Here is a 51507-nt window from a genome sequence, read left to right as displayed (position 1 = left end):
CCTTTGCTCGACCGTCAGTCGAAGCCGCTCAAACCAACGGCATCGGGCCGCGAGGCCTATGAGCATGGCCGCCGCGTGCTGCGCTCGCTGGAGGATCTGAAGGCTGGAGTGTCGCCGGCCGGCGAGGTGAGGGGCGAGTTCCGCCTCGGCATCATGCCTTATCTGTCGACCAGCGCGCTGTCCGAGCCGCTCGACAGCTTGCGTGCAGCCTTCCCGCAACTGACGCTGAAGATCACCTCCAGCCTGTCGCCGCGCCTGGTGGAGCAGGTGCTGCGCAGCGAGATCGACGCGGTCGCGGTCTGCCTTGCCGAGGGTGTCGCGCCGCCGCCAGAACTCGTCGGCGACGATCTCGGCGTGCAGGCGGTGCTTCTTGTCGCTTCGCCCGGCCTTGGCGTGCCGAAGCCGGCTGAGCTCAACGATCTTGCTCGCTACCCCTGGGTGCTCAACGAAACCGGCTGCGGCTTCCGCGCCTTCATCCGCCATCGCTTCGAGGTGGCCCGGCTGCCGTTCCATATCGGTGTCGAGGCACAGGGCGCCGATCTGAGAATGTCGCTGGTGGCGCGCGGCCACGGCATCGGAGTCGTCACGCCCGGCGCGCTGTCGGGCAGCCAATGGCGCGACGCGGTCGAGGTGGTCGATTGCCCCGGCTTCAAGCCGCGGGTGCGCTGCTGGCTGCTGCACCGCCCGCCGGCCGGAAGGTTGGCGCGCCCGATCGCGGTCTTCCGCGATGCGCTGGCCGAGGCGCTGAAGGGGCCGATGCCGCTGATGTCGTAGGGCTTCTCCTTCTCCTGCAAGAGGAGAAGGGGCGGTCGTGCTGCCTTGACCCAACCCCCGCCCACACTATCTTCGCGCCATGCCAGATAAAGCCCCTTCCGCCACTGCGCCGCTCATCGTCATCGACCTTCAAACCGGCATGTTCGACGGCCGCTTCGATCCGCCGATCCATGACGCCGACACAATAGCCGAACGCACTCGCAGGCTGATCGACTGGGCGCGGCATTCGGGCCGCAAGGTGGCGTTCGTGCGCCATGACGGGCCGGAGGGCGACCCGCTGGCGCCGGGCGCCTCCGGCTGGCCGGTCTGGCCGCTGCTCGGCCAGGCGGCCGACGAGCCGACCTTCGGCAAGAGCGTCGGCAACGCCTTCTCCAATCCCGAGCTCGCCCGATGGGTAACAGGGCAGGGCGCGAAGGACGTCGTGCTTCTTGGCGCCCAGACCGATTTCTGCGTCGCCGCCACGGTCAAGGGCGCCTTGGCCGAGGGCTTGGGGGTCACTGTGGTCTCCGACGCGCATTCGACTCTGGACAGCGACAAGGAGAAGGCACCCGACATCATCGCCCGCCACAATGAGGTCTTCGAGGGGCAGGGCGCGCGGATGACGACGACGGCGGAGCTGACAAGCAAGGGTTGAAGGGCCGCATTCCTTCGCGCGCTGTCCCGCAGACATGTCAGTGAAGTCTCGATCCGGAGAACGCCAACCCAAGGAGCCCATCTTGCCAACGCTTTCCCTGCCCGCCGAAGGAGGCTGCCGCTGCGGCCGCGTGCGTCTGAAGATTTCGGCGAAACCCTTGCTCACCATGGCCTGCCATTGCACCGGCTGCCAGTCGATGTCGTCCAGCGCCTATTCGCTGAGCGCGGCAATCCCGTCGGAAGGTTTCGAGGTGACTAGGGGCGAGCCGGTGATCGGCGGCCTGCATGGCGCGTCGAAACACTATTTCTGCGGCCACTGCATGACCTGGATGTTCACCCGGCCCGAAGGGATCGACTGGTTCGTCAACCTGCGCCCGACCATGCTCGACGATCATGCCTGGTTCACGCCCTTCATCGAGACCTGGACGGCCGAGAAATTTCCCTGGGCGGCGACGGCGGCCGTGCACAGCTACGCGGCGCTGCCTTCCTTCGAGGAATATGAGCCGCTGGTCGCCGAATATGCCGGGGCGCAGGGGTAAAAAAACGGCGACCTGGGCAAGGTCGCCGTTGGCATTTCCGTTCATGGTCGACGCGGCCGTTGGGGGCGCATTGTTGGGGATGTGCTTGGGCGTCCGCGCCGACCAAGGCGGCCTCATACCGCAGACTTCACCATGGCACATTTGCCGCCTGCTGAAACTTCCGCGAAAACGGTATATGGCGGTGGTTGCACTTTGCCTTCCTGCACACGGAGGAGAAAGCAAGGGCGAAACACTTTCTATCCCTTGCCGCATTGACCTCGTCCGCCCGACCGGCGACGACTGACGCTTTCCTTTTCAATGGATTGCATCGTGAACGAGACTCATTTTCTCAACGCCAGGCTTGCCGACGGCACGGTCGCTGACCTCGCCGTCGCCGGGGGCCGGTCGGCGCGATCGACCTCGCCGGTCAGCTCGTGCTGCCGGCTTTCGTCGAGGGCCATATCCATCTCGACACCTCGTTCTATGGCGATGCCTGGCGCCCGCACATTCCCTGCACCAATGGTTTTGACGTGCGCGAGCGGGTCGCCTTCCAGATGCGCAACCTCAAGCGGGCCGCGCCGATGGAAGAGCGGGCGAAAAACCAGCTCGAGCTCTGCGTCGGCAATGGCAGCCTCGCCATGCGCAGCCATGTCATGGTCGATGCCGCGGTTGGGCTGAAGCATGTCGAGACGATCCTCGGCGTGCGGGAGAAATACCGCGACCTGATCGACATCCAGCTCGTCGCCTTCCCGCAGAGCGGCATCCTGTCCTCGCCAGGCACCGCGGAGCTGCTTGACGAAGCGTTCAAGCTCGGCTGCGATCTGATCGGCGGGCTCGACCCGGCAAGCTTCGACCGCGATGTAAAGGGCCATCTCGATGTCGTCTTCGGCCTGGCCGAAAAGCATGGCGCCGGCGTCGACATCCACCTGCATGACCGCGGCACGCTCGGCCTGTTCGAGATCGAGGAGATCGTCGCCCGGACCACGGCATCGGGCATGCAGGGAAAAGTCGTCGTCAGCCACGCCTACGGGCTGGGCGACGTCTCGGCCGATGCGTTGGCCGGCGCCGGCGAGCGGATCGCCGCCGCCGGCGTCGCCATCATGACCAATGCGCCCGGCGATCATCCTTTCCCGCCGGTGGCGGCGCTGCGCAAGGCGGGCGTCACGGTCTTTGCCGGTTCCGACAACATCCGCGATTCCTGGTGGCCTTATGGCGATGGCGACATGCTCAACCGCGCCAACATGATCGGCTACCGCTCCGGCTTCTACGAGGATTGGGAACTGGAAGCCGCTTATGACGTGGTGAGCCATGGCGGCGCGAAGGCACTGGGGCTCGAAGGCTACGGGATCGCCGTTGGCACCAAGGCGGATTTCGTCGCGCTGAAGGCCGAGCATGTCCCGGAAGCAGTGGTGGCGGTGCCGAAGGATCGCGCTGTGTATCGGGCGGGCAGGGAAGTGGCGCGGGACGGTCGAATGATCAGGTAAGCGACGGTCGGCGCGGAGAAAGCAGCCGCCGACAGGCCTTCGCATGGATCGTTTCGCGGGCGCCGGCGTTCCTTCAGCTGAAACAGAGATCGGGAGGTTTCCATGGCTGAGCAGAGCAGGGAAGACCGTATCCGCCAACGCGCCTATGAGCTTTGGGAAAAAGAGGGAAAGCCCGAGGGTGCAGATCTGCGTTTTTGGGAACAGGCGATGGCCGAGATTGACGAAGAGGATCAGGGAAAGGATATGTCGGGCAAACGTGCCCGCCGGGCCGGTGCATAGTCGCCAGAGCGCCATGAATGCGCTGCCCTGAAAAGGGTCGGCAAAAGCCGGTTCGCTAGCCCGCCCATGATGGTCGTGAGGCAATGGACGTTCGCGATGCCATCCGTCGAGCGCTGGTCTGGTCCAGCGGATGGTTCAACTACGCCACCTCGCTGTGGCTGCTCTACCAACTCGTCATCATCTTCACGCTGTTCCTCGCGGCCAGGTTCGCCGGTCGGCGCGTCGAGTTGCTGCTTGAGGACCGGGCACGCCAGATCAAGGGTCACCCCGGACTGCTGAGGCTCGTGATCGCGCTGCTACGACGCACAGACTGGATCCTCTTCACACTTTTCCTGCTTGCCGCGCTCAACCTCATGCGCGTTTTCGTGTGGCCAAGCCACCTCTACCTCCTCCATGTCGTGCTTTCGCTGTCGCTTGCCTGGCTTCTCGCGTCGGTGCTGTCGCGCATCGTTCGCAACCGCCTCGTCGCCCGCCTTCTCGGCTGGCTGATCTGGCTCTACGCCGCGCTTGTCATCCTCGGCGTCAGCGACGAGACCGCGACCTTGCTCGATAGCCTCGCAATCCCCATGGGCGCGATCCATCTTTCCGCCCTGCTGCTGCTCAAGGCGGTGCTGCTCTTGGTCGCCACGGTCTGGCTTGCGGTGGTCATCGGCAATTACGTCGATGAGCGCGTCCGCATCTCCGAGGAACTGACACCCTCAATCCGCGTCCTCGTCGGCAAGGTGGCAAAGATCGGCCTGGTCCTGGTTGCCGGCGCCGTCGCCCTTTCAGCCGTCGGCGTCGACCTGACGGCGCTGACGGTTTTCTCCGGCGCGATCGGCGTCGGCCTTGCCTTTGGGCTGCAGAAGGTCGTTTCGAATTTCGTCTCCGGCATCATCATCCTGCTCGACAAGTCGATCAAGCCGGGAGACACAATCTCGCTCGAAGGCACGTTCGGCTGGATACGGGAATTGCGCGCGCGCTTCGTGTCGGTGGTCACGCGCGACGGCCGCGAATATCTCATCCCGAACGAAGACTTCATCACCCAACGGGTCATCAACTGGTCGTTCAGCGACAACCTCGTGCGGCTCGACGTGAACTTTGGCGTCTCCTACGACGCCGACCCGCACAAGGTCAGCGAACTGGCGATCGAGGCCGCGATCAGCGTCGGCCGGGTCGAAGCGGATCGACGGCCGGTTTGCTGGCTGACGGGCTTCGGCGACTCCTCGCTCAACTTCGTTCTGCGCTTCTGGATCCACGATCCGCAGCAGGGCCTGACCAATGTGCGCGGCAAGGTGCTGCTGGCGCTGTGGGACACGTTCAAGAAGAACGGCATCGGCATCCCCTATCCGCACCGCGAGGTCATCGTAAGGGAAGCCGGGCCGACCGGGCTGAAAGGCAGTTGGGCGGCGCGTTGAAAGCGCGGCTCCCTTCAGGGGACGTGACTCAACGCATCAGGCGATAGGCCCAAGCGTCTGACATTGCAGGCCATGCAGGCTCGCGTCCTGCGCGCGGGCTGCATGTCCGATCCCATAAATTAGTTTGCATGCATATGTTTCAAGCCGCTCCGGCTTCGTGAAGCATTTCACCGTTCGCGCGCAATCGACTGGTTACAGACGCATCGCAAAAGCGGCACCGGGAAGAGGCGGCACCGGTTTTCCGCCGCTGATCTATGGGGGTTTCCATGTTCAAAAGTCTCAACCGAATCCGCGCGGCCTTCGCGCAGGCCAGCAAGCGCCGCCGCACGACGCGCGAGCTCAACGAGCTGCCGCCGGAAGTCCAAAAGGACATTGGCTGGCCGGGCGGGGCCGAGCCCGACGAAATCCGCCTGCCTTTTTAAGAGCAATTGCAGGAAAAGTGTCAGCGGTCGGGCTCGGCGGCTTCGCCGTAGCCTTCCGGAATTGCGTAAAAGGAGTGCGGCTCGCCGTTTCCGTGAAACGAACCAGGTGGTGATGTCCTATTGGGCGCAGTTCGGCGTCGCAGGCGCGCCGTTGAACCTGTCCTCGGTCCACGCTATCAACCCGGCCTCGAGCGGCGAGCCGTCGGCCACCAGCGAAAGATGGCCGCGGCCATCGAATTGCCGATAGTCGATCTTCTGTCCCGCTGAGCATCGCTGGGCGACATAGGCCTGCTGGACGCGGGCGGGGACGAGATCGTCTTCGACGCCCTGCGCGATCAGGACCGGGACATCGATCGGGGCGCTGGGCATGTTCTCATCCAGTCTTGCGCCTAACGGGCCGGAGGCCGGATCCCGTTTGAAGATGCCGCCCGGCAGCAGCATCGTCTCGACGATCGAAAAAAGGGTCGCCCGGCCGCCGACGCATCGCCCCGCGATGTCACGGGCGAGGATCATCGACGTGGGACCGAGATAATCGCTGAGCCGGACGTCGGGGTAGGCCTTGGCGTAGGCCTCGGCGAGATACGCAGACACGATCTTGCCGAACATTGTGCCCTGCACGGCTTCGAACAGGGCGCGCAGGTCGGTTGCCGGCGCAAACGCCGCGACCCCGGCAACGCTGATGTCGGGCGCATAACCCCCCGCGCGCATGCCGGCCCACAGCGCGCTGTTGCCGCCCTGCGAGTGCCCCCAAACTGTGACCTTGCCGTCGGCGTGCAAACCAGGCAGCTGGCGCGCGGCGCGCGCTGAGTCGAGCACGGCCCGCGCAGCGTCCTCGCCGATCAGATAGGCATGGTCGCCGGAGGTGCCGAGGCCGACATAGTCTGTCGCGACATAGACCCAGCCCTGCCTGAGCAGGGCCTTGAGCGCCGGCACGTTGTCGAATGGATGTTTCAACACCGATGGCGCGCAGCCCGGGTCCATGCCGGTCGTGCCATGCGCCCACGCGACCAAGGGCCTGCTTGCCGCACTCGAACCCGTCGAGGCCACAACAACTCCGCTTGCAACGGCCGGCGTATCGTCGTCGCGCGTGGTCGCATAAAGCACGCGCCAGGCCTGCGCTCCCGCCGGCACGTCACGCGTGAAGGGCTCGCTCGCCATCAGGGTTCCTGGTGGCGGAATGGGGTCGCGGCGGTTGGCGTAGAAAGCATCGGGCGCCGCCGGCCTGGCCAGGTACCAGAGTCCTGCGACGAGGACGCAGGCCGCCGCAACAAACACCGCGGCCAACCGCGCAAGCAGCCCACGTTTTTTCTTCGGTCGCAAGCTCTGTGCCATTGCTGGGGACTTCGCCTCGCTGGACTGACTGTGACATGGCGCAGCCTCTGCTTTCTACCAGCGAAGGAAGGTGACAGCCACACGGGCACGGCCGGTCCGTCGACATGTCCGATGGCGAAGGCCGGGCGCTGCAGCCGGCCCGGCCTTCGCCGATGGGTTGCGTCAGCCTATTTCCGCGACGACCGTCCCCGACACTGGATCCGTCACGCCGAGATCGCCGCCGAGGTCCTCGAGCATGTCGCGGAAGGTGTCGAGAACGCCGATCATCATCGGGCGCGCCGCGGCGAGACTGTCCATGTCTTTCCATTCGCCGACCATGCAGAATGTGCGCTCGCCGGTCTTGATAAGGGCACCTTTGCGAAAGCCCTTGGCGTTCAGCGAGACCTTTTCGTGCGCATCGACGAAGGCTTTTTCCTTGCCTGGCTTGGTGCGAAAGCGGACTACGTTATAGGCGGTCATGGGGTCCTCCGATCGGTTTGAGGTCAGCCGGCCGGCTTGTAGGCGCCGGCGGCCTTGTTGGCGGCCGCGATCACGGCCTTCATGTCGAGTTCTTCCAGGACGACGAGGTCGCTCACCGAACCGCTTGCCCGCACCGCAAGCGTCATGCCCATCCCGGCAATCTGGTCCGGTACCTCGCCATTGACGATGACGTCGTAGATGCCGCGCGTGAACATCAGGCTGCTCATCTTGCCGCCCACGCTTTCAAAGAGCGCCTTGATTGCGGCCTCCCGGTTCGATCCTTGCATCAGCCCTTTGGCGGCATGGGGTTCGTATGTCGCCAGTATGGTAACCTTCATGGGATCCTCCTCCAGATATCACGACCGCCCGGCCGCTTGCGCAGCGCGGACTTGCCGGTTTTTCTGTGACATTTGACCTGGTCCGTGGACCGCCGGGAGAACATGGCCACGGCGGTCCAGCCGGAGCATGGCTTCGGCCTCCAATAATATGCGCTTTTTCTAATGTAACGACAATCCCGCCATGCGTCGTGCCGGGGCCTGTCGGCCGTCGAGAGCAGCTGGCGCTACCCCAGCCACCACCACAGCGCGCCGACCACCAGCGCGGCGGCCACGACGCAGCCCGCCAGCATGAGGTAGGAGCCGATGATCATCTCGCGGATGATCTTCTTGATGCTGGCGCGGTCGTTGAGGTTGGGGAAGGGCTCGTTGGGCAGCGCAACGCCGAGGGTTGCATCCGCTCGCGCTTTCGCGCAACGGGTTTCTATTCGCAATCGCTAAAATGTTTGAATCGACTGGCTGGCAGGGGTGGCGGTCCGCTCCCGGTCCGCCACCCACGGTTGGAAACCATTTCAGGCGTGGCCGGCCAGCGCGTTCAGCTTGGCGCAGAATTCGGCATGCGGCTTGCTCATCGCCGCGTCCTGGCATTCCTTCATCATCGACGCCTGGTGCTTCTTCGACATCTTGGCCCAGACCTTCTTCATGTCGGCATCCGACTTCATGGTCTTCATCGTCTTGTCAGTGAAGAAGGGAGCCATCATCTTTGGCTCGTCAAGGATGCCGGCGAATGCCGTGCCGGCGATGACCGACGCCGCCAGCAGGCTCAGAAATGCCGCCTTCGTTTTCATGGCCTTGTTCTCCCATCGTTGTAGCCCCACAGCAGGGCGCCTTCATCAGTAGCACCGACGGCAAATAAATTAGAGGATCCTAGTACTTATCCAAGGTCACGTTTCGGTGAGCGGGATGACCGATGGTGTCGGTCCGGCCGGGACCAGGTTGGCCTGTGCGCGTTTTCGCGGCTGGGCTATTCAACTCGGCCAAAAAACCTGATAATAGGTCAGTAAAGTTGACCTAAATGCTGATTTGCCGCTCGGGAGGCGCGCCTTGACCCTGTTGAACCTTCTGGCCTCGCGCTCCTCGCGCATGAAGGCCTCCGAAATCCGCGAGCTGTTGAAGCTGCTCGACCAGCCGGACATCATCTCCTTCGCTGGCGGCATTCCCGACCCGTCGCTGTTTCCGGCCGAAGCCATTGGCGATGCCTACCAGGCGGTGCTCGGCGGCAAGGAGGCGGGGGCCGCGCTGCAGTACCAGGTCAGTGAAGGTTTCCTGCCGCTGCGCAAATGGCTGGCCGCCCATATGGGCAAGCTCGGCGTTCAATGCGACGAGGGCAACATCTTCATCACCTCCGGCTCGCAGCAGGCGCTCGACTATCTCGGCAAGCTGTTCTTGTCTCCTGGCGACACGGCCTTGGTCACCTGGCCGACCTATCTCGGCGCGTTGCAGGCCTTCAACGCCTATGAGCCGCGCTATGACCGGCTGAACACCGCTGGCGGCAACATGACACCGGAGGCTTATCGCGCAGCCGCCGCCGCCAATGGCGGCAAGGTGAAGTTCGCCTATCTGGTGCCGGATTTCGCCAATCCGACCGGCAACACGCTTGACGCCAAGCAGCGCGAGGCGGTGCTCGATCTCGCCGGCGAGCTCGACATCGCAGTCATCGAGGACGCCGCCTACCGCGCGCTGCGCTATGACGGCGAAGGCGTGCCGCCGATCCTGGCACTCGACTGCGCCCGCTCCGGCGGCATCGACAAGGCGCGCACGCTCTATTGCGGCTCGTTCTCGAAGATCCTGTCGCCCGGCATGCGCGTTGGCTGGGTCTGCGCGCCTCATCATGTGGTGGAAAAGCTGGTGCTGATGAAGCAGGCGTCCGACCTGCACAGCCCGTCGATCAACCAGATGGTCATGCATCGCGTCGCCGAGACCATCTTCGATGCCCAGGTGGACAAGCTGATCGGCGCCTACCGCAAGCGCCGCGACGCGCTGCTTTCTGCGCTGGAGGCCAACATGCCCGACGGCATTTCCTGGAGTCGGCCCGACGGCGGCATGTTCGTCTGGCTGACGCTGCCGGAAGGCGCTGACGCCACCGAGCTCTTGGCGCGTTCGGTCAAGGAGGCGCGCGTTGCCTTCGTGCCGGGCAACGCCTTCTTCGCCGACGGCACCGGCCGCGACACGCTGCGCATGTCGTTCACGCTTGCCGACGACCGCGCTGTGAACGAAGGCGTGCCGAGACTGGCGAAGCTGCTGCGGGGCTGATCTCCTCGAGGAAGATCAGCAGCCTGCTGTCACCTCTAGCTCGCGCAGGCGTGATTGGTAGTGTGCAGCCGTGATTGTCCGCGCGGCCGATTCCTCGGCTAGTGTCGCGACCGATCCAACACCCCCTGGATCGACCCGACCCTGGGGTCGCACCTCCATGGTCCGAACGAAAGAGCCCCGACGGCCTCCACCGGCGGGGCTTTTTCGTTGTTCCTGGGAGCCGCTGCGCCGACTTGCCCTTTTTCGGGCCGCTTTTCCGCTACGCTAATGTTGTCCAGGGAGGATCACAGATGACGACCTTGCGTCTCGGCTTCACCATGCTTGCCCTTGTCGCCTTCGCGGGCCATGCGGCGGCCTTCGAGATCTCCAGCCCGTCCGTTTCGGACGGCAAATGGGATGCGAAATATCTCGGCGACAAGGCTGGCTGCGGCGGACAAAGCGTCTCGATCGCGCTTGCCTGGAAGGACCCGCCCGCCGGCACCAGGAGTTACGCGCTCACCATGTTCGACACCGACGCCAATGGCGGCAAGGGTTTCTGGCACTGGCTTGCCTGGAACATCCCTGCTAGCGCCAAGGGTTTGCGCGAGGGCGCCGGCGCGCAGGGCGGCAAGCGCATGCCCAAGGGGGCGGTGTCGGGCAAGGGCGGCGTCGGCCGCGCCGGCTATTTCGGCCCATGCCCGCCACCCGGCAGCGGCCAGCATCACTATGTCTTCACGCTGTATGCGCTGGGCGAAAAGACGCTGCGCACGCCGGACAATCCGTCGCCGGAGATGGTGTCGGTCGCGGCCAAGAGCCAGGCGCTGGGCGAGGCGAGCGTGACATATACTTACGGGAGATAGCTACAGTTGATCTCCGGGCGACCTTCGCCTTCGTCATCCTAGGGCGAAGCAAGGAGCGCAGCGACGCGCGCAGACCCTAGGATCCATGCCGTGACGCTAAGGCGTTGAAACGGTTAAGAATTCTGCTCCGTTGCGCCCTTCGGCGCACGTCACGGCATGGATCCTCGGGTCAAGCCCGAGGATGACGAGCGTCGGCGGGGCTACTCCGCCGCCTCCAGCTTGTCCTGCGTCTTCGTCTCAAAGTCGCTGGCGTCGTGACGCTCGCGCAGCTGGAAGGCCGGATCGCCGGACATGCGGTTGACCATGCGGCCGCGGCTTACCGCCGGCCTTGCGTCGATCGCGTCGGCCCAGCGCTGCACGTTCTTGTATTCATGCACCGAGAGGAACTGATGGGCGTCGTTGTAGCTGCGGCCCTTGGCGAGCCCGCCATACCATGGCCACACCGCCATGTCGGCGATCGTGTAGTCGGGGCCGGCAAGATATTCGCTTTCGGCCAGCCGCCGGTCGAGCACGTCCATCTGCCGCTTGGTCTCCATGGCAAAGCGGTCGATGGCGTATTCGATCTTTTCCGGCGCATAGGCATAGAAATGCCCGAAGCCGCCGCCGAGATAGGGCGCCGAGCCCATCTGCCAGAACAGCCACGAGAAGGTTTCCGCGCGCGCCGCGCGCTCGGTAGGCAGGAATTCGCCGAACTTTTCCGCGAGATAGGTGAGGATCGAGCCGGACTCGAACACCCGCACCGGCTTCGGCTCGCTGCGGTCCATCAGCGCCGGGATCTTCGAGTTCGGGTTGACCTTGACGAAGCCGCTACCGAACTGGTCGCCGTCTCCGATCTTGATCAGCCAGGCGTCATATTCCGCGCCCTTGTGGCCGAGCGCCAGAAGCTCCTCCAGCATGATCGTAACCTTCTGGCCATTGGGCGTGGCCAGCGAGTAGAGCTGCAGGGGGTGCTTGCCGACCGGCAGTTCCTTCTCATGCGTCGGGCCCGCAATCGGCCGGTTGATCGAGGCGAACGTGCCGCCACTCGGCTTGTTCCAGGTCCAGACTTTCGGCGGGATGTATTGGTCCATATTGGCGGCCTTGTGTTGCGCAAGTGGCGGGAAGTCTGCCACGGATGCCGATAGACTTAGGGGCGGTTCCGCGCGGGTCAAAGAAAAAAGTTCAACCTTCGTTGAACTAGCGCTTGTGCCAGTTCCCGAAAGGGGGAAATCCGCCCTTGCGTCGCGCTCCTTCGGCCATACTTATAGATAGAGACCCGCAATCCAGGATGGATCGATGACGATCGAGAAAATTTCGCGCTCCGTCGTTGCCGTGCGCGCCATGGTTCCGGACGACGCTTTCACCGCCAATGCGCTCGGCACGCGCCGCGAAGGCAGCGGCGTGGTGATCCGCGACAATGGCCTGGTGCTCACCATCGGCTATCTCATCACCGAGGCCGAGGAAGTGTGGCTGACCGACCAGGACGGCCGCGTGGTGGCGGCGCACGCGCTTGCCTACGACCAGGAAACCGGCTTCGGCCTTGTGCAGGCGCTGTCGCCGCTCAACCTCCCGGCTGTGCAGTTCGGTAACGCCAGAAAGGCCAATGTCGGCGATGCGGTGACGCTCGCCGACGGCATCGGCCAGCAGGTCGACGCCCACATCGTCACCAAGCAGGAATTCGCCGGCTATTGGGAATATCTGATCGACGAGGCGATCTTCATCACGCCCGCGCATCCGTCCTGGGGCGGGGCCGCGCTGTTCGATCGCGACGGCAAGCTGCTCGGCATCGGCTCGCTGCGTCTGCAGATGAGCCGCGCCGGCGAGGTGGCCGACATCAACATGGTCGTTCCCATCGATCTTCTGACGCCGATCCTCGACGATCTCATCAAACGCGGCCAGGCGGCCAAGGCGCCGCGTCCGTGGCTCGGCGCCTTCTCGGCCGAGTCGAACGGCATGGTGGTGGTGATGAGCGTGGCCGAAGGCGGTCCAGCGGCGAAGGCGGGGCTCCGCCAGGGCGACATCATCTCCGACGTGCGCGATGGCGAGGTCGACGGTCTGGCCGATTTCTACAGAAAACTCTGGCAGAACCCGGCCGGCGCGGAAATTCCGCTGCGCGTCGTGCGCGACGGCCGCGAGACCTGGCTGCGCGTCAAATCGGCCGACCGCAATTCCTTCCTGAAGAAGCCGCAGCTGCAGTAGCCCTGAAGCGCCGATGCATCCCAGGCTGCTGAAGACTTTTCTGGCGGTCGCGCGAACGCGCAACGTCACGCGCGCGGCGCAGGAGGTCAATCTCGCCCAGTCGAGCGTCAGCGACCAGATCCAGGCGCTGGAGACAGAGCTTGGCGCCAGCCTGTTCACCCGCTCGCGGCAGGGGCTCGCTCTGACGCCGGTGGGCGAGGCGCTGAAACCCTATGCCGAGGACTTGCTGGCGCTCGCCGACGACGCTCGCGCCGCCATCGATGCCACGAGGGCCGAGGCGGCCGGCAGCCTGGCGATCGGCGCGCTGGAAACGATCGCCTCGGCAAGACTTGCCGGCTGGCTCGCCGGTTTCCGCGCCGCGCATGCCGGCATCGACATCAAGCTTAAGGTGGCCGGCAGCGGCGAGTTGCTGCGCCGGCTGGGCGACGGCGAGGTCGACGTCGCCTTCTGCTTCGAGCGACCGCCCGAGCTTGAAGATGCCAGCGCGCCGGACCGGCGCCTGGCCAGGCGCGTGGTGGCGGTCGAGCCGCTTGCGCTGATCGCGCCGCCCGGCGACAACCGGGCGGACGTCGATCTGGCGGCGCTGGCCGAAAAGCATTTCGTCGCCACCGAGGCTGGCTGCGTCTACCGCGCCATGGTCGACAAGGCGTTCGCCGAGGCAGGTCTCGGCAAGCCCAGCCTCGCCGCCGAAGCCGGCAGCATCGACGCCATAGCCGGGCTTGTGGCGGCCGGCGCAGGCTTTGGCCTGGTGCCGCGTCTCGCGGTCGCCGCCGCGATCGATCGCGGCGAGGTCGCCGAGCTTGCCTGGCCCGGCCCGGTCCGCTCGGCTGACATCGTGATGATTTGGCGCCGCCGCCGCGTCCAGCCGCCGGCGCTGAAGGCGCTGCTCACCGCCATAGGAGAGGGCTTCGCCCCGGTCACACCAGCCGGTGCCCGCCCTCGACATGCAGCGTCTCCCCCGTCGTAAAGCCATTGCCGATCAGGAAACGGATCGCGTCGGCAATGTCGTCGGGCCTTCCGACCCGCCCCGCGGGCAACCGCTCCGCCATGGAGGACAGGGTCTCAGCCTTTCTGTCGCCGGCGACGAACTTCCAGATCGGCGTGTCGACCCAGCCTGGCGAGACGGCGTTGACGCGGATCGGCGCGAGCTCCACGGCCAGCGCCCTCACCAGCCCTTCCAGCGCCGCGTTGACGGCCGCGACCACCGAACCGCGCGCCGCCGGCCGATAGGCCGCGATACCAGAGACGAAGGTGAGCGAGCCGGTCGGCGGCAGCTTCGGCGCGCCGTGCTTGGCAAGCAGCAGCGGCCCATAGAACTTGCTTTCCAATACCCGCTGCGCGGCTGAAAGCTCGATCTCGGGCAACAGGCGGTACGCGCCTTCGATTGCGGCGGCTGTGCTGACGATATGATCGAGCGGCCCGATACGCTGAAACAACGCCGCAACCTCATCCTCGCGGCTGATATCGACCACCGCCGTTTCGAGCGTGGCAGGTCGGCTGAGCTCTTCCCGCGCCGCGTTCAGCTTCGCCTCGCCACGCCCGCCGATGATGACGCCGGCGCCCTCATCGAGACAGCGCCTGGCAAGTGCCAGCCCCATGCCCGAGCTGCCGCCGACGATCAGGATCTTTTGCTTGTCCATGTCCATGCCTTTCCTTTGCATGGACGGTCATGTGGCAGCCGGAAGCTCCAAGCGGAAACGGAAGAAACCGATAGGCCTATCGGGGACTCCGATGACACCCTCAGTTCCGCTTGGCGCTGGCGAAGACGACGAGGTTGTCGTCCGGATCGCGCATGCGCATGATGTAGAAATCCTTCGCGTCCTCGACTGGGCCGGGCTTGAGGCCTGCATCGGCCAGCCGCTTGCGTTCGGGCTCCAGCGGCAGGACGCCAATGGTCAGCGTGCTGGTGCCGGCTCTGTCCTTGTCTTCGAAGAGCTGCACTTCCGCGCTTTCGGTGAACTGCCATTCGACCAGCCCTGCCATTGGCCGGCGGGCAGGGGCCTTGCCGAACAGCTTCTCGTACCATCGCGTGCTGGCTTCGAGATTTGAACAACTGACATGGGCGAAGATTGTTTCGATACCCATCGAACTCATCCTCCGTTCGACTGCGATGAGGCAGGAACGCGGCGCCGAGCCGGCGCGTTCCGGCCGGACAGTACTTATCGGTCGCTTGTAGCCGTCTGCTGACAGGAGCTGGCAACAGTGGCGGCTACAAAACGCGAGGAATCGTCCAGACTGTCTGGAAGCAAAACGAGGTGACGATGGCCCCCATCAAAGTCGATCCAGCAAAAGTGCGCGAATTCCCCGATGCCGAAAGCTTCTATGCGTGGCTCTCCGACAACCACGCCGGCGAAAGCGAGGTCTGGATCAAGGTCCACAAGGTTGGTTCCGGTCTCGCCTCGATCACACCGAAGGAGGCGATCGACGTCGTGCTCTGCTTCGGCTGGATCGACGCGGTGCGCAAGTCGCTCGACGACAAGAGTTTCCTGCAGCGCTATACGCCGCGCGGCAGGAAAAGCATCTGGAGCAAGATCAACATCGACAATGTCGCGCGCCTGGTCGAGGCGGGCCGCATGACCGAGCACGGCCTGCGCGAGGTCGAGGCGGCCAAGGCCGACGGTCGCTGGGACCGCGCCTATGGCGGGTCGAGGCAGATGACGATCCCGCCCGACCTGCAGGCCGCGATCGATGCCGAACCGAAGGCAAAAGCGATGCTGGAAAAACTTTCGGCGCAGAACCGCTTCTCGCTCGCCTTCCGCACCCACAACATGAAGACCGAGGCTGGGCGCAAGAAGAAGATCGCCGATCTGGTGGCGATGCTGAAGCGCGGCGAGACGATCCACCCGCAGAAGAAGGCATGATCCCGAAAAGTGGTTGCCGGTTTTCGGAAAAGATCATGCCTCATTGACACCGCAAACAAAAACGCCGCCCGGAAGGGAGGGCGGCGTTTTCGGGAAGCGATGATCCTGAACCCTTTGCAAAGCGGTCCCGGATCATCCGGTCATGAAGTTCGAAAGCGTCAAGCCTTATGCGGCCTTCTTCGCAACATGCTTCTTCACATGGTGCTTGCGCACGTGGTGCTTCTTCACGTGATGCTTCTTGGCATGATGCTTCGCGTGCTTCTTCACGTGATGATGCTTGCGGGCATGATGACGGTGATGCTTGCGGTGATGCTTCTTGTGCGGGCTATTGCTGGCCGGCTTGGCGGCCTCGGTCGCTGCCGGCTTCGCGGCTTCGGTGGTCGCGGCCGGAGCAGTCGTTGTCGCTGCGGTCGTCGCGGCGGCGTTGGCTTCGGTGGTGCCGAGCGCCGGCACCGCGAAAGCGAGCGCGACGGCAAGGCCGAGTGCGGAAAGAATGGTCTTTTTCATAATCGGCATTCCTTGGTTGAGAACGATGTCTTCGTGTCGCGCGCCGCAAATCATCGGCTGCTCCGGTACCGCTTATGACAGCCCGACTTTTCGCGAGTTTTTCCCGACTGTTGAATCTTGTTTCTGGATCGTGTCTGGCGAGGCCCTCGCTCCTGGAATGGGCGCGGGTGGCCGCGTGGCGACCGGCGAAGGGCAGCGCGGTTACACCTCTGCCGCGGCGAGCGCGTTTCCAGCTCGTTCAGGATCGTCACTCATGAGCCATGCCGCATAATGATTGCAGACCCTTCACTCTAATCAAACAGCGCAATCGATGCGATCTTTCAGGCGGTACAAAGAACCGAAGGAGCAAGAGCAATGACCAGCCACACAAATCATTCCGGCAAGGTGGCGTTTGTCACCGGCGGCAACCGTGGCATCGGCCTGGAAACGGCGCGTCAGCTTGCGGAACTCGGATTCACCGTGCTGATCGGCGTGCGCGACCTTGCCAAGGGCGAGGTGGCGGCGAAGCGGCTTGGCGGCAAGGTCGAGGCCATCGCGCTGGATGTCGCCGCGCCCGAGGCTGCGGCCCGCGCCGCGGCCGAAGTCGAGCGCCGCTTCGGCTGGCTCGACATTTTGGTCAACAATGCCGCGATCCACTACGACCCTTCGGCGCAGGCGCTAAAACCCGACTGGACGATGATCCGCGAGGCCTTCGAGACCAATGTCTTCGGCGCCTGGCGCGTCGCGGCCGCCTTCGCGCCGCTGCTTGCCGCTTCTGGTCATGGCCGCCTGGTCAACGTCTCATCGGAGGGCGGCTCGCTCGCCTCGATGGGCGCCGGCGCGCCGGCCTATTCCACCAGCAAGGCGACACTGAACGCGCTGACCCGCATCCTGGCCGCGGAGCTGCGTGGCGCCGGCGTGCTGGTCAACTCGATCTGCCCCGGCTGGGTTGCCACCGACATGGGCGGCCCCGGCGGACGCCCGGTCGCGCAGGGAGCCGCCGGCATCGTCTGGGCCGCGACCTTGCCCGACGACGGCCCGACCGGCGGCTTTTTCCGCGATGGCAAGCGGCTGCCGTGGTGAGCGGCCGCTCAACGAATTCGAAGGAGGCGAACATGAAGATCGGAATCCTTGGCGCAGGCATGATCGGCGGCACCGTCGGTCGCCTTTGGGCGCAAGCCGGGCATGACGTGACCTTCGGCGTGCGTCATCCCGCGCGGCTGGCCTCGCTGATTGCCGGGCTTGGCGGCAAGGCCACCGCCGCCTCTGCGCTCGAAGCCGTGCATGGGGCGGATGCGGTTCTCGCCGCCATCCCGTTCCGCGCCTGGCCGGACATTGCCGGCGAAATCGGGGGCGAGCTCGGCGACAAGGTCCTGCTCGACGCCACGGTTCCCGATCCGCCGCGCGATGGCGCCTTCGGCGATGCCGCGCTCGCGCGGCCTGATGGCGTCGCCTTTGCCGTCGCGCCGCTGCTGCCACGCGCAAAACTGGTGCGCGCCTTCTCGACGGTGATGTGGACGACGCTGGGCAGCGAGGCGCATCGCGCCGGTGACCGCATCGGCATCCCGCTTGCCGGCGACGATGCCGAAGCGCTGGCGCTCGCGGAGCGTCTGGTGACAGACGCCGGCTTCGACCCGGTCGTCGTCGGTCCGCTGTCCGAAGCCAAGCGCTTCGATCCCGGCACCAAGGTCTTCGACAGCAACATGAGCGGCCGAGAGGTGGCGGCGCCGCTTGGCCTCGGTTGAGGCTGCCGGAAGATCACGCTGCCGTGACCTGCGCCATGCTACGAAAATAGCATTCCAGGCCCGTGAAATGTGATGCTAGGTTTCGCGCGGCCAGGGCTGCGGCGTGATCGGCAGAGGAGAGCGAGCGGGGCGCGAGCCCGGATTTTCCACGGATACCGGACGGAACTGTTGAACCATCACGAGGCAGCCGCGTTTCCGTGGTTGCCATATGGGAGGAACCACCAGTGAAAGCATCCTATCTCGTCTCGGCCGCGCTGCTTGCGGCATCTGCAATGCCGGCGGCGGCCGGCGAAGTTTCCGACGGCAAGGTCAAGATCGGCATCCTCAACGACCAGTCGGGCGTCTATGCCGATTTCGGCGGCAAATGGTCGGTCGAAGCCGCCAAGATGGCGGTCGAGGATTTCGGCGGCAAGGTGCAGGACGCGCCGATCGAGATCGTCAGCGCCGACCACCAGAACAAGGCCGATATCGCCTCCAACATCGCCCGCCAGTGGTATGACACCGAGCAGGTCGACGCGATCATGGAGCTCACGACGTCCTCCGTGGCCTTGGCCGTCCAGGGCATTTCCAAGGAAAAGAAGAAGATCGACATCGTCACCGGCGCGGCCTCCACCGACCTCACCGGCAAGCAGTGCTCGCCCTACGGCTTCCACTGGGCCTATGACACGCACTCGCAGGCCGTCGGCACCGGCGGCGAGCTGGTCAAGCAGGGAGGCGACAGCTGGTATTTCATCACCGTCGACTATGCTTTCGGCTATTCGCTGAAGGACCAGACCGCCAAGCTCGTCGAATCCAGCGGCGGCAAGGTGCTGGGCGAGGTGCGCTATCCGCTCGGCTCCACCGACTATTCCTCCTTCCTGCTCCAGGCGCAGTCCTCCGGCGCCAAGATCGTCGGGCTTGCCAATGCCGGCCTCGACACGTCCAATTCGATCAAGCAGGCGGCCGAATTCGGCATCGTCGCGGGCGGCCAGCGGCTGGCGGCACTTCTCTTCACGCTCGCCGAAGTGCATGGGCTGGGCCTCCAGGCGGCGCAGGGCGTGGTGCTGACCGAAGGCTTCTACTGGGACCGTGACGACAAGAGCCGCGAATTCGCCCAGCGCTTCTTCAAGCGCACCAACCGCATGCCGAACATGATCCAGGCCGGCACCTATTCGGCGGTGACGCAGTATCTCAAGGCCATCGACAAGGCCGGCACCGACGAGACCGAGGCGGTCGCCAAGGAGCTGCATGAAATGCCGGTCAACGACGTCTTCACCGCCAACGGCAAGGTGCAGGCCGACGGCTCGATGGTGCACGACATGTATCTCTATCAGGTCAAGAAGCCGGAAGAGTCGAAGAAGGACTGGGACTACTACACCTATCTGGCGACCATTCCGGGCGACAAGGCCTTCATGAAGGCCGAAGACAGCGGCTGCCCGCTCGTCACCAAGTGACGCTCGACACCGCCACCGCTGTCCGGCCGGACAGCGCCGATGAGACGCCGCGGGTGGTGCTTTCCGCCCGCGGTTTGAGGCGCGACTTCGCCGGCTTCGTCGCGGTGAAGGATGTCGACCTCGACATCCATCACGCCAAGATCCATGCGCTGATCGGCCCGAACGGCGCCGGCAAGACGACCATCTTCAACCTGTTGACCAAATTCCTGCAGCCGACCAGCGGCAGGATCGAACTGCTCGGCACCGACATCACCCGCACGCCGCCGGCGAAAGTGGCGCGCATGGGCCTCGTCCGTTCCTTCCAGATCTCGGCGATCTTTCCGCATCTTTCCGTGCTCGACAATGTGCGCGTGGCGCTGCAGCGCCCGGCCGGGCTCGGCTACCAGTTCTGGCGCCCGGTCGCCGCGCTTGACCAGTTGACGCCAAGGGCGCGCGAGCTGCTCGCCATCGTCGGGCTGGACGACGCGGCGCATCGGCTCGCCGGCGATCTCTCCTATGGCAGGAAGCGTGTGCTGGAGATCGCGACCACGCTGGCGCTCGACCCGAAGGTGCTTCTGCTCGACGAGCCGATGGCCGGCATGGGGCATGAGGATGTCGGTATGATCTCCGGCATCATCCGCTCGCTGGCCAAGGACCGCGCCGTGCTGATGGTCGAGCACAACCTCACCGTGGTTGCCGACCTCTGCGACTGGATCACCGTCATGCAGCGCGGCCAGGTGCTGGCCGCCGGCGACTACGCCACCGTCAGCCAGGACGAGCGCGTGAGGGTCGCCTACATGGGCACCGAGCATGGGGGGACCGAGCATGAGTGAGCCGCTGCTTACCGTGCGCGACCTCCATGCCTGGTACGGCGAAGGCCATGCACTGCACGGCGTCGATTTCGATGTCATGCGCGGCGAGACCGTCACGCTGCTTGGCCGCAACGGCGTCGGCAAGACGACGACGCTGCGCGCCATCATGGGGCTGATCCGCAAGCGTACCGGCTCCGTTACCTTCAACGGCAAGGACCTGATCCGCCTGCCGCTGCACCGCGTCGCGCATCAGGGCATCGGCTTCGTGCCGGAGGAGCGCGGCATCTTCGCGACCCTCACCGTCGACGAGAACCTGATCCTGCCGCCGGTGGTCGCCAAGGGCGGCATGAGCGTCGAGGAGATCTTCGAGCTCTTCCCCAATCTGAAGGAGCGCCGCAACAGCCAGGGGACAAAACTGTCCGGCGGCGAGCAGCAGATGCTGGCCATCGCCCGCATCTTGAGGACCGGCGTCGAGATGCTTTTGCTCGACGAGCCGACCGAGGGCCTGGCGCCGGTCATCGTGCAGCGCATCGGGGAATTATTGGCGACGCTGAAGAAGCGCGGCATGACCATCCTGCTGGTCGAGCAGAATTTCCGCTTCGCCGCCCGCATCGCCGACCGCTTCTACCTGATGGACCACGGCAGGGTGGTGGAAGGTTTCCCGGTGGGCGAGCTTGCGGCACACACCGAGAAATTGCACGAGGTGCTGGGGGTATGATCGCGCCATGACCATGATCTTCGGCATCCCCATCCAGGCGCTTCTCGGCCAGCTCCTCGTCGGCCTCATCAACGGCTCCTTCTACGCCATGCTAAGCCTTGGGCTGGCCGTCATCTTCGGCCTCCTGCGCATCATCAATTTCGCCCATGGCGCGCTCTACATGCTGGGCGCCTTCATCGGCTATCTGCTGCTGGTGCATCTCGGTATCGGCTACTGGCCGGCGCTGATCCTGGTGCCGCTTATCGTCGGCCTGTTCGGCATGGCGGTGGAGCGCGTGGCGCTGTCGCGGCTCTACCGCCTCGACCCGCTTTACGGCCTGCTCTTCACCTTCGGCCTCGCCTTGGTGATCGAAGGCGTGTTCCGCTATTATTACGGCGTCTCCGGCAATCCCTATGCCGTGCCTTCGCTGCTTGCCGGCGGCACCAATCTCGGCTTCATGTTCCTGCCCAATTATCGCGGCTGGGTGGTGGTCGCTTCGCTGATCGTGTGCATCGGCACCTGGCTTTTGATCGAGAAGACCAGGCTCGGCTCATACCTGCGCGCCGCCACCGAGAACCCTGAACTGGTTCAGGCCTTCGGCGTCAACGTGCCGCTGCTCTTGACGCTCACCTACGGGCTGGGCGCGGCCCTTGCGGGGCTCGCCGGCATTCTTGCCGCTCCGGTCTACCAGGTCAGTCCGCTGATGGGCTCGGACCTGATCATTGTCGTCTTCGCCGTCGTCGTGGTCGGCGGCATGGGATCGATCCTCGGCGCCATCGTCACAGGCTATATGCTCGGCCTCGCCGAGGGGCTGACCAAGGTTTTCTATCCCGAAGCGTCGAACCTCGTCGTCTTCGTCATCATGGTGATCGTATTGCTGCTCAGGCCCGCCGGCCTGTTCGGAAGGGACGCCTGAGATGAGCGAGGCGACCCTGCACCAGGACCGCGCCGCTGCCTCCCTCAGGCTGGAACGGGCGCTGATCGCGTTGGGCATCGTGGCGCTGATCGTCGCGCCCTTCTTCGTCTATCCGATCTTCATCATGAAGATGCTGTGCTTCGCACTGTTCGCCTGCGCCTTCAACCTCTTGCTCGGCTACACCGGCCTGCTGTCCTTCGGCCATGCCGCCTTCTTCGGCAGCGCGGCCTATTTCTGCGCCTACGCCGTGAAAGCCTGGGGCTGGCCGCCGGAGGCCGCCATCCTGCTCGGCACCGCGGGGGCCGCGGCCATGGGCCTTGTCATGGGTTTCCTCGCCATCCGACGGCAGGGCATCTATTTCTCGATGATCACGCTGGCGCTGGCTCAGATGTTTTATTTCTTCTGTGTCCAGGCGCCCTTCACCGAAGGCGAGGACGGCATCCAGGGCGTTGCGCGCGGAACGCTCTTCGGACTGGTCGACCTCGGCGTCACCATGAACATGTATTTCTTCGTGCTTGCCGTCTTCCTTATCGGCGTCTTCGCCATCTGGCGCATCGTCAACTCGCCCTTCGGCACGATCCTGCGCTCAATAAGAGAGAACGAGAACCGCGCCATCTCGCTCGGCTATTCCGTCGGCCGCTATAAGCTCGCCGCCTTCGTCATGTCGGCCGCGCTTGCCGGCTTTGCCGGCGCGACGAAAGCGATCGTCTTCCAGTTCGCCACGCTCACCGACGTCACCTGGCAGATGTCGGGCGAGGTGATCCTGATGACGCTGCTCGGCGGCATCGGCACCATGGTCGGCCCGGCGGTGGGCGCGGGACTGGTGGTCGGCCTGGAGAATACGCTTGCCACCTCCGGCTTTCCCGTGACGATCGCCACTGGGCTCATCTTCATGATCTGCGTGCTGATCTTCCGGCGCGGGATCGTCGGGGAGATTTATGCGCGGTGGTTGGGGCGCGCCGAGGCCGGCGGCGACAAGCATTGATCTGTGAGCTATCAACTGGCGCCTTGAATTAGGCCGCCCGCTTGGGTTCGACCGCGAACGGGCTGAGCCCGAGCCAGGTCTGCATCTTCCTGCCGATCTCCTTGTCGCCGGTCAGGGCGACCTTCGCGCCTGCCTTCTCGACGGTCAGCAGTCCCATCCAGATTGCGGTCATCGTGTGGAGGTCGGTCGAGACGTAGAGATCGACCTCGAAGCCCGGATCGTACCAGCACAGATCGACTTCGCCATGCTTCTCGACGATCAGCCACCACGAGCGTTTCGACGCCGGGAGATCCTGATACAGAAATTGTATCACGGTTCTTCCCTCGGGCAGGGGCGAGGGGTTCAGATTGCGCCGCATGTCCCACATCAGCAATGACGGATCGAGGTTCTTCAGCGATAGCCGGGACTCGACCCATTTCTGTCCCCAAAAACCCATCGCCTCGACCACTGGGCGCAAATCGCGGCCCGCCTCGGTCAGCCGATAGTCGAAGATGCCTTTCTCACCGGGCACTTCCTTGCGTTCCACGATCCCCGCCAGCTCGAGCTCCTTCAGCCGTTGCGACAGAAGGGTCGGCGACATTTTCGGCACGCCGCGGCGCAGGTCGTTGAAGCGGGTCGAGCCCGCAACCAGCTCGCGCATCAGCACCATCGTCCAGCGGGTGCACAGCACCTCGGCGGCCATCGATAGCGGGCAGAACTGCTTGTATCCGTGCTGGGCCATGATCGGTTCTCTCCCTCGAAGCCGGGCCGAACATTAGCCCTTCATGAATGAAGCGGCGAGTACAGAAACTGTACCGGCCCGGTACAGATCGCGGACTGGTTGGCGCGGGCCTTGCCGTGCGAGCCGTTTGGCCGACGCACGGGATACCCCTGTGCGCAGCAACCAGGAGACTGACCATGACCGCTTATCTTATCGCCGACATCAAGGTGAAGGACCCGAAATGGATACCGGACTACGCCGCCACCGTGCACGAGCTCGTTCACAAGCACGGCGGCAGATATCTGGCGCGCAGCGGCAATGTGAAGACGCTCGAGGGCAAGCCGCTCGACACGACGCTGATCGCGCTGATGGCCTTCCCGTCGGAAGCGGCGGCGCACGCCTTCACCAATGATCCCGCCTACGCCCCCTTCGTGTCGGCCCGCCAGGGTGGCAGCGACAGCCGCTTCCAGCTGATCGACAACACCGACCTGGCCGGCACGATTTCATACCTGCCCAAGGGATGATCGGCAGCCGCCGCATCCAATCCGGGATCATCGAGCACAAACAGCCACGGCGCTTGCCCGTCGCGCCGCCATATTTTCGGCGGCCGGCCAGCCGGGCTTTTTCAGGAAGAATGGAATGAACATGACACCACACTTTTGGAACAGACTTCTCATGGCAGCGGCCGTGCTGACGGCCTGTACGGCCTTCGCGCAGGCGCATCAGGACGCGGCTGCGTCCGTGTCCGGCGCCAGCCCGCTGGCCGACAAGGTGCGTGCGGCCAACAGCCGGTTTCTCGACGTCAAGGCCGCTACGGCCGAGGGCTATGCGCCTATTCCTTGCGCCAGCGGCATCACCGGCGGCGCCATGGGCATCCACTATGTCAACGGCCAGTATCTGAAGGACGACAAGATCGATATCTCCCGTCCGGAAGCGGTCATGTACGAGCCGACGGCCGACGGCACGCTGAAGCTCGTCGCGGTCGAATACATCACCTCGAAGGGTCCGGCGTCGCTCGACGGCCAGCTGTTCAACTTCAACAGCGCGCCCAACCGCTACGGTCTGGGCGAGTTCTACGAACTGCATGTCTGGGCCTGGAAAGGCAACCCGACCGGCACCTTCGCCGACATGAACCCGAAAGTGTCGTGCGAACACGCGGCGTCGCCGACCCAGTAGACGTTGGAGATTGGCGAAAGCCAAGACGACAGCCGATCTCCCTCACTTGGGGGAGATCGGCAGCTCCAACGCGGGCCTATCTCACTCCACCGGCACTTCCAGCCCTACCTTCACCCGGTCCATCGCCACGAACGTCCGGAACCGTTTCACATTGTTGTTCTCGAAGAACAGCCGCCTTGTCAGCGCCTCGTAATCGGCCATCGTCGCCACGGTGACGACGAGGATGAAATCGGCCTCGCCGGTGACGTAGTAGCACTGCTGCACTTCCGGCACTTGCGCGAAGCCGCGCTTGGCGGCGTCGATCAGCTCGGCGCGCTCGCTCTCCACCTCCACCTCGACGAAGATGGTGATCGGATGGCCGACCTTGGCCGGATCGACCAGCGCGACATTGGCGCGAATGACGCCGGTCTCCTCCATGCGCTTGATGCGCCGCTGCACGGCCGGCGCCGAGAGGTTCACCACCTCGCCGATGGCGCGCTGCGGCGTGGCGTTGTCCTTTTGCAGGATGGCGAGGATGGCGCGGTCGAAGGCGTCGAGATCGGGCGAAACGGACATGGCAGCGTTCCAGACGAAACAAAATTGCATTTCTAGCACCAAAACAGAGCGCTCTTCTCGCTCTGCTTGCAATAAATTTCAGTGATCAGAACGGAGAAAGCCATGTTCCTGCGCAACCGCCACCCGGACCATCGCCAGCCGCTGACGCCGGAGGATGCCGCGACGCTTGGGCTCGCCGGCGCCGCCGAGGCCGAGCGCTTCCTGGCCGCGCGCGACAACCATGCCGAGACGCCGCTGCATGCCCTGCCGGCGCTGGCGGGCGAACTCGGCATCGGCGCGCTCCACCTCAAGGACGAGGGCAAGCGGCTCGGCCTCGGCAGCTTCAAGGCGCTGGGCGGCGCCTATGCCGTGATGCATCTGGTGCTGGAGGAGGCCGGCGGGCGGCTCGGCCGCGCGGTCGCGGTCGAAGACCTGCACAAGCCTGAGGTGAGGGCGATCGCCGCCGGCATGACGTTCGCCTGCGCGACCGACGGCAATCATGGACGCTCGGTGGCGCAGGGCGCCGGTCTTGTCGGCGCGCGTTCGGTCATCTTCGTCCATTCGGGCGTCAGCAATGAACGCGTGGCGGCCATCGCCCGCTTCGGCGCCGAAATGGTGCGCGTCGCCGGCGATTACGACCAGTCGGTCAGGGAAGCCGCCCGCGTCGCCGCCGAGCGCGGCTGGACCGTCGTCTCCGACACGTCCTGGCCGGGCTACGAACGCATACCGGGGCTGGTCATGCAGGGCTACACGGTGATCGTGCGCGAAGCATTGAAGCGTCTGCCCGAGCCGCCCACCCACGTCTTCCTGCAGGCCGGCGTCGGCGGCTTCGCCGCGGCGGTGGCCGGGCATCTCGCCATCGTGCTTGGCGAGGATCGGCCGACCGTGACAGTGGTCGAGCCGGCTCGCGCTGCCTGCGTCTATGAGACGGCCAAGGCCGGACGTCCGGTCACAATCGCGCACAGCAAGCCGACGGTGATGGCGATGCTCGAATGCTACGAGCCGTCGCTGGTCGCCTGGCGGGTGCTGTCGCGCCTCGGCGATGCCTTCATGACCGTTGACGAGGAAGATGCGGTTTCGGTGATGAACCGGCTGGCGCGGCCTGCGGGCAACGACCCGGCGATCGTCTCCGGCGAAAGCGGCGGGGCAGGGCTAGCCGGGCTGATCCGCGCCGCCGGAGACAAGAAGATCCGGACAGCGCTCGGCCTCGACTCCAGCTCCCGCGTGCTCATCATCAACTCCGAAGGCGCGACCGATCCCGGCCGCTATGCCGAGCTGGTCGGGATGGCGCCGGACGAGGTCGCAAACGCAAGGCTGCCGGCATGAGCAATCTGACGATCAACGCCGACCGGCTTCTAGGCCGCATCGAGGAGCTCGGCGGAGTCGGCCGCGACGCTCAGGGGCGGCTGGTCCGCTTTTGGGCGTCGACGGCACGGTGCCGCCGGGCCAATTGCCACCAAAAATAGTCGTGCTGGCGGGATCGACTCCTCGCGAAGCGAACATTCGGCGACATCCAATCGAAACAAACTTCAATCACTTAGCCAATTGAAGCGCGCGGAATCGCGCCGGAATCGCGCCCGCCAACAGAATTCAGTGCCTAGCAGGAAGACTAGCATGCTGCTTCTCAACCAACGTCCAGAACACAACCAGCCGTTGGTTGCCGCCGATGCAGAGGCGCTCGGCATGGCTGGCGGCGAGCGGGCCGAGCATTATCTCAAGGCGCGCCACGATCATGCCGAGACGCCGCTGCACGCCTTGCCGGCGCTGGCCGATCAACTCGGCATCGCGGCGCTTCACGTCAAGGATGAGGGCCAACGTCTTGGCCTTGGCAGCTTCAAGGCGCTGGGCGGCGCCTATGCCGTCATGCGGCTGGTGCTGGAGGAGGCCGGCAAATGGCTCGGGCGCGATGTGGATATCAGCGAGATAAACGACGCCAGAGTGCGCGAGATTGCGTCGAGCATGATCTTCGTCTGCGCCACCGACGGCAACCATGGCCGCTCCGTGGCGCAGGGCGCCAGCCTCGTCGGCGCTCGCTCGGTGATCTTCGTCCATGCCGGCGTAAGCCCCGAGCGTGTCGCGGCCATCGCCCGCTTCGGCGCCGAGATTGTCGAGGTCGAAGGCGGTTATGACCATGCGGTGCGCGAAGTCGCCCGCCTCGGCGCCGAGCGCGGCTGGAAGATCGTCTCCAACACGTCCTGGCTGGGCTATGAGCGCGTCCCCGGACTGGTCATGCAAGGCTACACGGTGATCGTGCGCGAGACGTTGCGGCGCATGGCCGAGCCACCAACGCATGTCTTCCTGCAGGCTGGCGTCGGCGGCTTCGCGGCGGCGATCGCCGGCCATATGGCCGTCATGCTTGGCTCCAGGCGGCCGAAGGCCGTGGTGGTCGAGCCGCGGCGCTCGGCTTGCGTCTACGCGTCGGCTGAGGCCGGACGTCCGGCAGCGATCGCAAATCAGCAGCCGACCGTCATGACGATGCTCGAATGCGCCGAGCCGTCCTTGGTCGCCTGGCGCGTGCTGGCGCGCGTCGGCGATGCCTTCATGACGGTGGAAGAGGAGGACGCGATCGCGGTGATGAAGCGGCTGGCGCGGCCCCTGGGCAACGATCCGGCCATCATCTCCGGCGAGAGCGGGGGGGCAGGACTCGCCGGACTGGTCCGCGCCGCGGGCGATAGCCATATGCGGGCGGCGCTCGGCCTCGATACGCGTTCGCGCGTGCTCGTCATCAACTCGGAGGGCGCGACCGACCATGGCCGCTTTGCCGAGCTGGTTGGGATGGCGCCGGAAGAGGTGTTCCTGCAGACTGCCTGAGAGCAATTCCAGGAAAAGTGCGTAGCGGTTAAGCTCGGCGCCTTCGCCGTAGCCTTCCGTTCGGAGTTGCGTCAAGAAAAGAGCAGTTCCAGGAAGAAGCATTTAGCGGGTAAGGCTCCGCCCTTCGCCGTAGCGCCCGTCCGGAATTGCGTCGAGAAAAGGAACGTGAGGACGACGATGGCTGAACTCGACCAGCAAGAGCTTCACCGCGAGATGACGGCGTGGCGGCGCGATCTCCACGCCCATCCCGAGTTCGGCTTCGAGGAAAAGCGCACGGCGGCGTTCGTGGCGGAAAAACTCCGCGCGTTCGGGCTGGAGGTGGCCGAAGGCGTCGGGGGCACCGGCGTCGTCGGCACGCTGACCCGGGGCAGCGGCAACCGCGCCATCGCGCTGCGCGCCGACATGGATGCGCTGCGCATCGCCGAGCAGGGCACGCAGGCCTGGCGCTCGCAAACGCCCGGAACCATGCATGCCTGCGGCCATGATGGCCACACATCGATGCTGCTCGGCGCGGCAAAGCTGCTTGCGAGTGAAGGCGGCTTCGACGGCACGGTGCGCTTCATCTTCCAGCCGGCCGAGGAATGGGGCAGGGGCGCGCTGGCCATGCTGGACTACGGCCTGCTCGAGCGCTTTCCATTCGAGGAGATATTTGGACTGCATAACATGCCGGACCTGCCCATCGGCCATTTCGAGACCCGCAGCGGCCCGGTCATGTCGGCCGAGGACAATTTCGAGATACTGCTGAAAGGCCTCGGCGGCCACGCGGCGCGCCCGCATGCCGGCCAGGAAACGCTGGTCGCCGCCTGCGCGCTGGTGGTCAACCTGCAGACCATCGTCTCGCGACGCCTGAGCCCCGCCGATATCGGCGTCGTCTCGGTGACCGAGCTCGTCACCGACGGGATCCGTAATGCGCTGCCGGGGCTGGCGCGTATCCTGGGCGATTGCCGCAGTTTCCGGCCCGAGGTGAGCGCCGCGATCGAAAAGGAGATGCGCCGCATCGCCGAGGGCACGGCGCAGGCCTATAACGTCGCGGCCGAAGTCGCTTACACCCGCGAGTTCGTGCCGTTGATCAATGATGTAGGCCTTGTCGATGAAGCGCTTGCCGCCGCGCGCACGGTGCTGGCCGACGACGCTGTTCGCGTCGCGGCTGAGCCCATGACCGCTTCGGAGGATTTCGCCCGCTTCCTGGCCCACGTGCCCGGTTGCTTCGTCTTCATGGGCAACGGCGGCACCGCGCCGCTGCACAACCCGGCCTATGATTTCAACGACGAAGGCCTGCTGCACGGCGCGCGGTATCACGCGGCGCTGGTGAGGCGAAGGCTGGGCGACTAGCAATCTCCCCCTTGTGGGGGGAGATTAGCAGCTCCGACCCGGTAACCCTTTCTTCTCTGCTTTCATGCAGTATTGCCGTGGCAGGACGGCAAGAACAGAGAATGGCGGACGACAATAAACGCAACGGCACGTTCTGGGCGCTGGCGCTTGACCGCGCTCATCTGGGCCTCTGGGACTGGAATCTGTCGACCGGCGATTGCTATTATTCGCCGACCTGGTCGAAGATGCTGGGCTATGAAGCGGGCGAACTGGCCAACACGCCCGATCTCTGGCTGAAGCTTACCCATCCCGACGATTGCCAGCGCGCGCAGGAAAGCGGCGACCGGCACATTGCGGGCATCGTCGATTCCATCGAGACCGAGCTGCGCCTGCGCCACAAGGACGGCCATTGGGTCTGGGTGCTCGACCGCGGCGGCATTGTCGAGCGCGACGCCGACGGCAAACCGCTCAGGCTGATGGGCGTGCAGACCGACATCACTCGGCAGAAAGAGGCCGAGGCGGCGCTCGAGCAGGTTAATATCCGTTTCCGCCTGGCGCTCGCCGCCAGCGGCACCGGCATCTGGCACCACGATATCGGCACCAAAAAGAGCTATTGGGACGCGCGCAGCCGCGAGATATTCGGCCTCGTTGCCGACAAGGACGAGGTGTCAGCCGAGCTGTGGCACACCTATCTTCATCCGGACGATAAGGAAGCCACCGAGCGCGCCCATCAGATCGCGCCTGGCTCCAACGATGTCCTGGCCTCGCAATACCGCATCATCCGGCGCGACGGCGAGGTCCGCCATCTCGAATCGTTGGTGCGCTTCGTCGCCGATGTCGGCGCGGCCGGCCAGGTGCTGGGCACCGTGCGCGACATCACCGAGGAGAAGACGCGCGCCGAGGAGCTTGCCTTCGCCGCGCGTCACGACGCGCTGACCGGGCTGCTCAACCGTTCGGCCTTCGACCGGCTGCTTGCCGAGAACATCGCCATGGCCGAGCGCCTGCCGCTCGCCGTGTTCTATGTCGACCTCGACTACTTCAAGGCGCTCAACGACTATGCCGGCCATGCCGCCGGCGACCTCGCGCTGAAGAGCGTCGCGGCGGGCATCCTCGCCTGCTTGCCGGCGCCAGCGCACGCGGCGCGCCTCGGCGGCGACGAATTCGCGCTGCTGGTGCCGAACTGCAATGATGCCTGTGCCGAGCAACTTGCCCGCGCCGTGCTTGCCGCGGTGCGCAACGCCGATCTCGGCCCGGCCGTCACGTCGCGCAGGCTTGCCGCCAGCATCGGCATCGCCTTCGTGCGCGACCGCAATATGAGCGTGGCCGACGCGCTCGCCTGCGCCGACGATGCCTGCTACGCCGCCAAGGCCGGTGGCCGCGACCGCTTCGCGGTGTTCTCGCCGGAAACGACGTCGGGCGCCAGCGGCCTCAATGCCGCGCGGCTGGCCGCCGATCTGGTGGATGCGATGGAGGATGGCCGGCTGAAGCTGTTCGGCCAGGAGATCCACCGCCTCGGCCAGCCATGGGAAGACAGCCGCCACGTCGAGGTGCTGGCCAGGCTCGAGGCCCGCAACGGCAAGATGATCCCGCCCGGCGATTTCATGCCGGTCGCCGAACGCTTCGGCCTTGCCGCCCGGCTCGACCGCTGGATTATCCGCACCGCGCTGACGCGCCACGGCGAGGCGATGCGCGCTGGCGCCATCTCGCTCGACTTCAACCTGTCGGCGCAGACGCTTTCGGATCCGCAGCTCTGGGATTTCGTCGATGAGGCCATCGCCGAGAACGGCGCGCCGCCGTCGGCCGTCGGCTTCGAGATCACCGAAACCGCCGCCGTCACCAATTTCGACGCAGCGGCCGAATTCGTGCGCAGGGCGCGCGAGCGCCATTGCCGCGTCAGCCTCGACGATTTCGGCGCCGGCATGAGCTCGTTCGAATATCTCAGGCGCTTTCCCATCGATGCCATCAAGATCGACGGCTCCTTCGTCGAGCACATCGCCGAAAGCCGCTTCGACCGCGAGATCGTCTCGGCGATCACCGGCATCGCCCGCTCGATGGGCGCTGCCGTGGTGGCCGAAAAGGTCGAGGAGAAAAACGCGCTGGAAATCCTCATAGGCATGGGCGTCGCCTATGGCCAGGGCTATTTCCTGCACCGCCCGGAGCCGTTGGAGGGGATCGTGGCGAGGGCCGTAAGCGGGGTTGCGTCGCCGAAACGGCCGCATGCCAGGTTGGGCATAAAATAAGTGGTTGCTAAAATTGCGAATACTCATTTAAGGGCGCCGTAATCCGCTACGGATGATGATCCGAGCCACAAAACGAATCGGAGCGCCTGGATGAAAACCCTTCCCTTGCTTGCGGCAACTGCAGTCGGCCTGCTCGGCATCCTCGCCACGCAGCCATCCCATGCGGGCTCGGACAATGGCGGCGGTCTGACGGCGGCGTCGACGGCCGACGGTGATGACGATCAGGTCAATACATCCAGCGTCGGTGACGACCACGAGGCCGCCGAGAACGACCAGGCCGGGGACAAGGGTGACGGCGCCACTTCCGGCTCGCATGAAGGCGACCAGGATGGCGATCATCAGGACGACGATCACGAAGGTGGGGACGGTGGCGGCCATGACAGCGGCGGCCACGATGGCGGTGGCGACAGTGGTGGCCACGACGGCGGCGGGGACAGCGGCGGCCACGATGGCGGCGGCGACTGAGTCTCGGGGTTGAGCCAAAACAAGGCAATTTCAGGAAAAGTGTGAGCGGACAGGCTCGGCGACTGGCAGCCTTCCGTCGGAGTTGCGTCAAGACAAGGATAGCGCGGGCTCATCGTTAAAAGGTGAACCATCGTTCTATCGAACTCTTAGCACATCTGAGCTTACTGCCTGTGAAACGCTCTGCTCGGACATGACGTCTTGGCTCGATTGTCCGGCGTCCGATCCATGACGGACGGGCGCCTGCGAGACCCGGCAATGTCCTCGACGCTCAACAGCACCGCGCTTGTGATCCTGCTGCGGCAACGCCTGTCACCGAGCCCCAAAGCGGCGATCATCGGCATCGCCCCCAGCCCAGTAGCCTCACCGCTAACGCAGGCCAAATCCGCGGTCTCGGCATCCATGTTCAGCGTCGACAGCCTCAACATCACGGCCGTCAAGGTGCGGCTGATGGAGCGCGCGGGCAAGGAGTTCGGCGTCGATCAGACCGACTACGAGTCCGTGTCTTCCTATGGGGCGGCGGTTAAGAACGCCGTCGAAGCGTTGAAACCGCAATCTCCATCGGCGATTGCCGAAATCGAGAGACAGCTTGGCCTGGACCAGCTTGGCGTTTCTCTCGATACGCTCGTCGGCGCGATAGGCGATCCGCGAAGCAGCGACAACGAAAGTCTGGATGCCGCGTTGAAGCAGCATGCGGGCGGGCAGGGCGAGGGCGACGCTGCTTCGGTCCAGCCGGACGAGCTCGGGCTCTACGGCGGCTGAGGCCAGCTAACCCATCAACCACCTGAGCACGCCTGCCGAAGCCACCCCGACCACCACCGTCGGCAGCATCGACAGCCTCGTCGCGGCAAGCACGGTTATGGCCAGCGCCGCGAGGTCGGCCGGGTTCTTCGAGACGAAGTCCGGCGCGATCACCGAGATCAGCACGCAGCCGGGCGCGGCCTCCATCACCGCCGTGGCTCGCGTGCTGAGCATGCGGTTCCTCAACACCACATAGCCGCCGATGCGGGTGAGATAGGTCACGCCGGCCATCGCCAGGATCGCAAGCACGGTCATCGGATCGATCATTTTTCACCTGCCAGGAACCAGGCGGCCACCAGGCCGGACAACGCGCCGGCCGCCACATACCAGGCGCCAGGCACGACGAGATAGGTGAGCGCCGCCACCACCAGGCTGACGAGCCAGGGCCGCGCCGCGGCAAAACCCTTCCACATGCCGCGAAGCAGCACTAGGAAGACGGCCGGGAAGGCCATCGCGAAACCGTATGCCTCGACATCGCCAAGCACCGGGCCGAGCGCTGCGCCGCAGGTCGTGAACACCACCCAGGCGAGGTAGAAGGGCAGGCCGGCGCCCAGGTAGAAAGGCAGGCTGAAGGCTGGCCGCAGGCCGACGGCGGCGCGGCGCTGTGCATCGGCCAGGCCCACGGCCCAGCTCTCGTCGCACATCAGGAACAGCGCCGGAAACACCTGGCGTTTCGGCAGGTGCTTGACGAACGGCGCAAGTGCCGCGCCCATAAGCAAATGCCGGCTGTTGACCAGGAAGGTGATGGCGGCGATCAGCAGGATATGCGGCGGCGAGGTCCACAGCTGGATGGCGGCGAACTCCGAGCCTCCGGCGAAGTTGAGCCCGGTCATCAGCGGCACCTCGACCACGCTGAGGCCTTTCTGCGCGGCCTGCGCGCCAAGCACCAGCGCATAGGGGATGATGCCGAGCAGCACTGGCGTCGAGGCGGCAAGCCCGCGCCTGAACTCGGCGCCGCGGCCGTTGCTGGTTTGCTCCCCGGCGAGGGCGATCTCGGAAATGCTCATGATTTTGCCTTCGGCTGGCCTCGCGGCCGCCGTTCTCCCGGTCGGTTGTGGGGTTGTCGGTCACCGGACCATAGCCGAAACGCTTGGCAATTGGGTTGCGAAGATGCGCCATTTCTGCAAATATTTGGCATTGGATAGCGTATTTAGACAGAGCGTTGGAATTTTACGCCATGAAGCTGGATGAGATCGACAAGCGCATCCTGCGCGCCTTGCAGCGCGACGGTCGCATGGCCAACAATGATCTTGCTCGGGAGGTGGGCCTTTCGCCGTCGCCCTGCCTGCGCCGCGTCAAGCTCTTGGAGGAGGCCGGCGTCATCGATCGCTATGTCGCGGTCCTTAATCCGGCCAGGATCGGCCGCGGCCAGACCTTCTTCACCCGCATCTGGCTGAAGCAGCAGGACGAGGACACGATCGAGCACTTCGCCGCCGAGGTGGCGAAATTCCCGGAAGTGATGGAGTGCTATCTGATGCTGGGCGACTGCGACGCCATGGTGCGGATCGTCGCCGCCGGCATCGACGATTACCGCCGCTTCCAGTCCGAGCATCTGAGCCGCATCAAGGGCGTCCAGAACGTCAAGACGGATGTGCCCAGCCAGACGATCAAGCAGACATCGGAGATGCCGCTGTAGGATTCTTCCCTTCTCCCCCTGTGGGAGAAGGTGGCCGCGAAGCGGCCGGATGAGGGGTGTTCCAGGGAAAGCCGACGTCTCACTCCGCTGGAACACCCCTCATCCGTCTCGGCGCTGCGCGCCGATCCACCTTCTCCCACAAGGGGAGAAGGGAAGTCTTCAATGATGCGCGTGGCTCTCATTCCGTTTGCGCGTCGCCGCCGCCTTCTTGGCCGAAGCCGAACGTTCGGCCGCGGAGCGCTCGCCCGAGGCCTTCCCGCCCATCCTGCCGCCCTTGTGCGCGGCGGGATTGCCGGTGTGCTTGCCGCGGCCGGAGCCGCCTTCCTTCTTGCCGCCGCCGTCGTCCTTGTTGACGGTCGCCCAGGCGCGCCGCTCGGCTTCCTTCTCCGACACGCCGCGCTTCTCATAACCCTCGGCGATATGGTCGGCCTTGCGTTCCTGCTTGTCGGTGTATTTCGATTTGTCGCCACGTGGCATTTTTCTTCTCCTTGTTGCGCTGGGTGAATTCGGGAACAGGGTCAATTACCCTTCTTCTTGGCGACGTCGCCAAGATCGGAGCGTTCCGGGTCCTTGTTGTTCTCGCCGGCCGCGTCGCGATTCTCGTCAGGGTCGTCCTCGGCCGGGAGATAGCCGCGCGGCTTGTTGGCCTTCGGGCCTTCCCAGCGCGGCCATTGATCGGAAGTCCCGGCTGGTCCCTTTTTCGGTGCATTGCTCATCTTTGCCTCGCTTTCCCGACGGCGTTCAGCCCTCCGCCTTCATGGTTCGTGCGATCTCGAGCAGCTTGGCGCGGTCATGCCCGTGCTCACGTATCAGTTCGCGCGCCTGCTTTGGGGACAGATCGGTGTTCTCCGCCAGGAAGCGCACATCGGGATCGTCGCCGCCCTTGGTCGGCAGGTTACCCGTTGCCGGCTTGTGCGCGGCGCCGGGCCTGTTCGGGATGTTGTCGTTTGGCCGGGTCATCGCAGCCCTCCTTGCTTTCAGGTCGCCGGCTGCCTGCGGCGTGCTTCCTTCTTGCGGCGCAGCACCTCGTCGGTGCCGACAATATCCTTCGCGCCGCCGGTGATCGCGGTCGAGACCACAGCCGGCGGATCGCTTGCCGGAAAGCTGTCCTCCAGCCCGGACTGCAACTGCTCTTCCAACGTGTCGGGATTCTCCGACCGGCCTTCGGTGCGCCGTTCGTCGATCTCCTCCAGATCGTGCTTGGCATCGGGATGCTCGCGGACATTGCGCAGCGTCGAGACGACGAGCTCGACAGCGAATTCTTTCATCGCCTCGGCCTCCGGCGCGGCGACGTCGGTCTCCTCGATCAGCCGCAGGAGCGACTGCTCGAGTTTGTCCAATTCGCGTATGCCCTGGCAACGTGCCAGTTTCTGAGCCAGCGCATGGACCAGCAATGGGCCGAAGGTCGAATAAGCTTGCATGCGGGTCTCGTCGACCCGTTCGGGATGGAGCGTATGCAGCGACATTGATGCCTCCATGGAACGTCCTGCCTGCGGCCTCTGCCGTCAGCGGCGGCCATTAGGGGAACTGGAGGGCAGGGAAGAGGTTCCATCGGAAGGCGAATGTGGAGGCAAGAGAAATGGCGTCCGTGAAGCACACGAACGCCATTTTGAACTCAACGCTGGCCGCCCTTGCGGCCGGCGTCCGATGCACGCTGGCGGTCTTCGGCGAAGTTGCCGCTGCCACCCCTGTGCTGGCCGGCGCTCCGCTGACCCATGTTGCGGTCCTCGGCCTGCTGCTGCCCGCTGCCGCGATGCTGACCACCGTTATGTGGGTCGTCCCGGTTCTTGTGGCTTTGCTGGCCGGCCTTGACGTGCTGTTCGTGGGTTCCGCCTTGATTGGGCATATCGAATTCTCCGTTGGTTCGGATTTTTCTTCGGGGGTGAATTCAAGGACGCGTTCGGCCTCCTTGAGTAGGGGGAACAGGTGCCGACAGGCTATGTTCCGGCTGAAACATTTCGTGACCCGGGTCAGACTGAAGTCCGACCTGACCAACGCATTCGGCTGGCTTATGCAACCAATCTGCTTTCTACGGATTGGGGAGCGGCCGTCGAGAAAAGCCCCCCATCGCCGGCCGTCATGGTGCCCGCCGATCTTCCCCGCGCAATTCCGGCGGGCACCAATATCCATCAACAAGAAAGCCGCGCAGCCGGCTTCGGAGCGAGACGACGTTTTGACCTATATCTCTGCAAAACCCGCCCGGCAGGATGTCGAAACCCTGCCTGCCAACGACAACGAACGTGCCGCCCTTGCCGATCTTTCCTTCCTTGACGTCATCAATGACGAGGACGAGGTCGCCGACATTGCCAGGCGCGCGGAGCGCCTGGGCCATGCCACGCTTATCGCGATGGCAATCGGCTTGGCGGCGGTGCCGTTGCTTTATCTGATGCTTGCGTGAGCCGGCCGGCCAGTCATCTGGCCGGCCCGCGCAACTCCCGCGACGCTGTGCTTCTATCTTCCGGAGAAGAAGGCATCGAGCGTGGCCGCCGTTTCGATCGGCGACTCCTCCGGAAAGAAGTGGCCGCCGCGCAAGGCGCCGCCACTGACATCTTCCGCCCAGTTCCGCCACAGCGCCAGCGGGCCGCCCGCCTGCGCGTACCATTCGGCCAGCGCCCCATGCTCGCTCCATAGCGCCAGCAGCGGGCAGGCGATGCGCCGGCCGGCCGCTCTGTCGGCATGGTCATGATCGCGGTCGAGGGACGCCGCGGCGCGATATTCTTCGCAAATGGCATGGATGTGCGCCGGGTCGCGCAACGCATCCACATAGAGTTGCCGAACCTCGGGCGGGAACGCGTCGGGCGACGATCCCCAGCCGGAAAGCGCATTGTCGACGATGGCATTGGCGGCGGCCGCAACCATCGTCTCCGGCAGCGGCTCGGGCTGTGCCAGCAACGACCACGGCCAGTAGCCGAGCGCCAGCCTCGCGTCGGCGCGGTCCCAGGCATCGGCGGTGGGAATGATGTCGAGCACGGCGAGCTTCTCGACGCGGTCCGGGTGGTCGAGCGCCATCCGGTAGGCGACACGCCCGCCGCGATCGTGACCGGCGACCATGAAGCGCCTGAAGCCCAACGTCTCCATCAGCACCACCAGATCGGCGGCCATGGCGCGCTTGGCATAGGGGGCGTGATCGGCGGAGGACGGCGGGCAGGAGCTTTGCCCATAGCCCCTGAGATCCGCGCACACGACGGCGAAATCGCGCGCGAGGCTCGGCGCCACGTCGCGCCACATCGCATGCGTCTCGGGAAATCCGTGCAGCAGCAGCAGGCCGCTTCCACTGCCGGCCCGGCGGGCGAAGATCCTTGCTTCGCCGGTGTCGATCTCGCGGCTGTCGAAATCCTCGAACATTGCTTGCCTCCGGTATCGGTGCCGGCCATCTCACGTCCAGGCTGAATCGAGCGTCAACGACGCTTCGAAAATCTGGTCGCGCTGCTCGTCCAGTACCTTCACGGTGATTGTCAGGTGCCTGCCGCCCGGCATCTCGTCGCGGGCGACATCATGCAGGATGCGCAGCGCCTCTATGCCCGCGCGCTCGCGACTGGCAAGAAGCTGCCCTTCATCGTCCCTCTGGCTGTGCTCGGTGTTGTACAGGTCGAAATAGAAGCGTTGCATCGGCACGTCGATCCCGGCGTTTCGAGCTTCAATTCGTCAGCGCGGTCATGGTTCCAAGCGGCTGATCCCGAGAGGAAATCCATGATGCGCCGCGCTTGCGGCGCGCGCAGCCGCCTGCAACCAGCCCGCCGCCTGCGGCGTTGCTGCTGCGAATGGAGGACGCAGGATGCTGGAATCGCTTTATCTCAACCTCGGCCAGCACGATGCCTTGTCGGAGGAAGAGAAGGCGCTGCTTGCAGGCGTCATGTCATTCGAGAAATACATCGCGGCCGGCGAGGATGTCGTCTCGGAGGGATCGAGGCCAAGTTACAGCACGCTGATCATCGATGGGCTTGCCGCCCGCTACAAGGTTTTGGAGGACGGGGGCCGCCAGTTCACCTCGCTCCAGGTCGCCGGCGATTTCGTCGACTTGCATGCCTTTCTGCTGAAGACGATGGATCACGGCATCATCGCGCTCTCGCCATGCCACGTGCTCGCCGCCGAGCATGGCAAGCTGAAGACGATCACCGAGCAGGCGCCGCATCTCACCAGGCTTTTGTGGCTGGACACGCTGGTCGACGGCGCCATCCACCGCGAATGGATAGTGGCCATGGGCCGGCGCTCCAAGACCTCCCATCTCGCGCATCTGATATGCGAGCTGTTCGTCCGGCTGCAGGTGGTAAAAAAAACCCGCGAGATGAGCTTCCATCTGCCGCTGTCGCAGGCCGAGCTCGCCGACGTGCTCGGCCTCTCCGTCGTCCATATGAACCGGGTGATCGGCACGCTGCGCCGTATGAACGTGATCAACTGGACGAGCCATATGATCACGATCCTCGACTGGGAGCGGCTGGTTGCGATCGCCGAATTCGATCCAACCTATCTCAGCATGACCCGCGAGCCGAGATAGGTCGGCCAAGACGGTAGCAAGGACAGATTGCCTGCGGCATCTAGCTGGGCGGAGCCTTGGAGCGCGACCACAGCTCGTCCAGCATGGTGAGGGCGGCACTCGGCTGGGCAGGCCTCAGCAGGCCTTGCTGCGCGGCGACCCTCTTGAAGGCGGCAAACGCGATGGCCGGACGGCAGGTGCCTGCGATCGCGTCATCCACCAGCCGGGCAGCTTCGAGATAGGCTGGCGCCTCCTTGTTCTTCCATGTGCCGGCGAGCGCCTTCTTGGCCTCGGCGACGGTGGTGACCACCATCGTGCCGCCGCTGACGAAGCGAATGGTGAGGGGCAGGAAACGGCTCATCGGTCTTTCACCATCCGAGCCATTCGAGCGTGCGCCAGGCAAGGCCGACAAAGGGCACGGCCGTGATCATGACGGCAATGAGGAGAAAAAACGGGCTGTTCATAGGCAAGGACTTCATGTTTCACCGCAAAATTGAGGATGGCCGTAAACGATGACTTCGCCAGTCGGTTGCATTCGGCCGGCCAGTCTGACGCTATAAATTTGGGGCTACATATTGCTCGCGGGCCGGGCCGGCGGCGCCGGCCGATGTGGCGGCCGCGGGCGCGGCCTCAGCGGCACCTCGGCGAGCGAAGCGCGGATCACCCGGACCGGCACCGGTGGTGCGGCGGCGCGCCGGCGCAGCATTGCGGCCGAGAGACTGCCGACGAGAGTTCGAACGTCCATGGGACTCCTCCTGAAGAGTCCCCCCAATGACGAAGGGTTAGCACCACGGCCGGGCGGCCGCATTTAACTTTGATGTATGGCCGGGCATGTCGGCGAGATGCGACGAACCGGGGGCCAACCTTTTCCGTCTGCACGCGTTGTCCTCTGAAAGGAGACCACCATGCCGACCAGCAGCCGAACGAAAACCGACACGACCAAAAAATCAGCCGCCGGCAACAAGACGGACACGGCGAAGACCACGCGCAGGCAGCGCGGCGTCCAGCGCAAGGTCGATGCCACGGACAGCAGCAAGCCGAAACCGAAAGCGCCAGGTGCGATGCAGGCCGGCGCGCGCAGATACCCCGTACCACCTTTTCCCAGGCAGCATCATCCCAAACCCGGCGAGGAATGGGCGATCGAGCCGGCGCCGCTCTATGACGCCCCGTTCTGGCAAGGGTCGGGCAAGCTCAAGGACAAGGTCGCGCTGATTACCGGCGGCGATTCCGGCATCGGTCGCGCGGTCGCGGTGCTCTTCGCGCGCGAAGGCGCCGATATCGCCATCGCTTATCTCAGCGAGGACCGTGACGCCAAGGCGACGAAGCAGGCGGTCGAGGCGGAGGGGAGGCGCTGCATCACCTTGCGCGGCGACGTCGCCAAGCGCGCCTTCTGCCGAAAGGCGGTAGGTGAGACGATCAAGGCTTTCGGCAAACTGGACGTGCTTGTCAACAACGCCGCCTTCCAGGTCCACTCGGCCGATTTCGCCGATCTCACCGAAGCGCATTTCGACATCACGCTGAAGACCAATCTCTACGGTTATTTCCACATGGCGCAGGAAGCCGTGCCGCATATGAAACCAGGATCGGCCATCGTCAACACCGGCTCGGTCACCGGCATAGAGGGCTCGAAGGAACTGGTCGACTATTCCATGACCAAAGGCGGCATTCACGCCTTCACCCGCGCGCTCTCCGGCAATCTCATCTCCAAGGGCATCCGCGTCAACGCGGTGGCGCCCGGTCCGGTCTGGACGCCGCTCAACCCGTCGGAGAAGGAAGCGGAGGACGTTTCGCAGTTCGGCGCCAAGACGCCGATGAAGCGGCCCGCCCAGCCGGAGGAGATCGCGCCGGCCTATGTGTTCCTGGCCTCGCCGCAATGCTCGAGCTACATCACCGGCGAGATCCTGCCGATCATCGGGGGTTACTGACCCATGAGGAGTATCCCATGAAAGATCTCACGAAGAAAGCGCTTCTCATCGCTGCCGTCGCGCTGATCCCGGTGCTGCCGGCAGCGGCCCAGACTGCCGCTCAGCCGATGGACCAGCAGGCGCAGAACTGCCAGGCCAAGCCCGACGCCAACGACCAGCAGCAAAAACAGAAGCAGCAGGCCGATACGGATGAACTGTCGAAACAGCTCGGCGATTGCGGCGGCGTGCTGAAGCCGCCGCCGACCGGCGACCAGAACGCGACGACGCCACCGCCGACCGGCGACATGCCAGTGATCAAGCCGGGCGAAGTTCCGCCGCAGAACGGCCAATGAGGCGTGCGTCTTCAACAACAAGGTTCAATGCTTGCGCTTCTCGCCCTCGGTCGCCCGAACGGCCGGCAAGCCGTGGGCCTCGCGCATCATCTGCAATGCCTCGTCGCGGGTGAGGCCGCATTTGCGGGCAAAATAAGCCGCCTCGTGGATTTCGGCGCGGGAAGCTGCCGAAACACTGGAAGCTGACCGTCTGTTCTTCTTCTTGGCCATCGGTTCACCGCGCCATGAATCACTTAGTCAGCTAATTATAAATCCATTGTTTCTTATTGCAAATGGGCCGCCGTTTTTAGCGATCCGGCATCCTCGCCCATTGGGAACCATTGTGCCGGCATGGGATTGTGGTTTGCGGGCCGCGTCAGCCGGACCTGGTGGCAAAGAGAACAGGGCTGGTTTCTCCGGCTTCACGCCCTGGCCAACGAAAGGGTAGTCGAGCTCTTGTCCCACCCGGCCCGCTCCGTATTTGGCGCGGGGCAGCAAATGGCAGGGCAGACGATAAAGCACGAAATACGCGTCCAAAACAGGTGAGGCGACGATGCCGGGCTGGGTTCGTGAAGGCTGGCTGCTCTTGCGGGAGAGTGTCACCGGCTACATCGACGACAATGCGCTGAGCCACGGCGCGGCGATCGCTTTCTACGCCACGACCTCACTGGCGCCGATCCTGCTGATCGTCGTGGCGATTGCCGGCGTCGCCATCGGCAACGATGCCGCCCAGGTCGCGCTGTCGGCCGAGATATCCGGCGTCATGGGCCCGCAAAGCGCCGACCTCCTGAAGGCTACGATCGAGAGCGCCGCACAGCGTTGGTCAAGCACGCTTGCCACGCTGATCGGGCTGGTCACGCTTTTCGTCACGGCGTCGGGCGTCTTCGGTGAAATGCAGCAGTCGCTCAACGAGATCTGGAAGGTGAAGCCCAACGGCGTGTCGCTGTCGCGCCTGGTGCGGGCGAGGGCGGCGAGCCTCGGTCTCGTCGCGGCGCTTGGCTTCCTGCTGCTGGTGTCGCTGGCGGCAAGCACGGCGATCTCGGCGCTGGGCGAACTGATCAACCGGCGCCTGCCGTTCGGTGGCGTGATCGTCAGCGGCGTCAACACGATCGTCTCGTTTGTGCTGATCGCTCTGCTCTTCGCCGCGATCTACAAGGTCCTGCCGGACCGCACGCTAAAATGGCGCGATGTCGGCGTCGGCGCGGTGGTGACCGCGCTGCTCTTCACCATCGGCAAGTCGCTGATCGGCTGGTACATCGGCACCAGCGCTATCGCCACGTCCTACGGTGCCGCCGGAGCGCTGATGGTCGTATTGGTGTGGGTCTATTATTCAGCGCAGATTTTTCTCTTCGGCGCCGAAATCACGCGCGCCTATTCGGTCCGTCGCGGCAGCCGGCGCGACCTCGCGCCGGTCATGGCACACGCCAACCACCGGGGTGCGCCGCGCCAGGCCGAACAAGTAGCCAAACCCGAGGCGACGATGCCCGCCAACGCTGATAGAAGCGTCGGCACGGCGCCAGCCCGGCCAACCGCATTCGGTGGCGAGATCGTCGGTTGGATTGTGCTGAGCAGCCTGATCACTCTGCTCGTGACGCGGATCTTGCGCCGCGGAGACTGATACCGAGCGCCCTACCGCCGCTCTTCCTGCCGTTTCTCGATTTGGTAGGACAGCCAGCGGCAGAACATGCCGATAATCGAGGTAGCGGCTCCGCCGAGCAGACAAGCGATCAGCAACGGACTTTTCGATGCGCTGTCCCAACTAACGATCGCCAGCAGGGTCACGCTCACCGTGGAAATCAGATACCCCGTACCCTTGAGAAGATGAAGTGACGATCTGGTCATACTGGCCGCCTTCCAATGCAACTGACAGCCCCGATCAAGGTTCCATTTACCCGGTGTCCCTCCACGACAGTTGCTGCTGTGGCACTTATGCGGCATCCGGGGGGCGGTCGGGTGTGACGCCTGTTGGCCCGCCGCCGTTCTTCAACGGGGCGGCGGGCTTTTTACGCGATATTCGCTGCTCGCGGTCCTAGCAGCTCTAGGTGCGGGCATTGAGGCGTTTTCCTGCAAGGTACATTAGTGCCGTCGCGGCACGGTTCCTGCCCAAGCCGGCAGCTTCCGCCTGTGCAAGCAGGCCATCGAGAGAGCCGGCCAACGCCTCCTGGCAATCGCTGTCGTACCGGGCGGCGTTGACCTCATGGACGGGTTTTCCAATGGCTGGTTCTGCCATCGAGGTTCCTCGTCAATCATCTAGGTTTGGTGCGAGGCGCCCCGACAGCGGTCGTAGGCGCCCCGATCGTCATTGGTGATGTGACGGCTGGGCCCATCCGACGGCGGGAGGGATTGCTCCGTCCTCGACAAGGATATCCTTCTTGCGCGCGAACGCGGCGAAAACGCCTCGCGCGGTTTCCGCGTCGACGTCGCCAATCAAAGCCGCCTTGCAGGCACGGATGGCCGCTTTCTGCTCCGGGCTATTGCCGCACCAGTCGATCGCGAACTGATAGGCGTCGACGACGGTGTTCAGTTGCCGGGGAAAGCCCAGTCCGACCCAAACGCGAAGGGGTTTCTCGAAAGGTTTGGAAAGCATCGCGAACTCCCATACACCGCGATACTTTCAAACAGCCAGTCCGCCGCCGCGGCCGCCTTTGCCGGTCATCCATGGCAAGGGGACACTCACGTCCTCAAGAATTCTGACCGACTTTGCGAAACCGCAAAAGGCATCTCTGGCGGCAGTCAGCGGATAGCCGCTGTCGAATGCCCGCTGGCAGGCACGAAGGGCCGTTTCAAAGATGGTTCCGCGCCTGTTCTTGGGCCACGCGTAGAGAAATTCCAGGGCATCTTCCAAGCACGCGATTTCCTGGATGAGGCTGTTTCCGCTCTTCACGAAAACGGGGCTGTCGAACATCCGGTCGTTCATAACGTCCTCCAATCGAACGAACAATTGAGTACAAGCCACGGCTTGGGACCGACAGAGGCCCAAGCCCAGCGGCGATATGGGTTTGTGGATTTTGACCGTCAAGAGCTTTCCCGGTCGCTGCGAGAACCGGCGCGTCTCGGAGGGATGAATAGCGGCTATTCGGCCAAGGCGCCGTCCGGCTTAGGTGTTAGCCGCCTTTCTCTTCTTGGCTGCCGCGCAGCGCGCCCGGAACGCCTCGACCTCGGCTTCGGTAAGATGCTCGATACCGATGAAATCATTCTTCGCATGGCCTGAGCGGATTAACTCGTCGAGTTTGGCCTGGATCGCCGCGCCGTCCCGGTTCTGGGTGTTCTGGATCAGGAACACCATCAGGAAAGTGACGATTGTGGTGCCGGTGTTGATGACAAGCTGCCAGGTCTCCGAATAGTCGAAGACCGGACCGGTTGCCCCCCACAGCAGAACCGATCCCAGGCATAGGCCAAAAGCCAACGGCCTGCCGGTGGCATGAGCGACGGCCGCCGCCATGCGATTGAACGCTTTTTCCATGGGATGATACTCTGGGGAATGGTAGCAACGAGCCCCGGCAACCTGCCAGGGCTCGGCGGAAGCCGGACCGAGCGAATATCCGGCCGTGCGCGGAGCGCAGCTAGGCAGCCTCGGCAGCTACATTGACGGCGGATTCGGCGAGTTCGGTGAGCGCTGCGTCCGTTTCCTTTTCCTCGGCCAGCGTCTTGTCGAGCAGATTGACAGCTTCCGTCAGGCCGAGTTCCTGCGCCCAGGTCCTGAGCGTGCCGTAGCGCGAAATCTCGTAATGCTCGACGGCTTGGGCGGCGGCCAGCAGGCCGGCGTCGAGCGAGGGCGAGCCCTTGTACTCATCCATGATTTCCGCGCCTTCCTCGGTGATGCCCATGATGGCCGCGCAGGTCTTTCCCACAGGCTTCTTGTCGATCACCTCGAACACTTCCTCGAGACGCGCGACATGCTCCTCGGTCTGGTCGCGGTGCTTCTCGAAGGCCGCCTTCAACGCATCGTCCTGCGCCGCCTTGGCCATCTTGGGCAGCGTCGCCAGAATCTTCTTTTCGGCGAAGTAGATGTCTTTCAGCGTGTCATGGAAAAGTTCGTTGAGGCCCTTGTTCGAGGCCGCTTTCGTCGTCGCCATTTCTGCATCTCCTGGTGGGGTTGGATCATCACCAACACGGCCGCCCGCAAGTTGTTCCGAATAGATTTTTTGCCGGTGAAGGCCCTGGACCCTCAATTGTTATTGACGAGGCTCCGCGTTGATCTTTGGCGCACGGGCTAAGCCCAGGACTCCAGGATTTCATCCACCGGGGCGACTTCCACATGGTGCGAATATCTTTTGGTGAACAGCCTGATGATGCTGTCATAGGCTTCGTCGGAGGTGCTGCAAATCGCATCCTCCGCCAGAACCGTTCGAAAGCCGAAATCGATAGCTCCAAGAAGCGTGGCCAAAACGCACATGTCGGCCTCGCCTCCGCTGACGACAATTGTGTCAACATCCTCGGCTGCAAGCGCGCGCCTCAACCTGCCTCCGAACCAGGGCGAATAGACGGGTTTGTCGAACTGTCGTGCCGGCGGAACGAAATCCTTCAGCTCCGGCGCCAACTCGATGATGTCGTTCCCTGCTTTTTCAAGCGTCATTTCTGCCCAGCGCTCATAGTAGCTGCGCCACTGGCCATGCCCTTCTCCTGCCCGCAGTGCCGGAATGAAGCGGGTGAAGATGGTTCGTGCCGGCCACCGCTCGGTGAGCCGAAGCACCTTGGGCAGAGTCTGGGGAAACCACTCGACCGCCCACGGTCCGGGCGGCATGAACATGCGCTGCATGTCGACGCAAAGATGCACGGCGTTTGCAGGAATAGGGCGGGAGACGGGCATCAGCCGCTCACCGATTTGCGAGTTTTCGCTTGAAGGATTTCATTCCCTTCGTCAGCGAGGCCCTGGCCTCGGCCGCGTTTTGCCAGCCCTTCAGCTTGATTTTCTTGCCGGTACCCAGCACCGAGGAAAGGAAGAACTGCTCTATTTCCCGGCGAAGATCTTCAGGCACATCGACTGACGCCACGGGCTCATCCGGCGCGTCTTCCTTATGAGGGCAGAAAATGTACCGGTCGTTGCGGACTTTCGAGCCGTCGGGATCGCGCTGCTTTACCCTGAGCGCGCCCAGCAGGTCGCATTTTATCACGACCCCCGGAGCGCCGGCGGCCTGGTGGATGACGAGCCCGTCCAGCGGATCACCATCGTCTCCCAGCGTCGATGGCACGAAGCCCCAATCGTAGGGATAGGTGTTACCGACAGGAAGGGGGCGGGAATATTCGAACACCCCGGTCTTCGGTTCATAGGCGAGTTTCGCGGCCGATCCCCGCGGTGTTTCCACGACCACGCGGAACAGGTTACGAGAAGTTGCCGGAAGCGTCAGATAATTAGCCATTGCCAAACCGGGAGCCGACCAAACCACATTGCGCAAGGTGAACTTCACCGGCACCTGAATGTTCCATGACGAAGGAGGTGGCCGGCTGAATCGCCCAGGCCGAGATGCGCAGGCTGGCTCACTGCGAAAGGAGGGCCTTGGATAAATATATCCGGGGTTGTCTTGCCGGGAGTCAGTTTAAACGCTATATGTATGATATCGATCTTGCTGAACGAACGTTGTTTCTGGCGCCTTTGTGCCCCGACGATCTTCCCTCTCAATTTCGAAAACTGTGACGTTTGGCATTCGGCCAAGCGGCGGTAATTTGCGTCGATTTGAAAGGAAATCGTATGACTACTGGAACCGTGAAGTTTTTCAACGCCACCAAGGGCTTTGGCTTCATCGAGCAGGGCGGCGGCCAGCCGGACGTGTTCGTTCACATCTCTGCCGTGGAGCGCGCCGGGATGCGTTCTCTCGTCGAAGGCCAGAAGGTAAGCTTTGACGTCGTCAAGGACGCCCGCAGCGGCAAGAGCGCCGCGGAGAATCTGCAGGCCGCCTAAGCCATGCATCGGCGCCTTTGACCACGGATGTACTGGCACAGGCGCTGGGGCTTTGAGGGAAGGTCGGGTTCGCCCGGCCTTTTTCATTTTGTATAGCGAGGTAGCACATGGCTGATACGAATGTGTTCAAGCCGAAAGGCGACGCCAAGAACGAGGCCACCACAAAAACCGCGCGCGCCATCATCGACGGGGAGGCGGCGGCCAGAATTGCAAAGACGGCGCGTCTTCGCGAGGCCAGACTGGCGCAGGAGCCAGTGGAGGAGCCGGTAAAGAAGGCGAAGAAAAAGGCCGCCGGCAAATAGGGCGCCGACCTGAGATGCGATCTGCGGAAGTCGGGCTGGCGTTTCGGTTTTCCCTGAAACACTAGCGTTCCAACTGCGCCGTCGTATGGCAGGTCAGGGCCGACGCAGCCCCGATTCACGCAGCGGCATTGGGCCCTGCTTCGGCGTCACCGGAAGCCGAGAAAGCCCAATATGGCAATGACGATGACGACCGCTCCTACGAGCCAGATGATATTGTTCATGTCTGCTCTCCCAATGCTGACGTTCCGGCGCTGGCGCCGGCAAATGCAGCGGTCATGATGGCCATGGCACCAGCGCTCTTTGAAATGAGTTTGGCCTTCATTCTCTATTCTCGATGCCTAATTTAGAAATAACTGCAGTGAGATAGCGTTCCTGAGGCGAAATAGTTCCGGTGAGCGCGAAAAACAGAAGAACTCTGATCAGTGCCGGCTCTTGAGGAACCTCGCCTCGCGCACCAACGAGGTCCAGTCGGTGCCAATGAGCTTGATCAGTTCGCGGGCGTCGTCCTCGGAGATGTCCGTGTCCTTCGCCAGCCGAAGGGCTAGCAATTCGACATCGCTCTTCGCTGGCTGAGCCGCGTTGCCGTTCTCGGCGTGGCGTGTCTTGCCGTCATTTCCGCCGATCATCATCCGCCTCCTTCCAGTAGGAACTTTCGAGGCGGCGGCATGTTTCATGCCCTCGGCAAATAACATCCGAAGGCGCCTCGCCGGCGGCAGGCCGTGAGAGTTAACGCGGTTCGCGGGTCATTGAGAGATAGGTCGGATCGAACTCGGCGATCTGCTGCAGCTTCTGCCAGTCGAGGATCGTCACCGTATGGTTCGCCCAGGCGATCACGCCGCTGTTGCGCAGCGCGCTAATGACGCGGTTCATATGCACCACCGACAGGCCCAGCACGTCGGCGAGCTCGGCCTGCGAGACGGGCAAATGAAAGCTCATGCCGTTGGTGCGCTTCACCACCTCCAGCCTGACGAACAGCTCGCAGAACAGATGCGCCAGATGCGAGACCTTCGAGCGCCGCCCCATGGCGACGATCCACTCGCGGTGGATGGCGCCGTCGATCAGCGTGTCGAGCCACAACAGCCGCGTCAAATGCGGCGCCCGCTCGGTGATGCTGCGCAGCTTCGAATGGTCGGCCAGGATGACGCGGCAAGGCGAAAGCGCGATGACGCCGTGGTCCATCGTCTTCAACAGGAAGGCGTAGAGGTCGACGAAATCGCCTGGAACCTGCAGCGAGGTGAATTGCCGGCCGCCATCAGCAAGCACCTTGTAACGGGCGGCGAGCCCGTCGAGCACGAGAGTGCTGTAGGCCGGCCGGGATCCCGACGCGACGATGTCCTGACCAGCGGCGAAGTGGCGTTCGCCCGCCATCAAGTCGCCGAGCAGGGTTTTCTCGTCGTCGGATAGGCTGTCGTGCTGGCCGAGATTCAGGAAAAGGGATTCAAGCATTCATGTCTTCCATGAGCGGGCCGAGCGGCCCGGTCACAGCGGATGTCAAAGTGATTCAAAACAGGCGCGTTTGACGAGGTATGGGGTTGTTGGTCAAAGCGCGCTAACATTTGATACTTCGGTGCCTTTTCCTCCGCGAAATGCCGAAAGGCGCATTGCGGTCGCGTTGCCGCACGGCCGATGCTTGCCTCACCCGTCGCCGGCGCGACGCCTTCCTGGAAGCGACGCAAGGTGGCGCGGCAGGAGCCTCGCGAAGGCAAACCGAATCCGGATAATCCGGCACGTCGGTGCCGTCGAACCTTTTGCGCCGGCCGGGGGATGCATATCGGCTACATTGGTTCCTGAACATCGCGCGGCGGACTTCATCGCCTCGTCCTATCGCCCCGGGCGCGACGAGGCCGGGCTCGAGACGATCGAGAAGGCGGCCGACCGGGTGCTGGAGGAAACCGGAATCCGCTTCATGGACGATCCGCAAACCATCGACATGCTGAAGCAGGCCGGTGGCGTGGCGAGCGGCGATGTGGTGCGCCTGGACGGGGCCGAGCTGCGCCGCATCGTGCGCCGGCATGCGCCAGAAAAATTCCTTCTGCGCGGCAGGAACCCCGCAAGGGATACGACTGTCGGAGAAAGGGCGCCGCCGGTCTTCGCGCCGATCTACGGCGCGCCCAATGTCGTGCTCGACAATGGAACGAGAGTAGCGGGCAGCCGGCGGATCTATGGCGATCTCGTCGCCGCCGCGCATGCCGCTCCCGGGTTGACCAACACCGGACAGATGATCTGTGTCATGGAGGACGTAGCCGAGGACCGGCGGCCGCTGGAAATGCTGCTTGCGCATCTCGCCTGTTCCGACAAGCCGCTCATGGGCAGCATCGCCTCGCCGGCGGCAGCCGAGGCGGTGATCGACCTGACGGCCGCAGCGGTGGGGCGACCGGCGTGTGGCGGCGAATGCAATCTCCTCCATCTGATCAACGCCACACCGCCGCTCACCTATTGGCCGAACCCGTTGAAATGCCTGCGGGCGATCGCGATGAAGGGCGAGGCGAGCATGGTTCGTCCTACATGATGATGGGCGCGACGGCGCCCGTCACCGTGGCCGGCGCGCTGATCCAGGGCTATGCCGAGGTGCTGGCCGGGCTGGCGCTGGCGCAGCTCTGGCGCCCGGGCGCGCCGGTGGTGATGGGCATCCTCGCCTACCCGTTCGACATGCGCCGGATGTTGCCCAATTTCGGTGATCCGGCCTCGCAGCTCGTCCAGTTCTACGCCGCGGAACTGGGCAGGCGGCTCGGCGTGCCGGTTCGGGGCGACGGCGCCATCACCTCGGCCAAGGTCGATGATGCCCAATCCGGCGCCGAAGGGGGCAGGGTGCTCTCGGCAGCGGTGGCCTCAGGCGCGCATTTCATTCTGCACGCAGCCGGCTGGCTGGAGCAGGGCCGCACCGTGTCGCTCGAAAAATTCCGCCGCGATGCTGCGGCGTTGGCGGAACTCGGCCATGGCAGGCCCGCGGATTTGCCCGCGCAGCTCGATCGCGGGATCGAGATGGAGATACGCGGCCGCCTCGCGCGGGCTTGAGCCAACGAAAAAGGGCGCTGCCGCGAGGCCGCGCCCTTCGTTTCGTGGGAGCCGGCTTCTACCAGCCCTGCATGCTGTACCAGTCATCGATGTCGCGGCGCACGCGGTCCTTCTCGAGGCCGTAGCGTTCCTGGATCTTGCCTTCGAGCTGGTCGCGTTTTCCCGCGATGCGGTCGAGGTCGTCGTCGGTGAGCTTGCCCCACTGTTCCTTGACCTTGCCCTTCACCTGCTTCCAATTGCCTTCGACGCGGTTCCAATCCATTGCCGGACCTCCTGTTGGACACGGAGGGCTAACGGCAAGGCGGTCGCGAGGTTCCTGCCAAAAAGCTTTTTCTCCGACAGCGTCAGGCATCGGCCCAACGGCTCCTGGCCGGGCTTCTTTTAGGTGCGGGCGTCCGGCTGCAACGGGTCGCTTCGATGGTCATGGCGCGTCCTCAAAAATTCGGGAGCGGCGGAACATTCGCCCGGCGCCGATGTTCTTGAATGCAGGATGGCGCGCAGCCCCGCTTCCCCGCGAAGGCGCGCCACCGGACCGGGCTCAGACCCGAGCAAGCCCGCCTCGGCCGTCCCTCGCCGGGGCGGGCTTTATTGCGACGAGATTGGAAAGACCTCATGCTTCATCAGGCAGCGAAGATAGCTGAGCAGGCCCATCGCGGCCAGAAGGACAAAACCGGCCAACCCTATATCGAACATTTGAGACGCGTCGCCGACGCGGTTGAAACGCTGGACGAAAAGACGGTCGCCTACCTGCATGACGTCGTCGAGAAGGGGAACGGCTGGAGCCTCGACCGGCTGCATGAGGCCGGCTTCAGCTTGACGGTTGTGGCGGCAGTGGACGCGCTGACCAAGCGCATGGACGAGAGCGAAGAGGGCTCCATTTTCCGTGCCGCTTCGAATGAGCTTGCCTTGCCCGTGAAAATAGCCGACCTGCGCGACAATCTCTGGCAGGCGCACCAGGCTGGCGTTGCCCCAGACCGGTACGAGACCGGGCTCGGCATTCTGGGCGACCTGGCCGCCAGGGACTAAAGCAGGTCGCGTGAAAAAGGATTCACGCGACCTGCTTTAAGTTTTTGATTTTAAGCATGTCTTTGTC

The 51507-nt window shown here is 64.3% G+C and carries 69 protein-coding genes and 2 pseudogenes (1 of these 71 only partly in view); 38 read left to right on the top strand and 33 right to left on the bottom strand.

Annotation, left to right across the window (positions count from 1 at the left end; translation table 11 throughout):
- From RFM52_RS29235 to RFM52_RS29205, 7 genes and pseudogenes are all read left to right on the top strand, one after another.
- Positions 1-774 carry the 3' portion of a LysR family transcriptional regulator gene (locus RFM52_RS29235; protein ID WP_320298433.1) on the top strand. It extends 135 nt beyond the left edge of the window, so 774 of the gene's 909 nt are visible here — the last part of the coding sequence; its start codon lies off the left edge, out of view; the stop codon is at positions 772-774.
- A gap of 79 nt (positions 775-853) precedes the next feature.
- Positions 854-1408, top strand: coding sequence for an isochorismatase family protein (locus RFM52_RS29230; protein ID WP_320298432.1), 555 nt, complete (start codon positions 854-856; stop codon positions 1406-1408).
- Positions 1409-1442: 34 nt separating this feature from the next.
- A complete protein-coding gene (locus RFM52_RS29225) occupies positions 1443-1946 on the top strand; it encodes a GFA family protein (protein ID WP_430699301.1) in 504 nt (167 codons plus the stop codon).
- A 297-nt stretch (positions 1947-2243) separates the two neighbouring features.
- Positions 2244-3409: pseudogene (locus RFM52_RS29220) on the top strand (amidohydrolase family protein).
- Positions 3410-3511: 102 nt separating this feature from the next.
- A complete protein-coding gene (locus RFM52_RS29215) occupies positions 3512-3688 on the top strand; it encodes a DUF2934 domain-containing protein (RefSeq protein WP_320298430.1) in 177 nt (58 codons plus the stop codon).
- Between the two features lie 83 nt (positions 3689-3771).
- Positions 3772-5085: a mechanosensitive ion channel family protein gene (locus RFM52_RS29210; protein ID WP_320298429.1), complete on the top strand. Its 1314-nt coding sequence runs from the start codon at positions 3772-3774 to the stop codon at positions 5083-5085.
- Positions 5086-5351: 266 nt separating this feature from the next.
- Complete coding sequence (locus tag RFM52_RS29205) at positions 5352-5507, top strand: DUF1127 domain-containing protein (RefSeq protein ID WP_320298428.1); 156 nt, start codon at positions 5352-5354, stop codon at positions 5505-5507.
- Positions 5508-5624: 117 nt separating this feature from the next.
- On the opposite strand, the gene RFM52_RS29200 is transcribed toward RFM52_RS29205, so the two are convergent.
- From RFM52_RS29200 to RFM52_RS29180, 5 genes are all read right to left on the bottom strand, one after another.
- Positions 5625-6839: a lipase family protein gene (locus RFM52_RS29200; RefSeq protein WP_320298427.1), complete on the bottom strand. Its 1215-nt coding sequence runs from the start codon at positions 6837-6839 to the stop codon at positions 5625-5627.
- 162 nt (positions 6840-7001) lie between these two features.
- On the bottom strand, positions 7002-7298 hold the full coding sequence (locus RFM52_RS29195) for a putative quinol monooxygenase (protein ID WP_320298426.1): 297 nt from the start codon (positions 7296-7298) through the stop codon (positions 7002-7004).
- Between the two features lie 23 nt (positions 7299-7321).
- Positions 7322-7636 (bottom strand): GYD domain-containing protein, encoded by a 315-nt coding sequence (locus RFM52_RS29190; protein ID WP_320298425.1) that lies wholly within the window; start codon positions 7634-7636, stop codon positions 7322-7324.
- Between the two features lie 224 nt (positions 7637-7860).
- Complete coding sequence (locus RFM52_RS29185; RefSeq protein ID WP_320298424.1) at positions 7861-8067, bottom strand: hypothetical protein; 207 nt, start codon at positions 8065-8067, stop codon at positions 7861-7863.
- Between the two features lie 78 nt (positions 8068-8145).
- The gene (locus RFM52_RS29180) at positions 8146-8421 is read right to left on the bottom strand and encodes a hypothetical protein (protein ID WP_320298423.1); all 276 of its coding nucleotides are present in this window, start codon (positions 8419-8421) and stop codon (positions 8146-8148) included.
- Positions 8422-8716: 295 nt separating this feature from the next.
- On the opposite strand from RFM52_RS29180, the gene RFM52_RS29175 reads away from it, so the two are divergent.
- Both RFM52_RS29175 and RFM52_RS29170 read left to right on the top strand, forming a co-directional pair.
- Positions 8717-9886 carry an aminotransferase-like domain-containing protein gene (locus RFM52_RS29175; RefSeq protein ID WP_320298449.1) on the top strand — a complete coding sequence of 390 codons (1170 nt, stop codon included), beginning with the start codon at positions 8717-8719 and terminating at the stop codon, positions 9884-9886.
- A gap of 290 nt (positions 9887-10176) precedes the next feature.
- The gene (locus tag RFM52_RS29170) at positions 10177-10725 is read left to right on the top strand and encodes a YbhB/YbcL family Raf kinase inhibitor-like protein (protein ID WP_320298422.1); all 549 of its coding nucleotides are present in this window, start codon (positions 10177-10179) and stop codon (positions 10723-10725) included.
- Positions 10726-10925: 200 nt separating this feature from the next.
- On the opposite strand, the gene yghU is transcribed toward RFM52_RS29170, so the two are convergent.
- Positions 10926-11795, bottom strand: a complete 870-nt coding sequence (gene yghU, locus RFM52_RS29165) for a glutathione-dependent disulfide-bond oxidoreductase (protein ID WP_320298421.1) — start codon at positions 11793-11795, stop codon at positions 10926-10928.
- 205 nt (positions 11796-12000) lie between these two features.
- Here yghU and RFM52_RS29160 point away from each other — a divergent pair, with 205 nt between their 5' ends.
- Positions 12001-12903: a S1C family serine protease gene (locus RFM52_RS29160; protein ID WP_320298420.1), complete on the top strand. Its 903-nt coding sequence runs from the start codon at positions 12001-12003 to the stop codon at positions 12901-12903.
- Positions 12904-12916: 13 nt separating this feature from the next.
- Entirely contained in the window at positions 12917-13870 is a 954-nt protein-coding gene (locus RFM52_RS29155) for a LysR family transcriptional regulator (protein ID WP_320298419.1), read from the top strand.
- Here the strand turns inward: RFM52_RS29155 and RFM52_RS29150 are convergent.
- Complete coding sequence (locus RFM52_RS29150; RefSeq protein WP_320298418.1) at positions 13821-14549, bottom strand: SDR family oxidoreductase; 729 nt, start codon at positions 14547-14549, stop codon at positions 13821-13823. The genes RFM52_RS29155 and RFM52_RS29150 overlap by 50 nt on opposite strands.
- 94 nt (positions 14550-14643) lie before the next feature.
- Positions 14644-14988, bottom strand: a complete 345-nt coding sequence (locus RFM52_RS29145; protein ID WP_320298417.1) for a VOC family protein — start codon at positions 14986-14988, stop codon at positions 14644-14646.
- A 176-nt stretch (positions 14989-15164) separates the two neighbouring features.
- On the opposite strand from RFM52_RS29145, the gene RFM52_RS29140 reads away from it, so the two are divergent.
- Complete coding sequence (locus tag RFM52_RS29140) at positions 15165-15764, top strand: YdeI/OmpD-associated family protein (protein ID WP_320298416.1); 600 nt, start codon at positions 15165-15167, stop codon at positions 15762-15764.
- A gap of 165 nt (positions 15765-15929) precedes the next feature.
- Here RFM52_RS29140 and RFM52_RS29135 read toward each other — a convergent pair whose 3' ends face one another.
- Positions 15930-16325, bottom strand: a complete 396-nt coding sequence (locus RFM52_RS29135) for a hypothetical protein (RefSeq protein WP_320298415.1) — start codon at positions 16323-16325, stop codon at positions 15930-15932.
- A gap of 300 nt (positions 16326-16625) precedes the next feature.
- On the opposite strand from RFM52_RS29135, the gene RFM52_RS29130 reads away from it, so the two are divergent.
- From RFM52_RS29130 to RFM52_RS29100, 7 genes are all read left to right on the top strand, one after another.
- Positions 16626-17333, top strand: a complete 708-nt coding sequence (locus tag RFM52_RS29130) for an SDR family NAD(P)-dependent oxidoreductase (protein WP_320298414.1) — start codon at positions 16626-16628, stop codon at positions 17331-17333.
- A 32-nt stretch (positions 17334-17365) separates the two neighbouring features.
- Positions 17366-17995: an NADPH-dependent F420 reductase gene (locus RFM52_RS29125; RefSeq protein ID WP_320298413.1), complete on the top strand. Its 630-nt coding sequence runs from the start codon at positions 17366-17368 to the stop codon at positions 17993-17995.
- 224 nt (positions 17996-18219) lie between these two features.
- Positions 18220-19428, top strand: a complete 1209-nt coding sequence (locus tag RFM52_RS29120) for an ABC transporter substrate-binding protein (protein ID WP_320298412.1) — start codon at positions 18220-18222, stop codon at positions 19426-19428.
- Positions 19425-20240 (top strand): ABC transporter ATP-binding protein, encoded by an 816-nt coding sequence (locus tag RFM52_RS29115; RefSeq protein WP_320298411.1) that lies wholly within the window; start codon positions 19425-19427, stop codon positions 20238-20240. The genes RFM52_RS29120 and RFM52_RS29115 overlap by 4 nt, the downstream gene beginning before the upstream one ends.
- Complete coding sequence (locus tag RFM52_RS29110) at positions 20233-20937, top strand: ABC transporter ATP-binding protein (RefSeq protein WP_320298410.1); 705 nt, start codon at positions 20233-20235, stop codon at positions 20935-20937. The genes RFM52_RS29115 and RFM52_RS29110 overlap by 8 nt, the downstream gene beginning before the upstream one ends.
- Positions 20938-20944: 7 nt before the next feature.
- Positions 20945-21832 carry a branched-chain amino acid ABC transporter permease gene (locus RFM52_RS29105; RefSeq protein ID WP_320298409.1) on the top strand — a complete coding sequence of 296 codons (888 nt, stop codon included), beginning with the start codon at positions 20945-20947 and terminating at the stop codon, positions 21830-21832.
- Between the two features lies 1 nt (position 21833).
- The gene (locus RFM52_RS29100) at positions 21834-22817 is read left to right on the top strand and encodes a branched-chain amino acid ABC transporter permease (RefSeq protein ID WP_320298408.1); all 984 of its coding nucleotides are present in this window, start codon (positions 21834-21836) and stop codon (positions 22815-22817) included.
- 28 nt (positions 22818-22845) lie between these two features.
- Here RFM52_RS29100 and RFM52_RS29095 read toward each other — a convergent pair whose 3' ends face one another.
- Positions 22846-23538 carry a winged helix-turn-helix transcriptional regulator gene (locus RFM52_RS29095; protein ID WP_320298407.1) on the bottom strand — a complete coding sequence of 231 codons (693 nt, stop codon included), beginning with the start codon at positions 23536-23538 and terminating at the stop codon, positions 22846-22848.
- Between the two features lie 176 nt (positions 23539-23714).
- Here RFM52_RS29095 and RFM52_RS29090 point away from each other — a divergent pair, with 176 nt between their 5' ends.
- Both RFM52_RS29090 and RFM52_RS29085 read left to right on the top strand, forming a co-directional pair.
- Positions 23715-24041, top strand: coding sequence for a DUF1330 domain-containing protein (locus tag RFM52_RS29090; RefSeq protein ID WP_320298406.1), 327 nt, complete (start codon positions 23715-23717; stop codon positions 24039-24041).
- A gap of 151 nt (positions 24042-24192) precedes the next feature.
- Positions 24193-24693, top strand: coding sequence for a hypothetical protein (locus tag RFM52_RS29085; protein WP_320298405.1), 501 nt, complete (start codon positions 24193-24195; stop codon positions 24691-24693).
- An 81-nt stretch (positions 24694-24774) separates the two neighbouring features.
- On the opposite strand, the gene RFM52_RS29080 is transcribed toward RFM52_RS29085, so the two are convergent.
- Positions 24775-25248, bottom strand: coding sequence for an Lrp/AsnC family transcriptional regulator (locus tag RFM52_RS29080; protein WP_320298404.1), 474 nt, complete (start codon positions 25246-25248; stop codon positions 24775-24777).
- A gap of 102 nt (positions 25249-25350) precedes the next feature.
- Here RFM52_RS29080 and RFM52_RS29075 point away from each other — a divergent pair, with 102 nt between their 5' ends.
- From RFM52_RS29075 to RFM52_RS29045, 7 genes are all read left to right on the top strand, one after another.
- Complete coding sequence (locus tag RFM52_RS29075; RefSeq protein WP_320298403.1) at positions 25351-26553, top strand: diaminopropionate ammonia-lyase; 1203 nt, start codon at positions 25351-25353, stop codon at positions 26551-26553.
- Positions 26550-26693: a hypothetical protein gene (locus RFM52_RS29070; RefSeq protein WP_430699300.1), complete on the top strand. Its 144-nt coding sequence runs from the start codon at positions 26550-26552 to the stop codon at positions 26691-26693. Before RFM52_RS29075 ends, RFM52_RS29070 begins: the two co-directional genes overlap by 4 nt.
- Before the next feature lie 148 nt (positions 26694-26841).
- Positions 26842-28038 carry a diaminopropionate ammonia-lyase gene (locus RFM52_RS29065; RefSeq protein ID WP_320298402.1) on the top strand — a complete coding sequence of 399 codons (1197 nt, stop codon included), beginning with the start codon at positions 26842-26844 and terminating at the stop codon, positions 28036-28038.
- Between the two features lie 177 nt (positions 28039-28215).
- Positions 28216-29370 (top strand): M20 aminoacylase family protein, encoded by a 1155-nt coding sequence (locus RFM52_RS29060; protein ID WP_320298401.1) that lies wholly within the window; start codon positions 28216-28218, stop codon positions 29368-29370.
- 101 nt (positions 29371-29471) lie between these two features.
- Entirely contained in the window at positions 29472-31589 is a 2118-nt protein-coding gene (locus tag RFM52_RS29055; protein WP_320298400.1) for an EAL domain-containing protein, read from the top strand.
- 90 nt (positions 31590-31679) lie between these two features.
- Entirely contained in the window at positions 31680-32054 is a 375-nt protein-coding gene (locus RFM52_RS29050) for a hypothetical protein (protein ID WP_320298399.1), read from the top strand.
- A 255-nt stretch (positions 32055-32309) separates the two neighbouring features.
- Positions 32310-32813: a hypothetical protein gene (locus RFM52_RS29045; protein ID WP_320298398.1), complete on the top strand. Its 504-nt coding sequence runs from the start codon at positions 32310-32312 to the stop codon at positions 32811-32813.
- Between the two features lie 6 nt (positions 32814-32819).
- Here RFM52_RS29045 and RFM52_RS29040 read toward each other — a convergent pair whose 3' ends face one another.
- Complete coding sequence (locus tag RFM52_RS29040; RefSeq protein WP_320298397.1) at positions 32820-33119, bottom strand: AzlD family protein; 300 nt, start codon at positions 33117-33119, stop codon at positions 32820-32822.
- The gene (locus RFM52_RS29035) at positions 33116-33859 is read right to left on the bottom strand and encodes an AzlC family ABC transporter permease (RefSeq protein ID WP_320298396.1); all 744 of its coding nucleotides are present in this window, start codon (positions 33857-33859) and stop codon (positions 33116-33118) included. The genes RFM52_RS29040 and RFM52_RS29035 overlap by 4 nt, the downstream gene beginning before the upstream one ends.
- Before the next feature lie 170 nt (positions 33860-34029).
- Here RFM52_RS29035 and RFM52_RS29030 point away from each other — a divergent pair, with 170 nt between their 5' ends.
- Complete coding sequence (locus RFM52_RS29030) at positions 34030-34488, top strand: Lrp/AsnC family transcriptional regulator (protein ID WP_320298395.1); 459 nt, start codon at positions 34030-34032, stop codon at positions 34486-34488.
- Between the two features lie 159 nt (positions 34489-34647).
- Here RFM52_RS29030 and RFM52_RS29025 read toward each other — a convergent pair whose 3' ends face one another.
- From RFM52_RS29025 to RFM52_RS29010, 4 genes are read right to left on the bottom strand one after another with little or no spacing between them, the layout of a single operon-like run.
- A complete protein-coding gene (locus RFM52_RS29025) occupies positions 34648-34965 on the bottom strand; it encodes a plasmid stabilization protein (RefSeq protein WP_320298394.1) in 318 nt (105 codons plus the stop codon).
- A 41-nt stretch (positions 34966-35006) separates the two neighbouring features.
- Positions 35007-35204 (bottom strand): hypothetical protein, encoded by a 198-nt coding sequence (locus RFM52_RS29020; RefSeq protein WP_320298393.1) that lies wholly within the window; start codon positions 35202-35204, stop codon positions 35007-35009.
- Between the two features lie 25 nt (positions 35205-35229).
- A complete protein-coding gene (locus tag RFM52_RS29015; protein WP_320298392.1) occupies positions 35230-35448 on the bottom strand; it encodes a hypothetical protein in 219 nt (72 codons plus the stop codon).
- 17 nt (positions 35449-35465) lie between these two features.
- The gene (locus RFM52_RS29010; protein WP_320298391.1) at positions 35466-35954 is read right to left on the bottom strand and encodes a hypothetical protein; all 489 of its coding nucleotides are present in this window, start codon (positions 35952-35954) and stop codon (positions 35466-35468) included.
- 113 nt (positions 35955-36067) lie between these two features.
- On the opposite strand from RFM52_RS29010, the gene RFM52_RS32915 reads away from it, so the two are divergent.
- On the top strand, positions 36068-36886 hold the full coding sequence (locus tag RFM52_RS32915) for a hypothetical protein (RefSeq protein ID WP_430699299.1): 819 nt from the start codon (positions 36068-36070) through the stop codon (positions 36884-36886).
- 53 nt (positions 36887-36939) lie between these two features.
- On the opposite strand, the gene RFM52_RS28995 is transcribed toward RFM52_RS32915, so the two are convergent.
- A complete protein-coding gene (locus tag RFM52_RS28995; RefSeq protein WP_320298389.1) occupies positions 36940-37833 on the bottom strand; it encodes an alpha/beta fold hydrolase in 894 nt (297 codons plus the stop codon).
- Between the two features lie 30 nt (positions 37834-37863).
- Positions 37864-38097: a DUF6894 family protein gene (locus RFM52_RS28990; protein WP_320298388.1), complete on the bottom strand. Its 234-nt coding sequence runs from the start codon at positions 38095-38097 to the stop codon at positions 37864-37866.
- 166 nt (positions 38098-38263) lie between these two features.
- Here RFM52_RS28990 and RFM52_RS28985 point away from each other — a divergent pair, with 166 nt between their 5' ends.
- Positions 38264-38983: a Crp/Fnr family transcriptional regulator gene (locus RFM52_RS28985; RefSeq protein ID WP_320298387.1), complete on the top strand. Its 720-nt coding sequence runs from the start codon at positions 38264-38266 to the stop codon at positions 38981-38983.
- A 40-nt stretch (positions 38984-39023) separates the two neighbouring features.
- On the opposite strand, the gene RFM52_RS28980 is transcribed toward RFM52_RS28985, so the two are convergent.
- Together RFM52_RS28980 and RFM52_RS28975 are read right to left on the bottom strand one after the other, a co-directional pair.
- Positions 39024-39323, bottom strand: a complete 300-nt coding sequence (locus tag RFM52_RS28980) for a DUF982 domain-containing protein (RefSeq protein ID WP_320298386.1) — start codon at positions 39321-39323, stop codon at positions 39024-39026.
- Positions 39324-39530: 207 nt separating this feature from the next.
- Entirely contained in the window at positions 39531-39707 is a 177-nt protein-coding gene (locus RFM52_RS28975) for a hypothetical protein (RefSeq protein WP_320298385.1), read from the bottom strand.
- Between the two features lie 160 nt (positions 39708-39867).
- Here RFM52_RS28975 and RFM52_RS28970 point away from each other — a divergent pair, with 160 nt between their 5' ends.
- Both RFM52_RS28970 and RFM52_RS28965 read left to right on the top strand, forming a co-directional pair.
- Positions 39868-40887 (top strand): SDR family oxidoreductase, encoded by a 1020-nt coding sequence (locus RFM52_RS28970; protein ID WP_320298384.1) that lies wholly within the window; start codon positions 39868-39870, stop codon positions 40885-40887.
- Between the two features lie 17 nt (positions 40888-40904).
- Positions 40905-41219, top strand: coding sequence for a hypothetical protein (locus RFM52_RS28965; protein WP_320298383.1), 315 nt, complete (start codon positions 40905-40907; stop codon positions 41217-41219).
- A gap of 24 nt (positions 41220-41243) precedes the next feature.
- On the opposite strand, the gene RFM52_RS28960 is transcribed toward RFM52_RS28965, so the two are convergent.
- Positions 41244-41429, bottom strand: coding sequence for a hypothetical protein (locus RFM52_RS28960; protein WP_320298382.1), 186 nt, complete (start codon positions 41427-41429; stop codon positions 41244-41246).
- A 322-nt stretch (positions 41430-41751) separates the two neighbouring features.
- Here RFM52_RS28960 and RFM52_RS28955 point away from each other — a divergent pair, with 322 nt between their 5' ends.
- Positions 41752-42816 (top strand): YihY/virulence factor BrkB family protein, encoded by a 1065-nt coding sequence (locus RFM52_RS28955; protein WP_320298381.1) that lies wholly within the window; start codon positions 41752-41754, stop codon positions 42814-42816.
- A gap of 11 nt (positions 42817-42827) precedes the next feature.
- Here RFM52_RS28955 and RFM52_RS28950 read toward each other — a convergent pair whose 3' ends face one another.
- The 8 genes from RFM52_RS28950 to RFM52_RS28915 form a co-directional block, all read right to left on the bottom strand.
- Positions 42828-43040 carry a hypothetical protein gene (locus tag RFM52_RS28950; RefSeq protein ID WP_320298380.1) on the bottom strand — a complete coding sequence of 71 codons (213 nt, stop codon included), beginning with the start codon at positions 43038-43040 and terminating at the stop codon, positions 42828-42830.
- A 196-nt stretch (positions 43041-43236) separates the two neighbouring features.
- The gene (locus RFM52_RS28945; RefSeq protein ID WP_320298379.1) at positions 43237-43428 is read right to left on the bottom strand and encodes a hypothetical protein; all 192 of its coding nucleotides are present in this window, start codon (positions 43426-43428) and stop codon (positions 43237-43239) included.
- 69 nt (positions 43429-43497) lie between these two features.
- On the bottom strand, positions 43498-43785 hold the full coding sequence (locus RFM52_RS28940) for a DUF982 domain-containing protein (RefSeq protein WP_320298378.1): 288 nt from the start codon (positions 43783-43785) through the stop codon (positions 43498-43500).
- A 27-nt stretch (positions 43786-43812) separates the two neighbouring features.
- Positions 43813-44115 (bottom strand): DUF982 domain-containing protein, encoded by a 303-nt coding sequence (locus RFM52_RS28935; protein WP_320298377.1) that lies wholly within the window; start codon positions 44113-44115, stop codon positions 43813-43815.
- 180 nt (positions 44116-44295) lie between these two features.
- A complete protein-coding gene (locus RFM52_RS28930; protein WP_320298376.1) occupies positions 44296-44640 on the bottom strand; it encodes a low affinity iron permease family protein in 345 nt (114 codons plus the stop codon).
- Between the two features lie 121 nt (positions 44641-44761).
- The gene (locus tag RFM52_RS28925) at positions 44762-45274 is read right to left on the bottom strand and encodes a YciE/YciF ferroxidase family protein (protein ID WP_320298375.1); all 513 of its coding nucleotides are present in this window, start codon (positions 45272-45274) and stop codon (positions 44762-44764) included.
- A 137-nt stretch (positions 45275-45411) separates the two neighbouring features.
- Complete coding sequence (locus RFM52_RS28920) at positions 45412-46008, bottom strand: cysteine hydrolase family protein (protein WP_320298374.1); 597 nt, start codon at positions 46006-46008, stop codon at positions 45412-45414.
- Positions 46009-46015: 7 nt separating this feature from the next.
- Positions 46016-46612, bottom strand: a complete 597-nt coding sequence (locus RFM52_RS28915) for an inorganic diphosphatase (protein WP_320298373.1) — start codon at positions 46610-46612, stop codon at positions 46016-46018.
- Between the two features lie 275 nt (positions 46613-46887).
- On the opposite strand from RFM52_RS28915, the gene RFM52_RS28910 reads away from it, so the two are divergent.
- A complete protein-coding gene (locus RFM52_RS28910; RefSeq protein WP_095768399.1) occupies positions 46888-47097 on the top strand; it encodes a cold-shock protein in 210 nt (69 codons plus the stop codon).
- A gap of 107 nt (positions 47098-47204) precedes the next feature.
- Positions 47205-47399 (top strand): hypothetical protein, encoded by a 195-nt coding sequence (locus RFM52_RS28905; RefSeq protein WP_320298372.1) that lies wholly within the window; start codon positions 47205-47207, stop codon positions 47397-47399.
- A gap of 419 nt (positions 47400-47818) precedes the next feature.
- Here the strand turns inward: RFM52_RS28905 and RFM52_RS28900 are convergent, their stop codons facing one another.
- Positions 47819-48025: a hypothetical protein gene (locus tag RFM52_RS28900; RefSeq protein WP_320327891.1), complete on the bottom strand. Its 207-nt coding sequence runs from the start codon at positions 48023-48025 to the stop codon at positions 47819-47821.
- Positions 48026-48125: 100 nt separating this feature from the next.
- The gene (locus tag RFM52_RS28895; protein ID WP_320298370.1) at positions 48126-48845 is read right to left on the bottom strand and encodes a Crp/Fnr family transcriptional regulator; all 720 of its coding nucleotides are present in this window, start codon (positions 48843-48845) and stop codon (positions 48126-48128) included.
- A 121-nt stretch (positions 48846-48966) separates the two neighbouring features.
- Between RFM52_RS28895 and RFM52_RS32910 the strand changes: the two are divergent.
- Positions 48967-50414: pseudogene (locus RFM52_RS32910) on the top strand (trimethylamine methyltransferase family protein).
- Between the two features lie 58 nt (positions 50415-50472).
- Here RFM52_RS32910 and RFM52_RS28880 read toward each other — a convergent pair.
- Positions 50473-50676 carry a CsbD family protein gene (locus RFM52_RS28880; RefSeq protein ID WP_320298367.1) on the bottom strand — a complete coding sequence of 68 codons (204 nt, stop codon included), beginning with the start codon at positions 50674-50676 and terminating at the stop codon, positions 50473-50475.
- Between the two features lie 221 nt (positions 50677-50897).
- On the opposite strand from RFM52_RS28880, the gene RFM52_RS28875 reads away from it, so the two are divergent.
- Entirely contained in the window at positions 50898-51440 is a 543-nt protein-coding gene (locus RFM52_RS28875) for an HD domain-containing protein (RefSeq protein WP_320298366.1), read from the top strand.
- Positions 51441-51507 lie beyond the last annotated feature (67 nt).

Origin of the sequence: Mesorhizobium humile (genome assembly GCF_033977215.1) — a bacterium.
In the GTDB taxonomy this organism is placed as follows: Bacteria; Pseudomonadota; Alphaproteobacteria; order Rhizobiales; family Rhizobiaceae; genus Mesorhizobium; species Mesorhizobium humile.
This window is presented reverse-complemented; position numbering and strand designations above follow the sequence as displayed.

Coding starts and splice junctions, on each gene's coding strand:
- RFM52_RS29230 (WP_320298432.1), top strand. CDS start 854: ATGCCAGATAAAGCCCCTTCCGCCACTGCGCCGCTCATCGTCATCGAC.
- RFM52_RS29225 (WP_430699301.1), top strand. CDS start 1,443: ATGTCAGTGAAGTCTCGATCCGGAGAACGCCAACCCAAGGAGCCCATC.
- RFM52_RS29215 (WP_320298430.1), top strand. CDS start 3,512: ATGGCTGAGCAGAGCAGGGAAGACCGTATCCGCCAACGCGCCTATGAG.
- RFM52_RS29210 (WP_320298429.1), top strand. CDS start 3,772: ATGGACGTTCGCGATGCCATCCGTCGAGCGCTGGTCTGGTCCAGCGGA.
- RFM52_RS29205 (WP_320298428.1), top strand. CDS start 5,352: ATGTTCAAAAGTCTCAACCGAATCCGCGCGGCCTTCGCGCAGGCCAGC.
- RFM52_RS29200 (WP_320298427.1), bottom strand. CDS start 6,839: ATGGCACAGAGCTTGCGACCGAAGAAAAAACGTGGGCTGCTTGCGCGG.
- RFM52_RS29195 (WP_320298426.1), bottom strand. CDS start 7,298: ATGACCGCCTATAACGTAGTCCGCTTTCGCACCAAGCCAGGCAAGGAA.
- RFM52_RS29190 (WP_320298425.1), bottom strand. CDS start 7,636: ATGAAGGTTACCATACTGGCGACATACGAACCCCATGCCGCCAAAGGG.
- RFM52_RS29180 (WP_320298423.1), bottom strand. CDS start 8,421: ATGAAAACGAAGGCGGCATTTCTGAGCCTGCTGGCGGCGTCGGTCATC.
- RFM52_RS29175 (WP_320298449.1), top strand. CDS start 8,717: ATGAAGGCCTCCGAAATCCGCGAGCTGTTGAAGCTGCTCGACCAGCCG.
- RFM52_RS29170 (WP_320298422.1), top strand. CDS start 10,177: ATGACGACCTTGCGTCTCGGCTTCACCATGCTTGCCCTTGTCGCCTTC.
- yghU (WP_320298421.1), bottom strand. CDS start 11,795: ATGGACCAATACATCCCGCCGAAAGTCTGGACCTGGAACAAGCCGAGT.
- RFM52_RS29160 (WP_320298420.1), top strand. CDS start 12,001: ATGACGATCGAGAAAATTTCGCGCTCCGTCGTTGCCGTGCGCGCCATG.
- RFM52_RS29155 (WP_320298419.1), top strand. CDS start 12,917: ATGCATCCCAGGCTGCTGAAGACTTTTCTGGCGGTCGCGCGAACGCGC.
- RFM52_RS29150 (WP_320298418.1), bottom strand. CDS start 14,549: ATGGACATGGACAAGCAAAAGATCCTGATCGTCGGCGGCAGCTCGGGC.
- RFM52_RS29145 (WP_320298417.1), bottom strand. CDS start 14,988: ATGGGTATCGAAACAATCTTCGCCCATGTCAGTTGTTCAAATCTCGAA.
- RFM52_RS29140 (WP_320298416.1), top strand. CDS start 15,165: ATGGCCCCCATCAAAGTCGATCCAGCAAAAGTGCGCGAATTCCCCGAT.
- RFM52_RS29135 (WP_320298415.1), bottom strand. CDS start 16,325: ATGATTTGCGGCGCGCGACACGAAGACATCGTTCTCAACCAAGGAATG.
- RFM52_RS29130 (WP_320298414.1), top strand. CDS start 16,626: ATGACCAGCCACACAAATCATTCCGGCAAGGTGGCGTTTGTCACCGGC.
- RFM52_RS29125 (WP_320298413.1), top strand. CDS start 17,366: ATGAAGATCGGAATCCTTGGCGCAGGCATGATCGGCGGCACCGTCGGT.
- RFM52_RS29110 (WP_320298410.1), top strand. CDS start 20,233: ATGAGTGAGCCGCTGCTTACCGTGCGCGACCTCCATGCCTGGTACGGC.
- RFM52_RS29105 (WP_320298409.1), top strand. CDS start 20,945: ATGACCATGATCTTCGGCATCCCCATCCAGGCGCTTCTCGGCCAGCTC.
- RFM52_RS29100 (WP_320298408.1), top strand. CDS start 21,834: ATGAGCGAGGCGACCCTGCACCAGGACCGCGCCGCTGCCTCCCTCAGG.
- RFM52_RS29095 (WP_320298407.1), bottom strand. CDS start 23,538: ATGGCCCAGCACGGATACAAGCAGTTCTGCCCGCTATCGATGGCCGCC.
- RFM52_RS29090 (WP_320298406.1), top strand. CDS start 23,715: ATGACCGCTTATCTTATCGCCGACATCAAGGTGAAGGACCCGAAATGG.
- RFM52_RS29085 (WP_320298405.1), top strand. CDS start 24,193: ATGGCAGCGGCCGTGCTGACGGCCTGTACGGCCTTCGCGCAGGCGCAT.
- RFM52_RS29080 (WP_320298404.1), bottom strand. CDS start 25,248: ATGTCCGTTTCGCCCGATCTCGACGCCTTCGACCGCGCCATCCTCGCC.
- RFM52_RS29075 (WP_320298403.1), top strand. CDS start 25,351: ATGTTCCTGCGCAACCGCCACCCGGACCATCGCCAGCCGCTGACGCCG.
- RFM52_RS29070 (WP_430699300.1), top strand. CDS start 26,550: ATGAGCAATCTGACGATCAACGCCGACCGGCTTCTAGGCCGCATCGAG.
- RFM52_RS29065 (WP_320298402.1), top strand. CDS start 26,842: ATGCTGCTTCTCAACCAACGTCCAGAACACAACCAGCCGTTGGTTGCC.
- RFM52_RS29060 (WP_320298401.1), top strand. CDS start 28,216: ATGGCTGAACTCGACCAGCAAGAGCTTCACCGCGAGATGACGGCGTGG.
- RFM52_RS29055 (WP_320298400.1), top strand. CDS start 29,472: ATGGCGGACGACAATAAACGCAACGGCACGTTCTGGGCGCTGGCGCTT.
- RFM52_RS29050 (WP_320298399.1), top strand. CDS start 31,680: ATGAAAACCCTTCCCTTGCTTGCGGCAACTGCAGTCGGCCTGCTCGGC.
- RFM52_RS29045 (WP_320298398.1), top strand. CDS start 32,310: ATGTCCTCGACGCTCAACAGCACCGCGCTTGTGATCCTGCTGCGGCAA.
- RFM52_RS29040 (WP_320298397.1), bottom strand. CDS start 33,119: ATGATCGATCCGATGACCGTGCTTGCGATCCTGGCGATGGCCGGCGTG.
- RFM52_RS29035 (WP_320298396.1), bottom strand. CDS start 33,859: ATGAGCATTTCCGAGATCGCCCTCGCCGGGGAGCAAACCAGCAACGGC.
- RFM52_RS29030 (WP_320298395.1), top strand. CDS start 34,030: ATGAAGCTGGATGAGATCGACAAGCGCATCCTGCGCGCCTTGCAGCGC.
- RFM52_RS29025 (WP_320298394.1), bottom strand. CDS start 34,965: ATGCCACGTGGCGACAAATCGAAATACACCGACAAGCAGGAACGCAAG.
- RFM52_RS29020 (WP_320298393.1), bottom strand. CDS start 35,204: ATGAGCAATGCACCGAAAAAGGGACCAGCCGGGACTTCCGATCAATGG.
- RFM52_RS29015 (WP_320298392.1), bottom strand. CDS start 35,448: ATGACCCGGCCAAACGACAACATCCCGAACAGGCCCGGCGCCGCGCAC.
- RFM52_RS29010 (WP_320298391.1), bottom strand. CDS start 35,954: ATGTCGCTGCATACGCTCCATCCCGAACGGGTCGACGAGACCCGCATG.
- RFM52_RS32915 (WP_430699299.1), top strand. CDS start 36,068: ATGGCGTCCGTGAAGCACACGAACGCCATTTTGAACTCAACGCTGGCC.
- RFM52_RS28995 (WP_320298389.1), bottom strand. CDS start 37,833: ATGTTCGAGGATTTCGACAGCCGCGAGATCGACACCGGCGAAGCAAGG.
- RFM52_RS28990 (WP_320298388.1), bottom strand. CDS start 38,097: ATGCAACGCTTCTATTTCGACCTGTACAACACCGAGCACAGCCAGAGG.
- RFM52_RS28985 (WP_320298387.1), top strand. CDS start 38,264: ATGCTGGAATCGCTTTATCTCAACCTCGGCCAGCACGATGCCTTGTCG.
- RFM52_RS28980 (WP_320298386.1), bottom strand. CDS start 39,323: ATGAGCCGTTTCCTGCCCCTCACCATTCGCTTCGTCAGCGGCGGCACG.
- RFM52_RS28975 (WP_320298385.1), bottom strand. CDS start 39,707: ATGGACGTTCGAACTCTCGTCGGCAGTCTCTCGGCCGCAATGCTGCGC.
- RFM52_RS28970 (WP_320298384.1), top strand. CDS start 39,868: ATGCCGACCAGCAGCCGAACGAAAACCGACACGACCAAAAAATCAGCC.
- RFM52_RS28965 (WP_320298383.1), top strand. CDS start 40,905: ATGAAAGATCTCACGAAGAAAGCGCTTCTCATCGCTGCCGTCGCGCTG.
- RFM52_RS28960 (WP_320298382.1), bottom strand. CDS start 41,429: ATGGCCAAGAAGAAGAACAGACGGTCAGCTTCCAGTGTTTCGGCAGCT.
- RFM52_RS28955 (WP_320298381.1), top strand. CDS start 41,752: ATGCCGGGCTGGGTTCGTGAAGGCTGGCTGCTCTTGCGGGAGAGTGTC.
- RFM52_RS28950 (WP_320298380.1), bottom strand. CDS start 43,040: ATGACCAGATCGTCACTTCATCTTCTCAAGGGTACGGGGTATCTGATT.
- RFM52_RS28945 (WP_320298379.1), bottom strand. CDS start 43,428: ATGGCAGAACCAGCCATTGGAAAACCCGTCCATGAGGTCAACGCCGCC.
- RFM52_RS28940 (WP_320298378.1), bottom strand. CDS start 43,785: ATGCTTTCCAAACCTTTCGAGAAACCCCTTCGCGTTTGGGTCGGACTG.
- RFM52_RS28935 (WP_320298377.1), bottom strand. CDS start 44,115: ATGAACGACCGGATGTTCGACAGCCCCGTTTTCGTGAAGAGCGGAAAC.
- RFM52_RS28930 (WP_320298376.1), bottom strand. CDS start 44,640: ATGGCGGCGGCCGTCGCTCATGCCACCGGCAGGCCGTTGGCTTTTGGC.
- RFM52_RS28925 (WP_320298375.1), bottom strand. CDS start 45,274: ATGGCGACGACGAAAGCGGCCTCGAACAAGGGCCTCAACGAACTTTTC.
- RFM52_RS28920 (WP_320298374.1), bottom strand. CDS start 46,008: ATGCCCGTCTCCCGCCCTATTCCTGCAAACGCCGTGCATCTTTGCGTC.
- RFM52_RS28910 (WP_095768399.1), top strand. CDS start 46,888: ATGACTACTGGAACCGTGAAGTTTTTCAACGCCACCAAGGGCTTTGGC.
- RFM52_RS28905 (WP_320298372.1), top strand. CDS start 47,205: ATGGCTGATACGAATGTGTTCAAGCCGAAAGGCGACGCCAAGAACGAG.
- RFM52_RS28900 (WP_320327891.1), bottom strand. CDS start 48,025: ATGATCGGCGGAAATGACGGCAAGACACGCCACGCCGAGAACGGCAAC.
- RFM52_RS28895 (WP_320298370.1), bottom strand. CDS start 48,845: ATGCTTGAATCCCTTTTCCTGAATCTCGGCCAGCACGACAGCCTATCC.
- RFM52_RS28880 (WP_320298367.1), bottom strand. CDS start 50,676: ATGGATTGGAACCGCGTCGAAGGCAATTGGAAGCAGGTGAAGGGCAAG.
- RFM52_RS28875 (WP_320298366.1), top strand. CDS start 50,898: ATGCAGGATGGCGCGCAGCCCCGCTTCCCCGCGAAGGCGCGCCACCGG.